This is a genomic window from Erythrobacter sp. LQ02-29 (assembly GCF_022576075.2).
Classification (GTDB): Bacteria; Pseudomonadota; Alphaproteobacteria; order Sphingomonadales; family Sphingomonadaceae; genus Alteriqipengyuania.
Genome location: NZ_JANCNT010000001.1, coordinates 963,761 through 1,021,431 on the forward strand (window position 1 = coordinate 963,761; position 57,671 = coordinate 1,021,431).

Annotated in this window: 49 protein-coding genes (1 of these 49 cut by a window edge); 12 read left to right on the top strand and 37 right to left on the bottom strand. The window is 63.8% G+C overall.

All coding sequences use genetic code 11. The features are described 5' to 3' along the window. The first annotated feature begins 118 nt into the window (after positions 1–118). Positions 119–2,149 carry a ribonucleoside-diphosphate reductase subunit alpha gene (locus MKP08_RS04740; protein WP_256969999.1) on the top strand — a complete coding sequence of 677 codons (2,031 nt, stop codon included), beginning with the start codon at positions 119–121 and terminating at the stop codon, positions 2,147–2,149. Positions 2,150–2,438: 289 nt separating this feature from the next. Further along, entirely contained in the window at positions 2,439–3,506 is a 1,068-nt protein-coding gene (locus tag MKP08_RS04745) for an acyltransferase (RefSeq protein ID WP_241555111.1), read from the top strand. Here the strand turns inward: MKP08_RS04745 and MKP08_RS04750 are convergent. After that, positions 3,477–6,071, bottom strand: coding sequence for an AMP-binding protein (locus MKP08_RS04750; RefSeq protein ID WP_241555112.1), 2,595 nt, complete (start codon positions 6,069–6,071; stop codon positions 3,477–3,479). The two genes, MKP08_RS04745 and MKP08_RS04750, sit on opposite strands and share 30 nt — an antisense overlap. Before the next feature lie 316 nt (positions 6,072–6,387). Here MKP08_RS04750 and MKP08_RS04755 point away from each other — a divergent pair, with 316 nt between their 5' ends. Next, entirely contained in the window at positions 6,388–7,071 is a 684-nt protein-coding gene (locus MKP08_RS04755; RefSeq protein WP_241555113.1) for a hypothetical protein, read from the top strand. Here the strand turns inward: MKP08_RS04755 and MKP08_RS04760 are convergent. Continuing rightward, positions 7,068–8,009, bottom strand: a complete 942-nt coding sequence (locus MKP08_RS04760; RefSeq protein ID WP_241555114.1) for a hypothetical protein — start codon at positions 8,007–8,009, stop codon at positions 7,068–7,070. The two genes, MKP08_RS04755 and MKP08_RS04760, sit on opposite strands and share 4 nt — an antisense overlap. Before the next feature lie 175 nt (positions 8,010–8,184). Here MKP08_RS04760 and MKP08_RS04765 point away from each other — a divergent pair, with 175 nt between their 5' ends. Then, the gene (locus MKP08_RS04765) at positions 8,185–9,432 is read left to right on the top strand and encodes a lipopolysaccharide biosynthesis protein (protein ID WP_241555115.1); all 1,248 of its coding nucleotides are present in this window, start codon (positions 8,185–8,187) and stop codon (positions 9,430–9,432) included. A gap of 9 nt (positions 9,433–9,441) precedes the next feature. Here the strand turns inward: MKP08_RS04765 and MKP08_RS04770 are convergent, their stop codons facing one another. The 8 genes from MKP08_RS04770 to MKP08_RS04805 all read right to left on the bottom strand — a co-directional run bounded on the left by MKP08_RS04770 (position 9,442) and on the right by MKP08_RS04805 (position 18,379). Beyond that, positions 9,442–10,701: a Wzz/FepE/Etk N-terminal domain-containing protein gene (locus MKP08_RS04770; protein ID WP_241555116.1), complete on the bottom strand. Its 1,260-nt coding sequence runs from the start codon at positions 10,699–10,701 to the stop codon at positions 9,442–9,444. Between the two features lies 1 nt (position 10,702). Further along, positions 10,703–12,295 carry an O-antigen ligase gene (locus tag MKP08_RS04775; RefSeq protein WP_241555117.1) on the bottom strand — a complete coding sequence of 531 codons (1,593 nt, stop codon included), beginning with the start codon at positions 12,293–12,295 and terminating at the stop codon, positions 10,703–10,705. A gap of 153 nt (positions 12,296–12,448) precedes the next feature. Then, positions 12,449–13,324, bottom strand: coding sequence for a glycosyltransferase family 2 protein (locus MKP08_RS04780; RefSeq protein ID WP_241555118.1), 876 nt, complete (start codon positions 13,322–13,324; stop codon positions 12,449–12,451). Next, entirely contained in the window at positions 13,321–13,983 is a 663-nt protein-coding gene (locus MKP08_RS04785; protein WP_306300121.1) for a CatB-related O-acetyltransferase, read from the bottom strand. Before MKP08_RS04785 ends, MKP08_RS04780 begins: the two co-directional genes overlap by 4 nt. A gap of 197 nt (positions 13,984–14,180) precedes the next feature. Continuing rightward, entirely contained in the window at positions 14,181–14,708 is a 528-nt protein-coding gene (locus MKP08_RS04790; RefSeq protein ID WP_241555119.1) for an FxDxF family PEP-CTERM protein, read from the bottom strand. Positions 14,709–14,877: 169 nt separating this feature from the next. Next, positions 14,878–17,385, bottom strand: a complete 2,508-nt coding sequence (locus MKP08_RS04795) for an acyltransferase family protein (protein ID WP_241555120.1) — start codon at positions 17,383–17,385, stop codon at positions 14,878–14,880. Between the two features lie 70 nt (positions 17,386–17,455). Next, positions 17,456–17,695 carry an XrtV sorting system accessory protein gene (locus MKP08_RS04800; protein WP_241555121.1) on the bottom strand — a complete coding sequence of 80 codons (240 nt, stop codon included), beginning with the start codon at positions 17,693–17,695 and terminating at the stop codon, positions 17,456–17,458. A gap of 207 nt (positions 17,696–17,902) precedes the next feature. Next, complete coding sequence (locus MKP08_RS04805; RefSeq protein WP_241555122.1) at positions 17,903–18,379, bottom strand: DapH/DapD/GlmU-related protein; 477 nt, start codon at positions 18,377–18,379, stop codon at positions 17,903–17,905. 145 nt (positions 18,380–18,524) lie between these two features. On the opposite strand from MKP08_RS04805, the gene MKP08_RS04810 reads away from it, so the two are divergent. Then, positions 18,525–20,165, top strand: a complete 1,641-nt coding sequence (locus MKP08_RS04810) for an alpha-D-glucose phosphate-specific phosphoglucomutase (protein WP_241555123.1) — start codon at positions 18,525–18,527, stop codon at positions 20,163–20,165. A gap of 24 nt (positions 20,166–20,189) precedes the next feature. On the opposite strand, the gene MKP08_RS04815 is transcribed toward MKP08_RS04810, so the two are convergent. The 10 genes from MKP08_RS04815 to MKP08_RS04860 all read right to left on the bottom strand — a co-directional run bounded on the left by MKP08_RS04815 (position 20,190) and on the right by MKP08_RS04860 (position 29,777). After that, a complete protein-coding gene (locus MKP08_RS04815; RefSeq protein ID WP_241555124.1) occupies positions 20,190–20,474 on the bottom strand; it encodes a hypothetical protein in 285 nt (94 codons plus the stop codon). Between the two features lie 84 nt (positions 20,475–20,558). Beyond that, positions 20,559–21,254 carry an exosortase-associated protein EpsI, V-type gene (gene epsI / locus MKP08_RS04820; protein ID WP_241555125.1) on the bottom strand — a complete coding sequence of 232 codons (696 nt, stop codon included), beginning with the start codon at positions 21,252–21,254 and terminating at the stop codon, positions 20,559–20,561. Next, positions 21,251–22,156: an exosortase V gene (gene xrtV / locus MKP08_RS04825; RefSeq protein WP_241555126.1), complete on the bottom strand. Its 906-nt coding sequence runs from the start codon at positions 22,154–22,156 to the stop codon at positions 21,251–21,253. Before xrtV ends, epsI begins: the two co-directional genes overlap by 4 nt. After that, positions 22,146–22,862: a CpsD/CapB family tyrosine-protein kinase gene (locus MKP08_RS04830; protein WP_241555127.1), complete on the bottom strand. Its 717-nt coding sequence runs from the start codon at positions 22,860–22,862 to the stop codon at positions 22,146–22,148. Before MKP08_RS04830 ends, xrtV begins: the two co-directional genes overlap by 11 nt. 19 nt (positions 22,863–22,881) lie before the next feature. Continuing rightward, on the bottom strand, positions 22,882–24,204 hold the full coding sequence (locus tag MKP08_RS04835; protein WP_241555128.1) for a chain length determinant protein: 1,323 nt from the start codon (positions 24,202–24,204) through the stop codon (positions 22,882–22,884). Positions 24,205–24,231: 27 nt separating this feature from the next. Then, positions 24,232–25,074 (bottom strand): SLBB domain-containing protein, encoded by an 843-nt coding sequence (locus MKP08_RS04840; protein ID WP_241555129.1) that lies wholly within the window; start codon positions 25,072–25,074, stop codon positions 24,232–24,234. A gap of 15 nt (positions 25,075–25,089) precedes the next feature. Further along, positions 25,090–26,313: an outer membrane beta-barrel protein gene (locus MKP08_RS04845; protein ID WP_241555130.1), complete on the bottom strand. Its 1,224-nt coding sequence runs from the start codon at positions 26,311–26,313 to the stop codon at positions 25,090–25,092. A 105-nt stretch (positions 26,314–26,418) separates the two neighbouring features. Then, a complete protein-coding gene (locus MKP08_RS04850) occupies positions 26,419–27,552 on the bottom strand; it encodes a Coenzyme F420 hydrogenase/dehydrogenase, beta subunit C-terminal domain (RefSeq protein WP_241555131.1) in 1,134 nt (377 codons plus the stop codon). Positions 27,553–27,641: 89 nt separating this feature from the next. Further along, entirely contained in the window at positions 27,642–28,829 is a 1,188-nt protein-coding gene (locus tag MKP08_RS04855; protein WP_241555132.1) for a polysaccharide pyruvyl transferase family protein, read from the bottom strand. 42 nt (positions 28,830–28,871) lie between these two features. Beyond that, positions 28,872–29,777, bottom strand: coding sequence for a hypothetical protein (locus tag MKP08_RS04860; protein WP_241555133.1), 906 nt, complete (start codon positions 29,775–29,777; stop codon positions 28,872–28,874). Between the two features lie 148 nt (positions 29,778–29,925). On the opposite strand from MKP08_RS04860, the gene welK reads away from it, so the two are divergent. Beyond that, the gene (gene welK / locus MKP08_RS04865; protein ID WP_241555134.1) at positions 29,926–30,972 is read left to right on the top strand and encodes a beta-1,4-glucuronosyltransferase WelK; all 1,047 of its coding nucleotides are present in this window, start codon (positions 29,926–29,928) and stop codon (positions 30,970–30,972) included. Positions 30,973–30,978: 6 nt separating this feature from the next. On the opposite strand, the gene MKP08_RS04870 is transcribed toward welK, so the two are convergent. Both MKP08_RS04870 and MKP08_RS04875 read right to left on the bottom strand, forming a co-directional pair. Next, on the bottom strand, positions 30,979–31,392 hold the full coding sequence (locus MKP08_RS04870) for a hypothetical protein (protein ID WP_241555135.1): 414 nt from the start codon (positions 31,390–31,392) through the stop codon (positions 30,979–30,981). Positions 31,393–32,436: 1,044 nt separating this feature from the next. Next, entirely contained in the window at positions 32,437–32,700 is a 264-nt protein-coding gene (locus tag MKP08_RS04875; protein WP_241555137.1) for a hypothetical protein, read from the bottom strand. Between the two features lie 85 nt (positions 32,701–32,785). Between MKP08_RS04875 and MKP08_RS04880 the strand changes: the two genes are divergently transcribed. Then, positions 32,786–33,826 (top strand): glycosyltransferase family 2 protein, encoded by a 1,041-nt coding sequence (locus tag MKP08_RS04880; protein ID WP_241555138.1) that lies wholly within the window; start codon positions 32,786–32,788, stop codon positions 33,824–33,826. Positions 33,827–33,981: 155 nt separating this feature from the next. Next, entirely contained in the window at positions 33,982–35,151 is a 1,170-nt protein-coding gene (locus MKP08_RS04885) for a right-handed parallel beta-helix repeat-containing protein (protein ID WP_241555139.1), read from the top strand. 61 nt (positions 35,152–35,212) lie between these two features. Here the strand turns inward: MKP08_RS04885 and MKP08_RS14325 are convergent, their stop codons facing one another. The 3 genes from MKP08_RS14325 to MKP08_RS04905 form a co-directional block, all read right to left on the bottom strand. Further along, the gene (locus tag MKP08_RS14325) at positions 35,213–36,910 is read right to left on the bottom strand and encodes a right-handed parallel beta-helix repeat-containing protein (protein WP_306300122.1); all 1,698 of its coding nucleotides are present in this window, start codon (positions 36,908–36,910) and stop codon (positions 35,213–35,215) included. Between the two features lie 239 nt (positions 36,911–37,149). Continuing rightward, complete coding sequence (locus MKP08_RS04900; RefSeq protein WP_241555140.1) at positions 37,150–38,502, bottom strand: HlyD family type I secretion periplasmic adaptor subunit; 1,353 nt, start codon at positions 38,500–38,502, stop codon at positions 37,150–37,152. Further along, positions 38,499–40,208 carry a type I secretion system permease/ATPase gene (locus MKP08_RS04905; RefSeq protein ID WP_241555141.1) on the bottom strand — a complete coding sequence of 570 codons (1,710 nt, stop codon included), beginning with the start codon at positions 40,206–40,208 and terminating at the stop codon, positions 38,499–38,501. Before MKP08_RS04905 ends, MKP08_RS04900 begins: the two co-directional genes overlap by 4 nt. Before the next feature lie 160 nt (positions 40,209–40,368). On the opposite strand from MKP08_RS04905, the gene MKP08_RS04910 reads away from it, so the two are divergent. Then, positions 40,369–41,931, top strand: coding sequence for a TolC family outer membrane protein (locus tag MKP08_RS04910; protein ID WP_241555142.1), 1,563 nt, complete (start codon positions 40,369–40,371; stop codon positions 41,929–41,931). A gap of 76 nt (positions 41,932–42,007) precedes the next feature. Here MKP08_RS04910 and MKP08_RS04915 read toward each other — a convergent pair whose 3' ends face one another. The 5 genes from MKP08_RS04915 to MKP08_RS04935 all read right to left on the bottom strand — a co-directional run bounded on the left by MKP08_RS04915 (position 42,008) and on the right by MKP08_RS04935 (position 46,344). Then, entirely contained in the window at positions 42,008–42,556 is a 549-nt protein-coding gene (locus tag MKP08_RS04915; protein ID WP_241555143.1) for a hypothetical protein, read from the bottom strand. Positions 42,557–42,836: 280 nt separating this feature from the next. Then, entirely contained in the window at positions 42,837–43,745 is a 909-nt protein-coding gene (gene rfbD / locus MKP08_RS04920) for a dTDP-4-dehydrorhamnose reductase (RefSeq protein WP_241555144.1), read from the bottom strand. Further along, entirely contained in the window at positions 43,735–44,817 is a 1,083-nt protein-coding gene (rfbB, locus tag MKP08_RS04925) for a dTDP-glucose 4,6-dehydratase (RefSeq protein ID WP_241555145.1), read from the bottom strand. The genes rfbD and rfbB overlap by 11 nt, the downstream gene beginning before the upstream one ends. Next, positions 44,814–45,395: a dTDP-4-dehydrorhamnose 3,5-epimerase gene (gene rfbC / locus MKP08_RS04930; protein ID WP_373418067.1), complete on the bottom strand. Its 582-nt coding sequence runs from the start codon at positions 45,393–45,395 to the stop codon at positions 44,814–44,816. The genes rfbB and rfbC overlap by 4 nt, the downstream gene beginning before the upstream one ends. A 109-nt stretch (positions 45,396–45,504) precedes the next feature. Further along, on the bottom strand, positions 45,505–46,344 hold the full coding sequence (locus tag MKP08_RS04935; RefSeq protein ID WP_241555146.1) for a 2OG-Fe(II) oxygenase: 840 nt from the start codon (positions 46,342–46,344) through the stop codon (positions 45,505–45,507). Positions 46,345–46,796: 452 nt separating this feature from the next. On the opposite strand from MKP08_RS04935, the gene MKP08_RS04940 reads away from it, so the two are divergent. Continuing rightward, entirely contained in the window at positions 46,797–48,197 is a 1,401-nt protein-coding gene (locus MKP08_RS04940) for an exopolysaccharide biosynthesis polyprenyl glycosylphosphotransferase (protein ID WP_241555147.1), read from the top strand. Here MKP08_RS04940 and MKP08_RS04945 read toward each other — a convergent pair. After that, entirely contained in the window at positions 48,191–48,796 is a 606-nt protein-coding gene (locus MKP08_RS04945; protein WP_241555148.1) for an NTP transferase domain-containing protein, read from the bottom strand. The genes MKP08_RS04940 and MKP08_RS04945 overlap by 7 nt on opposite strands. Then, a complete protein-coding gene (locus tag MKP08_RS04950; protein ID WP_241555149.1) occupies positions 48,789–49,619 on the bottom strand; it encodes an XdhC family protein in 831 nt (276 codons plus the stop codon). Before MKP08_RS04950 ends, MKP08_RS04945 begins: the two co-directional genes overlap by 8 nt. 103 nt (positions 49,620–49,722) lie before the next feature. Here MKP08_RS04950 and MKP08_RS04955 point away from each other — a divergent pair, with 103 nt between their 5' ends. After that, positions 49,723–50,574, top strand: coding sequence for a MaoC family dehydratase N-terminal domain-containing protein (locus MKP08_RS04955; protein WP_241555150.1), 852 nt, complete (start codon positions 49,723–49,725; stop codon positions 50,572–50,574). Positions 50,575–50,576: 2 nt separating this feature from the next. Here the strand turns inward: MKP08_RS04955 and MKP08_RS04960 are convergent, their stop codons facing one another. The 4 genes from MKP08_RS04960 to MKP08_RS04975 all read right to left on the bottom strand — a co-directional run bounded on the left by MKP08_RS04960 (position 50,577) and on the right by MKP08_RS04975 (position 54,887). After that, a complete protein-coding gene (locus tag MKP08_RS04960) occupies positions 50,577–51,098 on the bottom strand; it encodes a molybdenum cofactor guanylyltransferase (protein ID WP_241555151.1) in 522 nt (173 codons plus the stop codon). Continuing rightward, a complete protein-coding gene (gene fdhD, locus MKP08_RS04965) occupies positions 51,095–51,895 on the bottom strand; it encodes a formate dehydrogenase accessory sulfurtransferase FdhD (protein WP_241555152.1) in 801 nt (266 codons plus the stop codon). Before fdhD ends, MKP08_RS04960 begins: the two co-directional genes overlap by 4 nt. 16 nt (positions 51,896–51,911) lie before the next feature. Continuing rightward, positions 51,912–54,275 carry a DNA translocase FtsK 4TM domain-containing protein gene (locus tag MKP08_RS04970; RefSeq protein WP_241555153.1) on the bottom strand — a complete coding sequence of 788 codons (2,364 nt, stop codon included), beginning with the start codon at positions 54,273–54,275 and terminating at the stop codon, positions 51,912–51,914. A 78-nt stretch (positions 54,276–54,353) separates the two neighbouring features. Next, entirely contained in the window at positions 54,354–54,887 is a 534-nt protein-coding gene (locus MKP08_RS04975; protein WP_241555154.1) for a thiamine phosphate synthase, read from the bottom strand. A gap of 22 nt (positions 54,888–54,909) precedes the next feature. Here MKP08_RS04975 and MKP08_RS04980 point away from each other — a divergent pair, with 22 nt between their 5' ends. After that, positions 54,910–55,572, top strand: a complete 663-nt coding sequence (locus tag MKP08_RS04980) for a YggS family pyridoxal phosphate-dependent enzyme (RefSeq protein WP_241555155.1) — start codon at positions 54,910–54,912, stop codon at positions 55,570–55,572. A gap of 40 nt (positions 55,573–55,612) precedes the next feature. On the opposite strand, the gene MKP08_RS04985 is transcribed toward MKP08_RS04980, so the two are convergent. Further along, positions 55,613–57,671, bottom strand: the 3' portion of a protein-coding gene (locus MKP08_RS04985) for a [protein-PII] uridylyltransferase (protein WP_241555156.1). Its footprint extends 701 nt past the window's final position; the window shows 2,059 of its 2,760 coding nt (coding positions 702–2,760); its start codon lies off the right edge, out of view — the gene reads right to left on this strand; the stop codon is at positions 55,613–55,615.

Here is a 57,671-nt window from a genome sequence, read left to right on the forward strand (position 1 = left end):
AATCCTGCGAACCCTACCTATATGCAAGACGGACGCACGGCGCTCGACTTGCACGAACATATGTGGAACATTCGGCGATATCACGAATCGTCGGGAAGCCAGCGATTGGGGCGACGAGATGGATTTCAGCAAGGATACCGGGATGACGATGGATAGCGCGGATGCGGCCGTCGACACGATCGACACGGATACCTCGTCGCAGGTCGCGAAGAGCGACAAGGCGGTGCGCATGGACAAGGGGGACGCGGGCTCAGGTACGCTGGTCGACGCTGCGGCATCCGCCATGGCCGAAGCGATGAAGACCGCGACCTCTCCGCAAAACGACAGCAAGCGGGTCAATGCGCGCCGCTTCGATATCGCGACCGACCCCGCGCGCGACGCGAACCTGACCGAATTCGGCAAGGAGACGTTGATCGACCGTTACCTGCTGCCCGACGAGACTTTCCAGGACCTGTTCGCCCGCGTCGCCGATGCCTATGCCGACGATCAGGATCACGCGCAGCGGCTCTACGACTACATCTCGAACCTGTGGTTCATGCCCGCGACGCCGGTGCTGTCGAACGGCGGCACGGGCCGGGGCCTGCCGATCTCGTGCTATCTCAACAGCGTCGAGGACAGCCTGGAAGGCATCGTCGGCACCTGGAACGAGAATGTCTGGCTGGCCAGCCGCGGCGGCGGCATCGGCACCTATTGGGGCCAGGTACGCGGCATCGGCGAGCCGGTCGGCCTCAACGGCAAGACCAGCGGCATCATCCCCTTCGTGCGGGTGATGGATTCGCTGACGCTGGCGATCAGCCAGGGCTCGCTGCGGCGCGGCTCGGCGGCGTGCTATATCGATGTCAGTCACCCCGAGATCGAGGAATTCCTCGAGATCCGCAAACCCAGCGGCGACTTCAATCGCAAGGCATTGAACCTGCACCACGGCGTGCTGCTGTCCGACGCCTTCATGGAAGCGGTCCGCGATGGCGCGGAATTCGACCTCGTTTCCCCGCGCGACGGATCGGTCCGCAAGACCGTCGACGCGCGCAGCCTGTTCCAGAAGCTGGTCGAAACGCGGCTGGCGACGGGTGAGCCCTACATCGTGTTCAACGACACGGTAAACCGCATGATGCCCAAGCATCACCGGGAGCTGGGTCTGAAGGTATCGACCTCGAACCTGTGCAGCGAAATCACTCTGCCGACGGGCCGCGACCATCTCGGCAACGATCGCACCGCGGTGTGCTGCCTCTCTTCGCTCAACCTCGAAAAGTGGGACGAGTGGAACGGGGACAAGCGGTTCGTGGAAGACGTCATGCGCTTCCTCGACAACGTGCTGCAGGACTATATCGACCGCGCGCCGGACGAGATGGCGCGGGCGAAATACTCCGCCGCGCGCGAACGCAGCGTCGGCATGGGCGTGATGGGCTTTCACTCCTTCCTCCAGATGAAAGGGCTGCCGCTCGAAGGGCCGATGGCGAAGGCTTGGAACCTGAAGATGTTCCAGCACATCAGCGCCAAGGCGGACGAGGCATCGATGGTGCTGGCGAAGGAGCGCGGACCGTGCCCTGACGCCGAGGAAATGGGCGCGATGGAGCGCTTCAGCTGCAAGATGGCGATCGCGCCAACCGCGTCGATCAGCATCATCTGCGGCGGCACCAGCGCCTGCATCGAACCGATCCCGGCGAATATCTACACCCACAAGACGCTGTCGGGCAGCTTCATCGTGAAGAACCCGTATCTCGAAAAACTGCTGCGCAAGAAGAGCAAGGATTCGACCGCGGTGTGGAACTCGATCCTCGAGCGGGGCGGATCGGTGCAGCATCTCGATTTCCTCACGGCCGAGGAAAAGGCGGTCTACAAGACCAGCTTCGAGATCGATCAGCGCTATCTGCTGGAATTCGCGGCCGACCGGTCGCCCTATATCGACCAAGCGCAGTCGTTGAACCTGTTCATCCCCGCCGATGTCGATAAATGGGACCTGATGATGCTGCACTTCCGCGCGTGGGAGAAGGGCATCAAGTCGCTTTACTACCTGCGCTCGAAGAGCGTGCAGCGCGCCGGCTTCGCTGGCGGGGTGGAAACCGACAACACCCCCGACGCGGCGAAATACGAACTCGCCGCGGGCGACGGCGCGGAAACCGATTACGAGGAATGCCTCAGCTGCCAGTGAGATTTCGGTAGTCCCCAAGCGGGTTCGAATTAAAGACCCCCCCACTCCGGACAGGATGCGGGGGGGGGCGTTTGGGTGCACGACTTTCAGTCGGAGCCGGCGCGGATACCGGACACGACCACCGCGCCAACCTGTCTCGAATTCGTGCGGCCGTCTGATCTTTCGTTGCATGCTCGCCCTCGACAGGACAGGAAGAGCGTCGATGCGGGCGACCCCAGCATAGGGCGCGAGTCAGTCTGGGGATTTGCATGAACGACGTCGGTTGCCGTTCGACGGGATGCGTCACGTTGTGACAGGCCCGCTGTCCCTCCCACACGGCCTCGCCATCGGTCCCGGCACCTTCCGGGTGATCCTCGCCGCATTCGTGGTGGCGAGCCATCTTTCGAACTTCGAGATCGGGCGTCCGGCGGTGTTCGTGTTCTTCTCGCTGTCCGGATACTGGATCAGCGCCATCTACGACCGGCGCTACAGCAAATATCCGACGCTGTGGATATTCTACCTCTCGCGCTTCCTGCGCATCTGGCTGAGTTTCGCCGCCGCTTTCGTGTTGGCGCTGGGCGTATTCGCGCTGGTCGGAGAGCCCCGTCCGCCCATCACCCTGGCGGGGCTGGCGCTGTTCGGCATCGCGTCCAACCGGCTCGACGTATTGGGAACCGCGTGGTCGCTCGACCTAGAAATGCAGTTCTACCTCCTATTCCCTCTGCTGTGGCTCCTCGGGGCGCGCATCCGCAGCCGGGCGGTCATCGCCGCGGGCGTGATCGCCGTCACCGCCTTCGGCTGGTTTTTGCGCGAAGGGCCCGGCCTGTGGACGGCCCTCGCCTATGCCCCGTCGTTCGTACTCGGCATGGCGATCTACGCCACGCGCTGGGCACCTTCGCGGGGCCTCGTGCTCGCGGGCTTGCTGGCCTTTGGCGCGGTGGGTGTGCTGGTATTCCTTTCGCCCGTGCTATCGGCCCTGTTGATCAAGAGTGATCCGGGCCCGATCGACGAAGATATCTTCGGGCAGCTGTGGGTCGTGTTCCTGTTGCCCTTCGTCGCCTGGAACGTGCGACAGCAGAGCGGGCCCATCGATCGGACGCTCGGCAACTTCTCCTACCCGCTCTACATCATCCATTGGCCGGTTGTCGCCTTGCTGCTGCCATCGCTCGCCGCCTATGGACTGGCTGGAAAGGTGGTGGTGCTGGGCGCGATCCTGATGGTCGCGATCGCCTTCTACGTCCTGGTGGACAGGCCCGCCGAAAGCCTCCGGACCCGCCTGTTGGGCGCTGCGCTGGAGAAAGTGGGATGGCAACCGGAGCATGCTTCACGCGCCGTCCGCGGCCCCCCGCTAGGTATCGATCGCGACGGCGCTCCGTGACGGCAGCACCAGCGGGACGTAGCGGGAATAGAGCGACGCGGTGAACGCCTGCGCGTACCGCAAGGCGACGCCCGCCAGTACCGACAGGAGCAGGATCACCGCCAGATTGTCGTAGTGCCAGACGAACAGGAACATGTGCACGACGATGTTGTGCGCCAGGTAAATCTGGAAGACGGCTCCGGCGATTTCGGTCACGACTCGGCGTGCGATGCCCGGCAGCGCGAGGCGGGGCAGCCATAGCAGGATCAGGGCCGATCCGACGAACCAGACGATCTGTTGTGGCATCTTGAGATAGGCACCGGATTGCCCCTGGGAAATCGTGGCGATCGCGATGGCCATCGCAATGGCGAGGACGCTGAGTATCGTCTTTTGCGTGCGATCTTTCGCCAGGCCCACGCACCACCCGAAGGCGATGAACCAGAACAGGAATTCGGGCAGGCGGAAGGCGAGATCCGGTCGCGGAAAGGCGATTTGCGAGACGAGGCCGACGGCGCTTGCCACAACGAAGAAGCCCAGCCCGAATGTCCATGGCGATCGCGCGGCGAGGGTGCGAACCGGCCTAAGGCAAAACAGCACCGTCAGGATCAGCAGACATTGTGCGACCAGCTCCAGAAACCAGTACGGTTCCATCAGATTGCCGAACCGGCCGGTGAAATTGCTTACGAGGAAAAAAGCGGGCCAGTCGTACTGACCGGTGCCGACACTGTAAGCGATCAGCAGAGCGTAATAGGGCAGGATGATCCGCAACAGGTAGTTGCGCAGCGGCACCAGCCGATCGAGGCCGGTCAGATGGGCACCTTGATACCGCAGGAAGTTTAGCCCGAACAGGACGAGCAGGACATTCGCACCCCCGCCGACCAGCCAGGTATCGGAAGCGTGGTTGATTACCACCGCGAGGATCGCAGCGGCGCGCACCAGGATATCCGATCCGAAGGTTCGCGGCGTCCACCAAGAGCGGGTGCCCTGCCCTGCCCGCGGGAGCGCCGAAAGCTCGTCGATCGTCTTGTCCTGCCACTCCAGCGGAAGCTGGCGGAGGATTTCCTCCAGTCCGATCGACGCCTGGACGTAAGTCAGCGAATCGCCACCCAAACTGACGAAGGTGTCATCGCCTGACAGCGATCTGCCGGGGAAGATGTCGGCGAACAGCTCGCGAACGGTCCGGTTGTCTTGCGGCTCCGATTGATCCGCTCGTTCGCTCGCCGCGGCGATGATGGTTCCGTAATTCGGTTTCCCGGTGGGCAGGCGCGGTATCTCGCCGGTTGCGACGTGGATCGCGGTTTCCGGCAGCTTGAGCCGACTGGCGAGCCACGCCCGCTCTGCGTCGGCGTCGTGGCCGGCGGGCAATACCATCGCCAGCATGCGATCGTCGCCCGCCGCGACAGCTTCGATCCCGCGATCGCGGTAGAGTGCTTCCACGTCGTCGAGCCCGATCCGCAGGCCGAACAGCTTCACGAAGCGGCTCATCCGCCCGACGATGCGATAAAGCCCGGCCTCGTCTCGCATGGCGATGTCGCCGGTATGCAGTTCCTCGATCTCGCGACCCCGCGCCAGATCCTGGGGGCCTTGCGCATATCCCAGCATGACGTTCGGGCCGCTATATACCAGTTCCCCGGCTTCGCCTGCCCGCTCGATCGTTCCGCCACTGCCGTCGGCGAGGCGAAATTCCCCGCCGGGGATCGCGCGACCGATGGCGTCCGGATTTTGCAAAGCGAGCTCGGGCGGCAGATAGGCCATGCGCGCGGTGGCTTCGGTCTGCCCGTACATCACGAACAGCTTTGCCCCCTGGTCACGCGCGCGCGCCGCCACGCTCTGGACTTTCTCGGGCCCGAGACGTCCCCCGGCCTGGGTCAGGGTATCGATGGATGGCGGCAGCCGGTCGAGGAAGCCGCTCTGCTCCATCAACTCGTAGCTGTAGGGCACACCCGCGACGCCGGTCACTTCGTAGCGCTCGCAGAGAGAACGAAACGCGGCGTCGGCCACGGATGCGTCGGTCAGGACGATCGAGCCACCGGCCACCAAGTGCGAGGTTATGACAGACAGCCCATAGCTGTAATGCAGTGGCAGCGACGTGATCGCGCGCGATCCTGCGCCCAATTCCAGATAGGTCGCGATAGAAACCGCGTTCGCTTGAAGCGAGGATAGCGACAGGCGGACCAGCTTGGGCGATCCGGTGGAACCGGAGGTGGACAGCATCAGCGCCAAGTCGTCGTGCAGCGCGACCGGCGCGGCTTGGGTGTGCTCGACCGAGGGCGGCAGCACGTCGTCGGTCCCGGCACGGATCGCGAGACCGGGGGGATAAGTGGATGCGATCGAGGCACCGGCTGCACCGCCACCGGTCAGCATGACGGGGTAACCGGCCTTCAGCGCGGTGAGGAGCGAGATCACGGTGCGAACGTCGTTCTTCGCTTCGAGCATCATCAGCATGCGGTCGGGGCCGAGCGCCCGTGCGGTATTCTCCACCGCTTGCGCCAGTTCGGCATAGGACCATTCGCGCCCGTCTGCACCGATCAGCGCGATCCTGCTGCCGAACCGGGAAAGGTCGCGAAGATCGGCGTAGTCCGTCATGCTCGTACCGGGTGCCCCCATTCGTCGTTCGACGTAGCGCCCGGTCGCCCGTTACCGAGCTTCGGCGCCGATCGCCATAGAGCGGGCACCGTATCCCGACTCCGGCCCGATATGCCCGTCGGGAAATTCGCCCATAGCGATGCTCCCGCCAAGTATCGCCTTATTTCGTTCAGCGCGGCGCTGTCGACAAATTAGTGTCCCTCAGTCCCGATCGCGAACACTTGCCCGCCCACTCTTGTCGGATGAACGACCCCGTGCAATGGCGACAGCCAAAGGCCGAAGGGGCACCGTCGAAGTGCGAACTGCAATAAGACAAGTGCGATCCAAGTATCGCGAACTCAACGAGCGTTTTCGTTACGGGCTGACCAGCCGCGACGCCTACGATGCGATCATGGTATCTTATGGCGGGAGCGGGACGACCTTCATCCTGCAATATCTCTCGCAATACCTCGCGGTGAACAGCTGGGACAGCCACAACGATGGCATCAAGCACGCGAACCGCCCCGATCACCCGATTTTCGAACCGCTGCAGATCGGCAAATGCGTCTATGTCTATAGCGATCCCATCCAGGCCGTGCTCTCGCTGTTTCGCCGCGACTTCCAGTCGCACATGTCGCTCAAGCTGACGGACGAGGACTATTCCTCGGTCCGCGAATACAATCGCCGGACGAAGGGGCAGGGCGAGAGCTTCACGCTGGAGGACATGCTGGATGCAGGCGAGGACCGGTTCGGCATCATCAGCCACTGGCGCAACTGGAACGACATTCCGGTTCGCTTCCCCACGCTGTTCGTGCGGTTCGAGCACCTTTACGACAATCTTCCGGCGTTCTTCGATTTCCTCGAGCTGACGGAAGAGCAGCGCCAGGCATTCCCGCCGCAGCGCAAGCGCCTGTCTTCGGTCTCGCAGGTCGACGACGCGGCGCGCAATGCCCTGCGCGCGATCTACGGCGAGGTGCATGACGAGATGGAGCAGCTGCCGCCGGTCTATCGGCGCGGTTAACCCGCTGCGGTTACTTGCCGCGGCGATACCTCTCCCTCGACCTCGTAGCCGAGTTCCGCCAGCGTGAAGGGGCAGAACCGCTGCATACGCGCGTTCGACGTTCCGAAGCGACCGCCGACCTGGTCCTGCACCTGGCTTCGCAAGGTGCGCGTCGCGCGCCCGTTGCCGAGTTTCCAGCGATAGCCCAGGCTCATCAGCGCCGCGCCCAGGGGCTCGATCGGCAATACGGGATCGTTGTCCATCGGACTGCGGCGGAAGTGCGAGGCGAAGCGCAGGATGGGCAGGCCGCTCGCCGGGGGGCTGCCGCCGGCGCGTTCGGCGCGCGATATCGATACGCCTTCGGGTGGTGCCTGACCCGTGGCGAAGCGCAGCAGCGCATCGAAAAACCCGTCGGGATCGCGGGCGAGCACTTCCTGCGGCAGGACGAGCACGTTCTCCTCTCCGTACAGCATGCCGTAGTGTTCGATCAGGTGGTGATAGGCGAGCTGCCGGATGTCGAAGAAGGTGTAGCCCGGTTCCGGCTCGAACGTCAGGAATTCGGCGAACGACTTCCTCCCGCCGCGTTTCACGAACTGCATGTAGGAGGCGCGCAGGGTGGCGGGTTGCGAGCGGACAGTGAAGAGAATCTTCGCTGGGCCTGTTATCGCTCCCAGCCGATCGGCTATCGTGCGGCTCTCGCGCTGGCCGGTGGTGCGTGTTCCGCACAGGACCTCGGACGAGAGGACATCGACCAGGCCATCGCGCCCATCGCTGCGACTGCGATCGAGCACCGCGCGGGCCGCCTTCGGGTCGAAGTCGAAATCGTGCGGCTTCACGATGGCGCGGAAAGCCTCTTCGTGAGACAGCGTCATGTGGAACAGGCGGCGGTCGGTGAAGACTTCCTCCTGCAGCCAGCTGGTTCCGGTCTTGTGAAATCCGGGATGTATCAGAAGCGTCATTTACAATCCTAACTGGATTTCAGGCGCGAGCCCTGTATCGGCTCGCATACGGTTATATCGAGCCGTGGCCCTGGTGAAGCGTCGTCGAACGCGAATCGAGACCGAGTCGGACCAACGAGCTGAAGTGACGATGAAGAAATCGCCGATAGCCTATGTCAGGAATCATTTAGATTCCTTGATCTCGATCGCAATTCGCGTGGCGGGGGTCGGGCTCGGCTTCGTCGTCACGTTCTTCATCGGCCGGACCATGGGTCCGGAGGCGAACGGGCAGTACGGCATAATCACGCAGACCGGCATGTTCCTCTCGATCGTGTGCGTCGGGGGCATCGACCTGTCGGTGGTGCGCAGCTTCTCCGCCGCCACTGCCCACGGCGTGCTGCCGTCGCGGCACTCCCTCACGCGGCTGTTTGGTTATGGCTTGGCGCTGATCGTCGTCCTGTGCATCGCGATCCTGATCCTGCACGATGTCGTCACCGAGCAGCTGCTCGACAACTCGGCGGTGCCCGGCGCCCTGCTGTTCCTGTGCGCGATCCTGTTCTCCCGCGCGGCGACCAGGCTGACCAGCAGTATCCTGCGTTCGCAGAAGGTCTACATCTTTGGCCAGGTCGTGGAGGTCCTGATCATTCCCGGTATCGTCATCGCGGGGATGATCCTGGGCGTCACACGAACGCTGTACGAGATCCTGGCGTTCACTGCCGTAGCGGGCCTCATCGCGGCGGCGATCGGGGTGGCGGCGTCCTATCGCAAGACGAGCGCGGCACCCGGCGCACTGGATATTCCGATGCGCCCCCTGCTGAAGCGTGCAGGGCCGCTATGGGGCGTGGCGGTGTCCAAGAACCTGAGCGACTGGTACAGCCTGGCAGTGGTGGCCGCGAGCCTCTCGCTCTACGATGCGGGGGTGTTCCGCGTGGCGATGCAGGTGGCCACCGCGCTGCCGATCATCACCATCGGCATCTTCAGCGTTTTTTCGCCCCAGATCGGCGCCGCTCATGCGCGCGAGGATTACGCGGCGATCGCCAGGCTGGCGCGGTCCGCCACGCTGCTTTCCACTGTCCTGGTCATTCCCTGCGGGGTATTGGTGCTGCTGCTGGCACCCCAAGCGTTGGCGTTCATTGGCCCCGAATTCCGTGAGGGCTCTACCGTGCTGCAAGTCCTCATCATTGGCCAGATCTGCTATGTCTGCACCGGACCATCCGGTCTCGTTCTGGCCATGACGGGGAATGAACGGATCAATCTGATGCTCACCACCGTCAGCCTGGTCGCCCTGCTGGTGGGGCTGCCGTTGGCAGCGCAATATTCGGGCCTGCTGGCGATGGTGATCGCGATGTCGGTGATCCTCGTCCTGCGCAATATCGCCAGCCTCGTCGCCGTGCGACGGCTTACGGGTGTTTCCATCCTGGCGGGGCGATATCACCCCGCCTGAAGCCGTGGCTCACTCTGCGGGCTGGCGCTTGAAGGTGGGAATATCCAGCATCTCGAGATCCTTCACGCTGCGCACCTGCAGGTTCAGCAGCGAGTAGAACAGGCCGACCAGGATCGCCAGCAGAGCCCCCATTCCGAAGGCAGCCGGGATCGCGAAGCTCGTGTTGGGATAATAGACATTGCCGGTGGCGGTGGGTTCGTTGTCCGCCTGCGCCCCGGACTGGATGGTGCCGGTGTCGAACTGCGCGTTCGAGGCCGATTGCTGGAGGCCGCGATATTCCTCCTGCAGGGCGCGCAGCTGGGTGTAATACCGCTTCGCCGTCGCGATATCGTCCGTCTTGGCGAGATATTCCGCCCGGATTTTGTCCAGCGAGGGTTCGCCGGCCGCGGGGTTGGCGGCCGGTTTGGGTTGCGTGCTCTCGAATGTCGCGATCGATTGGCGCAGTGCGTCGCGTTCCTTGATCAGACTCTGCAATTGCGGATGGTTGGGGCCCAGCGTTTTCGACAGCGCGGCGATCTGACCTTCGATACTCGCCAGGTTCTTCCGCTCCGGCGACAGGACGGGAGCGACCAGGTTTTTCGTCTGCGCGGGCACGAACGCGGATGTCGCGTTGCGCAGGCGGATTTCCGCCAGGGCGACGCCATCCTGATTGAGCATGACCCCGGTTCGCTTGCTGAAATCCGCCGATTCCTTTTCGAGCGCGCGGATCTGCGATTCCAGGGCTGTCTTCCGCTGGTCGACGAAGCCGACCTGGTCGCGCGCGTCGTCGCGACGCCGATCGAGGAGATACTGGATGAAAGCGTCACGCACCATTCCCGCCATCATCTTGGAATCCTGCGGATCGAAACCTGCATAGACGATAACGAAGCCCGCACTGCCTTCCTGGAACTGGAGCGAGATATTGCCGCTGATCCGCGACGCCAGCCATGACCGGAAATCCAGCCCCGTATTCTTCCCGGAGGCATTGTATTGCTGAGCGAGTTCGTTGGATGACGTCCAGTTGAGGGCATCCACGACCCGCCCGGTCACCCGATAGTCCTTCACCAGTTCCGCCTGCGACCGGACGTAGGTGTCGATCTGCTTGTTGGATACGCTGTAGCTGCGCTCCTCGGAATTCAGGCGCGAATCCATCGAAACCTCGGCCGTTCCCGCATATCGCTTGGGCAGGAAACGCGAGGTGCCGAGCGCGGTGAGGCCGCAGATCAGGCTGGACGCAAGGATGAACCAGCGCAGCTTCCAAATCTGGCTGAAAATCTGGGTAATGCCCATGTCAGTCTGCCACCTGTGGGGCCTTGATCGGCTGGTTCGCCCGCTGGATCTGCCAGCAGAGCGCGGTAATCGCGCCGAGGAACATGAACATCAGGGGATGGTTTTCCTGCTGGGCGAAGACCGACTTCACGATCACAAAATTCAGGACCGAGATGATCAGCGGTATCAGCAACAGATGCTCGCGGGTGCGATAGGCGAAAAGATTCTTCGCACCATAGCCGGCCGAACTCAGGAACATGCCGAAATAGACGAGGAAGCCCAACACCCCGAATTCGAGGCCGATTAGCAGGTAGTAGGTGTCGATGGTGAGGCCGCCGCCCAGGTTACGGTAATTGAGCTCGCGCGCGCCGCGACCGATCCCCCGGCCCCACGGCTCGGCCCAGATCAGCGGCATGCCCCGCTGCACCTGCGCCTCGCGCGCCTGGCTGCTGAACGATTGCGCCTTGGTACCCCAGACCATTGCCTGGATCCGCCCGACGAAGAACGTCGAGGCGATGAAGGCCGCGAACACGGCCGGGTAGGCGAGAGTCAGCGCGGGGCCGATGATGCTCTCTTTCACGCGCGACCAGCGAAGCACGGACCATGCGGCAAGGAAGAGCAGGAACGACATGAAGAACCCGACCGCGCCCAGGCGCGAATCGGTGCGTTGAATGGACAGGAAGATGAGCGCTAGGGTGGCCGCCGCTGCGAGGCGCACGAACCATCGCCTGCCGAAGATCAGGAAGAACAGGATGAACGGAGTCGACAGGGCGAGATACTCGGCAAAGCCAAGCGGGGTCGTGAACTTGCTTTGCACCCGGTAGATGCCTGTGGTGGAGCGCGACTTCGCGGACAGGATGTTCTGCACCGCGGGATCCTCGATCCGCAGGAAGTCGGGAATATGGCCCGCCCATACAACAGATTGCAGGCGCCATTCCTGTAAGCCGATGACCGTCGTCACCATCACGAATATCCAGATGATGCAGGCCAGCTTGTAGACGTTGCCCTCCTTCGAAAACAGCCAGGCAGAGGCGAAGAAGATGAGGAACCAGTAGAGATAGGCGACCACGAGCTTGTTCAACGAGGTCGTGGGATCGGCGGAAAAGGCCAGGCTTACGGTTGCGATCAGCGCAAACGTTAGCACGAGCACGGTGGTGATGGGCGTAGCCCTCAAGGTCTCGGACATATGGGCGCGAAACGCCTTCGACACCGACAGGCTGATGAGGAACACCACGGCCAGGGGGACGCCTGTCAGGCGGATCGCGGTGATCCACGGCAGGCCGGGGAGGGCAAGCGCGAGGTAGTCCGGCCAAGCGAGGAGCGCGATCACGAAGCCGAAGGTGAGGAAACTCACCCAGCGTGTGGGCGGCCGTTCGCTGTCGGGCATCGCCCAGATGATCAGCAGGACGAGGATCGAAAGTGGAGCCATCAGCGGCAGCAGCGCCGACGGGCCGAAATATGTGAGGGCCCCGCCGAAAAAGATCAGCACCCCGGCATAGAGCGCCATCGCGAACAGCGTTCGCGGCCGCAGTCGTTGCGGCTGCCGGTAGCCCGCCAGGACGGGTGCGCGAGGTTCGGAAGAACGCCGGCCGAAGGGAAGAGAGGGGAGTTTCATGCTAGGTCTCGCTCTTCCCTATGTCCCTGATAAACCGTCGCATGCAAGCGGGTAAGCGCGTAGTGGAGCTGAAGGCGATGGTGCGTCTGCACGGAAAACGGGCCGCGGCCGGGCGGAAGCGGTGCAGGGATGCCACGGGCTCTGGCTTTCCGGCTAGCCCAGGAGAAGGCGCTGCTGGTCCCAGAAGCGCCACATGCGGTGCGCGACGAGGGTGGAAAGCGCCTTGATTCGGTCGCGCGGGCCGGCGACGCGGTCGGATCGCATAACCTTCACCGCGTGCGGGACGATCGACGCGGGCAGCAGCCAAGAGCGCCCGAGCCAGCCGACGACGGACTTCCCCTCGGATCGCCAGAGCGCGTAACTTTCCCGGTCGATCCTGCGCCATTTGCCGAGCAGGTCGCGCCAGGTCGCGCGCGCGGGGTGTCCCACCACCGCATTGGGCGCGTATCCGATGGTCATGCCGTTGCGCACCGCGCGCAGGCACCATTCCCGGTCTTCCGAGACGCCGGTCCCGAACGGACCGATTGCCGCCGCGGTCTCGGCGCGGCAAAACAGGTTGGCAGTGACGGTGAAGCCCTTCCGCTCGACATAGTCCCGGTTGTCGAAGGCGAAGACCCTCTCGAACGCTTCGGGGCCGGTCATCGCATCCTCCGCGCCGACCAGCACTTCCATTCGGCCACCGACGAGATCGAATCGCTCCAACATCGCAAGTCCTGCGGACAACCAGCCCGGCTCCGGTATGCAGTCGCTATCGGTGAAAGCGAGCAGGCTGCCGCGCGCGGCCACGATACCGGCATTGCGCGCAGGCCCGGCCCCTTTCTCCAGCGCGACCACCACCCGCGCCCGCCCGCGCACCAGCTCTTCGACTGCATCGCGACCGCATGGCGAATTGTTGTCGGCGACCACGATCTCCACCGCATCCTCGATCGACGCGGACTGGTTGCACACCGCATCGAGGCAGCGGCCCAGCCCCGGCAGATCGTCGTAATGGGGGATGACGACGCTTACTTGGGGGCGTCGCATGGTCATGCGCGAGCCCGCACCGGCTCGGCGCCGTCGTAATCGCTCGGCGTCCGACCCTCTTTCGCGTTCCATTCCGCGAGTCGGTCGACGCTGGGCTTGAATACGAGGTCGGGATTTTCCGCCACCAGCGCCCGCAGCTCAGGGATCGACATGGTCCACCATTGCGATGCTTCGAGCTGCGCGACCATGTCCGGAGTGAACCGGTCCTTGAGCTTGCGAGCCGGGTTGCCGACCATGATCGAGTACGGCGCGACATCCTTGGTGACGATCGCGCCGGCCCCGATAATCGCTCCGCGCCCGATGAATTTGCACGACGGCAAAATTACGGCGTAATGGCCGATCCAGATATCGTCTTCGATGACCAGGCAATCGTCCCAGTGGATGTCAGTGTCGACGACGCCGAAGCGGCGCTCGTAAAGGGCAGGGTGAGTCGTCAGCGCATCGTAGGGATGGTTGATCGGGACGTATCGGACGGTCCGCGCGATCGAGCAGTAACGCCCGATCTTCATTGGCCCGGGCATCCGCCACTGATCGAAGCAACCGTAGCTGTGGAGGCCTACGTCGATACGGAAGTGCTCGCGGAAATAGTCGCGCAGCTCGGTGCTGGTCGATTGCTTGCGGGACCACAGCTTGATCTTCAGCTTCTCGATCAATGTTCCGAACATCTGGCGCCCATTTCTCGGATTCCGGCTCCCCGGTGCGAGCTTGCCGCACGCAAGCCGCATGATTTCGATAAGCGAAGGACCCTTAGCCTCGCACCCATTGCGATTCGATGAAGAAGCCAGATGTGAAAAGGGGCCCCGAACGAATTCGGAGCCCCTTAGAGGTCTGACAATCCCGGCCCTGTTGGACCGAAAGTCTATCAGGCGTAGGTCAGGCGGGTCGAAACCTTGGCGGCCTTGCGACGCATGCCGAAGCCGATCGCGCCGAAGCCGAGGATCAGCATCATCCACGTAGCCGGTTCGGGAACGCCGCCGGCAGCAAAGATGATCGCGCCGTTATACGCACCGTCCGGGGCGGATGTGCCGGCAACCTGAATGGTTTGCTTGCCCGGCCCGACCTTCTGGGTAATCGTCTGTACTTCGGGATTACCCGAGTTGATCACGCCGAAGTTCTCGTTGTTCAGCTTTACGCCGTTCACCATGAAGTCGACGTTCTGACCGATCGTCTGGTAAACCGACTGAAGCGTCACGGTCAGCACGCCATAGCTCGGCAGATTGAACGTGAACACATCGGCGAAATTCGCTGCCGGATCGTTATTCCCGTATTCGCCCGTCGGGTCAGTCGACGTCGGCGGATCGATGTAAGGTGCCGCCATCGCCGTACCACTCAGGCCGAGGCCCAAAGCTACGGTCGAGGCTGCAAGCGCGCATTTCTTCATAAGTTTCATGGCGGAAGCTCCTGTTGAGGCCCCAATTCCGACTGACGCGATCCACCAACGCAGCAGTCTTCCCCAAGGCGATTTATTAACACCGCAGCAACCTTAATACCATTTTAAGGCTACAGTGCAAGGTGCCAATACGTTAGGAAGCACTCCGTTCCGAAGATTTGTTGCGCGATTACCAGCTCGAACGCAGCTGCCCGGAAGCCACGCGAGCACCCGGGAGCTGGCTAGATCGATCGCCATCCAAGCTTTCAAGCCAAATATAGGGTGCCAGAGCCTCTTCCACGAACTGCCATTCAGGCGCGTTCCCGGTTTTGAGCTCTTCCGGCGCTGTCTCGAAAAGGGACGATTTCGTCGCTTCATCGACCTCGGAGAGAGCGGGTTCGTCGAGCATTCCGAGCGATTGCATCGCCTTCCCGGCGACCTCGCCGAGCGTAGTCCAACCGATTCGGTCGGCAGCGGCTTGCACCGCCCGCACCCCTTTCGCGGACACCCTCAGGCGTAGCTCGCCGGCCGCCAGCTTTCCTGCCTCAACGATGTCGGGCTCGGTGACGATATCCCGTCCGTCCTGGCGTGCTGCCACGCTGGCATGAAGGCCTAGGAGCTGCGCTAGATAGGGAAGTCCCTGCGAATAGCCGATCAAGCGTTCGCGCGCCTTGTCGTCGAATCCCACGCCGGACTTTGCAGCCCCGTTCTGCAGCAGTTCCTCGACCTCCTTGGCACCCAGCGGATCAACTTGCAGACCGGTTAGATTGCGGCGAATCGAGGGAATGTGGGAAATCAGGCTGTTCAGGTTCGAGGCGACGCCCGCGATCAGGAACTGGATCGTCACGTTGCGATCCGACAGGTTCTTGATCAACTCGGCCAGCTGCTCGCGCATCCTCTCCGATTCGACGCGATCGAATTCGTCGATGACGATCAGCAGCTGCGTCCCGTCGAGTTTTTCTAGCAGACTGGTCATATCGGCTACCGTCACCGGACCTTCGCCCAGTTCGTCTGCGAAGGTCTGCCCCTCTTCGACGCGTGTACTGGTCGGCCCGTAATCGCGGTGGAACAGCAGCGGCACCTTGCGCGCCTGGCTGCGCATCAGGCTGTCGAACGTGGTGTCGGACCCGCACGATGCATAGACGACGCGATAATTAGCGTTCTCGGCGAGATCGGACACCATCCGCAGGATCGACGTCTTGCCGATGCCGCGGTCGCCATAGAGCACGACGTGGAGCCCCTGCAGCTCGATCAGGTCGATGAGCCGGGCGAGGATGTCGTGACGCCCGGCGAAGAGGTCGGGATCGGAGATCGGGTGCGAAGGGGTGAACGCCCGTCCCAGCCGGGCGATCGCCGCATGGCCGGAGGCGCTGCCAGCCGCCACCGCGGCGAATTGCGGAAACCGCGCACGGCGATCGCGATTCCGCGCCTGCTGCGACGGCACGCCGGCGAGGCGCCAGTGAACCCGGCTCTCGGCACCTTCCTCGTCGAAGGGTTCGCTCGTGTCCCCACCCGCGCTGTCGTTGGATGCGTCGTTTCGGAATATGCGTGAAAACCAGCCCACTGTCTTTTCATCCGGATTAAGGGTTGTCGTCGTGCGGTAACGATCCTGGGGAGTGCCCGTTTCCTCCCCGTCGGTGCGCATAGGGCTTTTTATCGGTTCGCGCGCTTCGTTTCCGCCATCCATCCATTTACGCGATCGAACGAGTAGCGGTTTTTCCACGAAATAGTGAATGGGCAATGAAATGGCGATGGCAGCCGCGATCAGGCCGACCTGGACCAGCCCCCGGCTCAGGCCGTTCGGGGGAATGCCCCGGATGCCCGACAGTAGGATCGTATCGAGCGGACCGTGTATGAGGTAGAGCAGGTATGACGCGCCGCCCAGCGCAATGAAGGCGCGGGGGAGGCGTACGCCCTCCATGCGGAGCAGTCCGTGCAAAATCAGGCCGAAGATCGCTCCCATTATCGCGACGCCCAGGGTCGCGCCGGGAGAAGTGTAGTCTTGCAACCCAAGCCTGCCGAGGCCCAGATTCTCCCGAAAGGCAAGATACACAACCATCGCCGCCAATCCCGCCAGCAGGGGAACCGGCGAGCGGCGGAACACTCGCTCGCGATGGATCAGCGACAGCGCGATCCCGAAGACGAAATCGAGCTGATAGGCCGAGAGGAAGAAGGCGGTCAGCCCGCCGACCTGGGAGCCTTCCACGGCCGCGAGCAGTTGGGCGAGGACCAGCATCAGGCACACCGCGCCGATCGCGGCGCCCATCCTGCGCGACAGGATCAGCAGGGCGAAGCCGCAATAGAACAGCAGGCCGTGCCGCAATGCCCAGACCACGTCCGGTATGCTCGGTTCGAGCGACGGGTAGGGAACGAGCGATCGTGCGATGGTCGAACCCTCGACCAAGGAGCCGATCGCCGTTTGCGCCGCCACCGCTGCCAAAACGGCCAGCCAGAGCATCGGGAACGCCCGGATCGTCCGCTTGGCCAGATACGGACCGATCGCCCGCGGCACCCCGATGTCGCGGCGATACGCTCGCATGACGAGGAAGCCGGAAAGGACGAAGAAGAAATCGACCGCGTAGGCGAGGCCGTCCATCCACCGGAAGGTCGCTGCCCCTGCGATTCCCGCGGAAACATTAGCGTTGAACGCTACCACGCACAGCGCGGCGATCCCGCGCGCCATCTCCAATGTGGTCAACCTCGGCCGCGACCGATCTGCCTGCGGCGCCCCGGCTAAAATGGCGTCTGGGGCATTCGCCATGGCCCGGCTAGCGTGATCGGAAAGGTTTCAGAACGATGTGCGTGTAAGCCAGGACACCGACGAGCAGTGCGACGGCGGGAATCATGTAGCCTTCGTTGCCGACATAATTCGCCAGTGCGCATCCCACCGCGGGCGGGAGATAGTGCCAGATCGTATCCGGCGGATTCTCCATCGAGGAGCGCTGCAGGAACAGCGTGATCAGGCCTGCGAACACCAGGACGGAGACCCAGTCGTAAACAGTTTCCAAGGGTCGGCGCTCCAAAAAAAGGCTCATCTACGGGTCGCTATCGCGACAGCGGGTTAATTAGAGACACCCGGCGGGCAGCGATAGTCGAATGCTCGCCGCGTACCGGGATATGACACGGTATGAAAAACGTCGGCGGGATCAGTTAGCAGCGTGGGGTGCTGTCTGGAAGGGTGGGCGTCGGATGCCCGCGCCGGGGAGAGGTGCCGACTAGGCGACGGTGCGGCCGACCATCATGCCGTACTGGCCGACGCGGATGTCGGACCGGATGATGCGGGCCGGATTGCCCGCCACTAGGGACCGGTCCGGCACGTCGCGAGAGACGACGGAGCCCGCCGCGACGATGCAGCGGTCGCCGATCCGCACGCCGGGAAGGATGATTGCGCCCGCTCCGATGAAGCAATTGTCGCCGATGAAGGTATCGACATGATGGGCGCGCACGAAATCGTGGGTGAAGATCTGCACCCGGGGCGTCACCATGGTGTAGGCGCCGATATGGATGCCCGAAGGATTGGTGAAATCGAGATCGGCCTTCAGCGAGATTCGCGAACCTTCGCCCAGCGTCATGCCCCAGACCTTCGTCAGGTACAGCCGCCGTGTTCCGCTCATCCTGCGATGAAGGAAAGTTCGTATTTTCTTCAGCACCATATCGATCCCGACCGCCCCTGCGCGACTGGCCTTCGCCAACCTTTCGCCACCGCGATATATCCATGTCGACGACTGAGCAAAAGCGGTGTCGGGCGCTGCCCCAAAGCGAACCGGTTGCGCCATTCCCCGAGGGCTGTCACCGCAGGCGCAATGGCGCTCCGCTTGTATCGAGGAAGACCGATCGATGACGCATTTCCAGCCGATAACAGTTTCGACCACCCCGTTCGAAGGGCAGAAGCCGGGAACCTCCGGCCTGCGCAAGCAGACCGAGGTGTTCCGGCAAGAGCACTACGCGGAGAACTTCATCCAGTCGGTCTTCGACACGATCAAGGATCGTAAGGGAGCCACGCTGGTCATCGGCGGCGATGGCCGCTTCCATAACCAGACGGTGGCGCAGACCGCGATTCGCATGGCGGTCGCCAATGGATTCGGACGCGTCGTGGTGGGGCGCAATGCCTGGCTTTCCACTCCGGCCGCCTCGCATCTCATTCGTAAACACGATGCGATCGGGGGCCTGATCCTGTCGGCAAGCCACAACCCCGGCGGTCCCGATGGGGATTTCGGCATAAAGTTCAATATCGCGAATGGCGGCCCGGCACCCGAGGCGGTGACGCAGGCCATCCACGCGCGCAGCGAAACCATCGCGCAATATCGCCTGATCGATTCGCCCGAGCTGGATCTGACGCAGCTGGGATCGCACGACCTTAACGAGACCATGATCGACGTGGTCGATCCGGTCGCGGACTATGCGGATCTGATGGAAAGCCTGTTCGACTTTCCCGCGATCGCCGCGTTGCTGGCGGATGGTTTCACTATCCGCATGGACGCGATGCATGCGATCACCGGGCCATACGCAATGGAAATACTGGAAAGGCGCCTGGGAGCGCCTGCGGGCAGCGTTATCAATGCGGAGCCGCTACCCGATTTCGGGGGCGGGCATCCCGACCCCAATCTGGTCCACGCCGAGCAACTGCACGACACCATGATGTCCGCCGACGGACCGGATTTCGGCGCGGCTTCCGACGGGGACGGAGACCGCAATCTGATCCTGGGCAAGGGCATCTATGTCAGCCCGTCCGATTCGCTGGCGGTTCTGGCGGCCAACGCGCATCTGGTCCCGGCCTTTTTACGAGGCATCGCGGGTGTCGCCCGGTCGATGCCGACGAGCCGGGCGGCAGATCGCGTGGCCGAGCGGCTGGGCGTAGAGGCCTACGAAACGCCGACGGGATGGAAGTTTTTCGGAACCCTGCTCGATGCGGGGAAGGTGTCGATCTGTGGCGAGGAAAGTGCCGGCACGGGCGCCGATCACGTGCGCGAGAAGGACGGCCTGTGGGCGATTCTGTTCTGGCTCAACGTCATCGCAGCGCGCCGCGAGCCGGTGGCGCAGATCATGGCCGACCATTGGCAGCGCTATGGACGCGATTATTACGCGCGCCACGATTACGAGGCGCTGGACACCAAGACGGCGCAGGCCCTGATGGGCGATCTGAAGGAGGGACTGGCTGATCTGGCGGGGACGCGCGCGGGCGAGCTGACCGTCGAGCGTGCCGACAGTTTCAGCTACAACGACCCGGTCGACGGCTCGGTGTCGGAAAACCAGGGTTTGCGCCTGTTCTTCACCGATGGCTCGCGTGCCGTCTTGCGGCTTTCGGGGACCGGTACGCAAGGTGCGACGCTGCGCGTCTATCTAGAGCGGTACGAGCCCCCGAGCGGACAGCTCGACCGGGATGTCGGGGAGGTGCTTGTCCCGCTGGCTGATGCGGTGGACGAACTGGCGGGTATCAAGTCGCGAACGGGGCGCGATGCGCCCGACGTGGTGACCTGAAGCGGTTCGGAGCCGCTTCGATACCTAAAAAATGAGAGCGGCGACACCCACGACGCCGCCGATGAGCGCGGCGATACCGACTGCGGCGGAGATCGCCCGCTCGATCGCGTAGGGGGAAGTGGCTCCCTGCTGCTCGAAGATGAAGGCCGCGTTCGCTTGATCGACGCGCAGACGCGATTCGATCAGCGCATGCATGTCGCCGACCGGGCCGCCGCTTGCAGAGAAATTGCCTGCGGGCCTTGCCGGGGCGGTACGTGGCGCGTGATCGACCGCGTCGTCGATATCGTATCGTGGTTGGGGAAGCGCCATCGCCGTAACTCCTTTTCAATCGGAGCTTGCGGCAAAGGCGTTTAGAACCGGTTAAGGGAACAGCGGATGGCTGGCCGGAGCGCCTCAGCCTGCCGAAGGCTCCAGAGCGCGAGGCCCGATCAGGACTGCGCGCTTGGAGGGGGGCACGGCCGACACCAGCCCGCTCAGGAAAGCGCCGAGCTCCTCGAAATGCGTCTCGCCGTCGTCGCGGATGAGCGACGCGCGGATCAGGACACCGTCGGGGATGATCCCCTTCATCGCCAGTTGCAGCTTGTCCGACCGTTGCGCCCCCGCGGTCTGCGGGAAGCGGGGCCCCATTCGCGTCCAATAGACGATGTCTTCCGTCCGCCCGGGGGCCTGCGCCACCAGGGCGACGGACGGTATCTCGCGTCCGGCGACAGGCAGGGTGAAGCGTTCGCGCTCCACGATGCGCATGCCCACGGCGGGGTAGCAGGTTTCCGGCCGGTGGAGCTGCAACGCGTCGGTCTGCGTCCCCCCATAGGCGATCATAAGGTAGATCTGCGCGCCGGTGGCCGCATTGACGTAACGCCGGGTCAACAGCTCGTCGTACAGCGTGTCGGTCAGGCTTCCCTCCTTGATCGGAACGACAAGGCTGGGGTCGTAGCTCGATTTCCACGCACCGAAGTTCTCCGGCACGAGAGCTTCCAGGTCCTGCCGACCGAGCAGGTTCATGCGGGTGCGCGGGGTCAGCCAGGTCGCCATGCCCAGCGCCCCGAACAGCAGCCCGCCGGCCAGCATCTCTCTGCGCGCCATGCTCATGCCGGGGACCCTTTGCGGAACAGCGTGCGCTGTAACAGCGCGTCGATCGCAATCATCATGAACAGCGCCATGGCGAACAGCGCGATGCCGGCGGTATTGTGGAGGAAGCCCTGCGCGACCGCGTCGCCGTAATGATAGGTGAGAAGGATCAGCACCACCACGCGGATGAAGTTCGCGAAGATCGCGATCGGCAGGATCAGGAGCACGAGCAGCGCGGCGTAGCGCCAGCTCGACCGGTGGAGTATGTAGATATAGAACAGCGTTACCGAGATCAGGCCGATGATCGAGTTCATTCCCGAACACGCCTGCTCAACCAGCAGCTGATATTGCGCGATGTAGATCGTGACCCCGCTGCGCATGACGGGATAGTCGAACATCTGCAGCAGGCTGGTGGCCGAGTACGAGATGAATTGCTGCAGGGGCGCGGTCGTTCTGTCGATGACCCATCCCGGCAGGGGAATGAGAAAGCACAGGTAGAACAGGGGAAAGGCGTTTCGCCGCAACGGCGCGAGGCCGATGAAAGCCGCCGCGATCGCCAGCACCGCACCATAGGCCGCCGCCGCCTCGACGCTCAGGAAATCATAGGCGCGCGAGAAGGTGTAGGCGGCCAGCGCAATCACTTCCAGCGCGATGAAGAACCAGAACCCGGCCGTGGTGCGGCGATCCTTTCCTAAAGAGGAAGCGGTGCTGAAATCGCCCTGGCTCAAGAGCCACACGCCCGTGGCGAGAACGATGGGGGCATGGGCCCCGGCTTCAGTCGACCACGCCTGCGTCGCCATGCGATAGAAGGTCGGGATCAGGAACAGCAGCACCGCGACGATGATGATCGCGTGCTGGCGGACAAACAGAGCCGCCCTGCCGACACCCCCCCGTGCCGGCCGGTCGATCGTGTCAGAAATCATTGAGATAGGTACCGAGCACTTCCGCGCGATTGACCCTGAGATCGTCCACCAGCTTGCGAATATCCTTCACATAGCTGCGGTCCTTGCGCGCCACGATCAGCGCATAGCGCAGGACATTGGCGATACGCAGCGCGTCGGAGCTCTTGTTGGCGGGCGGCGTGTCGATGATCGTGAGTTCGTAATCGCGCATGCACGCGCCCACGATATCCGCGAATCGAGTGGAGGAAAGCAGGCCCGATTCGCGCGAGGTGCCGCCGCTGTAGATGATCGACAGGTTGGGGACCACCTCGCGATGGACCACGGAACCCGGGCCGCGCTGATCAGTCCCCAGGCAGTCTAGCAGGCCGCCGCGGTCCTCGCGGGGGGTGAAATACCCGTCGATCTCCGGATCGCGCAAATTGGCGTCGAGCAGCAGGGTGCGGATTCCGGACATCGCCATGGCGCATGCGATGTTCGCCGCCATGTACGAACAGCCCGTGCCGTCGCTCGCCGAACAAAAGGCGATGCCGCGCCGATAGTCGTGCACATGGCGCGACAGGAGCTGCGAATGCAGCATCGAGATCGATTCGGCCTGTGTCGAGCCGGTGCGCGACAGCATGACGAGCCGATCGGACAGCTCGTGCCCCGGCGCTACGTCCTGATCGACAGGTATCGCGGCCGCGCCGGAACGCTCGTCCACCAGCTCACCCATGTTGGTATTTTCCATGTTCATGCTCGTATGTAACCTAGGGTGCGGCGAGGCGGGGCTGGAAGGTCAACAGGCGCGGACCGCGTCGCTCGTCTTCTTCCGGTTCCCGGCCCATTGCGCCCAGAATGGGGGCGTCGATCAGTTGCAGTTCTTCAACCCCGCGCACCTTGCGGCGCAGCAGTTCGATCAGCAGCGACAGCAGGACGCCGAATGCGAAGCCGGCTGCGAGCGCACCCACGACGATGAGAGGATATTTCGGAAATTCGCGCGACTGGGGCACCACCGCATCGCCGAGCAGGGTCAGCCCGGATTCGGTCGACTGCGCTTCCTGCTCGAGCTCGGCCGCCCGGGCCGCCGTTTTCTGATACTGGTCACGCAGCACTGCGACGTTCGTCGCCAGGCGACGGGCCTGATCGGCGGCGCCCGCCTTGCGCAGCACCTTCGCCTGTTGCTCGTTGTAAAGCGAATCGAGCGAGCGACCGCTGGTGACGACCTTGGGCGCGGCCTGCGTTTCGCGGGCCACCGCGGCGGCCAGCGCGGTGCGCTGCTGCCGCAATTGCTGCAGGTCGGGGTGGTTGGGGCCGAGCGTCTGCGAGGCGGCGGCGATCGCCGCGTCGATCTGCGATAGCTGCGCCGATGAGGGCGCGACGGTTCCGCCGGTCATCATCTGCGTCTCGCCGGCAGGGGCCGAGCCCGCTAGCGCGGCAAGGCGGGCAATGTCGGTATCGACGAGATCGTCGGTCAGGATGACGCCATTGGCCTTCTCGAAATTGTTCTTCGCCGCCTGGGCCGCCGCTAGCTCTTCGCCCACCTTCTGCGTCTGTTGCTCGAACCACGCAGCATTGCGGCGCGCGGCCTCGCGCCGGAACGCCAGCGTCTGTTCGACATAGGCGTCGCGCACGAGATCGGCCATTCGCGCCGCCGGTTCGGGCGACGTGCTGGAATTCTGGATCTCCAGGATGTTGCTGCCCTCGACCAGCCGCGCCGAAGTCCGATTGATGACGCGCTGGGCGAGCCACCGGCGGAAGTCCATATCCTCGCTCGCGCCGCTTTCCTTGTACTCGGCCGCGAGGATGGGCGAATCGCTCCAGCCCAGCTTGTCGGCGACTATTCCGGCCACGCGGTAATCGCTGATCAGTTCGATCTGCGTCTTCACGAAGGCGCGCGCCCATTGCGAGGCGATCACTTCACCGGTGATGGGGTCGGGCTTCACGATGTCGAGCATGACGCGCGAGGTCGCGACGTAGCGCGGTGGCATCATCCACGCCACGAACAGCGCTGCGAACAGGGCCCCGAACGTCGTGAAGGCGATCAGAAGACGCTTCGACCAGAGGATGCGGAAGAATTGGACGACGCTCATGCGGGAAATCCGTTCAATTTGGAGCGGTCAGAAGAACCGCTCGCCTACTTTGACGACGTCGCCCGCCTGGACGATGTCGTCGAGCTTGGTGTCATCGAGTTCTACGCCGTTGCGATAGACATCGACCTTCTTCTCCGATCCGAGCGAGGTCAGACCGCCACCGCGTGCGAGTGCCATGCGCAGCGACATGCCTTCCACTACGGGGTAGCTGCCGGGGGCATTGACCTGACCGTAGATGTAGAAAACCGGACGCTCCCCCTCCTCAACGCGGGCGACGTAGATCTTGTCGCCGGACTCCACATAGGGGTCCATCGCCGCACCGCCGGTGGCCATCTGCTCGACCGTGAAGGAAAGCTGTTCCCCGTTCTGGCGGGTCAGCGATACCGTTTCCGAACCATTGGGTCCGATCCCGCCGGCGCGGGCGATAATTTCGGAGAGGCGAAAATTACGGTTGATCGGCAGCAGGCCGGGCTGGTTGACCTGGCCGAGCACCGTGACGTAGCTGCTGGAATATCCGGTCACCACGACGTTGACGATCGGATTGGTAAAGTACCCGCCAGCCATCAGCTTCGCCGCGATCGCATCCTGCAGGCCTTGGGGCGAGAGTCCGGTGGCGCGGATGCTGCGCACATAGGGCAGTTGCACCGTGCCGTCGGGCTGGATCTGGACCTGCGTGTTAAAATCGGCCCGCCCGGGAATCGAGACCTGGATCGCATCGCCTTCGCCAAGGACATAGCCGTCCGGCAGAGGCACCGCGCCGCTCGTGGCGGGGGCAGGCTGTTCCTGCGCGGCGAGCGGCGAAATCGCCCCACCGACAGCCGTCAGCAGCAGCGCACACAACGCAAAGGCGCGAAAGATGCTAGCAATCACGTAAATGCTCCTTGCTCAGCGGACCAGCGCGATGCGACCGGTCAAACCGACGAAATATCCGTCGTAATCGAAAAAGGTGCCATTCGCGTTACGATTTTCGTATCCTCCGAACAGCGTGAAACTCAACTTCTGACTTGGCCGATAGGTCGCATTGGCCGTGACCGTCTGGAACTTGTCGTTCAGCAGCGCCCGGTCGGCGACCGGGGCCAGGAAACCGCTGTAGACATAGCGCCGATTTTCGAACCGGTAGCCCGCATCGATCGTCAGCCTTTCGTTGACGGCGTAATCGGCGGCCACGCCATACGACCCGGTGCGCGTATAAAGCGCATCGTTGTTTAGCGCAGTCTGAACGTCCTTGTTGATGTTGAATCGCAGCCGGGTGCGGGGCGTCGCGACAAGGCTCAGATCGAGATTGTAACCCGAACCCTGAAAGTCGCGGCTGACCGGAGCCCGCGAATCCACGTCGATGTAATAGTATCCGAACGAACCCGACAGGCGTGCCCCGATGTCGCGCGCGAACGAAGCGCCGTAGCGACGGACCGTATATCCATCCCGCTCGCCACCACTGAACACGCGATTGGGGAACGTCGTATCCTGCTTCGAGACATAGAGCGATATCTCGCCGATGGAGGGCTGGGTGTAGCCTACCCCGGTGCGATAGTTGTAGGTCTCGTAATCGGATGTCTGGCGCCGCAGATTGCTGTTGTCGCCGCGGCTGTAGCCGAATCCCCCTTGCGCCCGCAGGCCGATCGGCGGGCCGCAGGACAGGTCGGCGGAATAGGTCTGTTCGGATTGCGTGTTGTCCACCACCAGCGTGGGATCGGTGTCGAGTAACTGGTAACCCAGCTCGCTCTGTGCGCGCGAATAGGAAATCGTCGGGCTGACCCGGCACAGGCTGGCCTTGATATCGCCGGTCGCGTCCAGCGAAATCCGCTCGCTGTCGAGCCGCGTGTTACGGGTATGAAAATCGTAGCCGACATATCCGCTCAGCTGTACCGAATGCGGGCCGAAAGCGCGACGAAGCGCGATCGTTGCCGCCGGACTGATGATCTGTTCGGCCTTCACCAGGCCACGCTGGGCTGTCCGTTCGTCGCTCGAATTGGCGACATTGCTGTCATGCCGAAGCTGGAGCTCGAAGCCGAGCGACAGCATGTCGTCCTTCACGCTCTGGGCATGCGCGGCGGACGCCATGCATAGCGCAAGGGTTGCCACCGTCGCTCTCAGGATCGGTCTGTTCACTCGCACGTCCCCCGCGTTAATCCTGATTTCCGAACGGCGCCGCTCTTATAGGAACCATTTCGCCTTGGGAAGAACTCCGCGCAGCCTGTTCTATTTAGGTGCGTTTTACGCGCGCTTCATTACGATGCGACGCGCAGTGCCGATTGCTTCCTTCAGCTGGGCGGCGATCTTCTCTCTGGCCGCGGCCTTGCCCACCTGCAACCCATCCATGACCGGTACAGGTCGCCCCAGGGCCCGGGCCGCGAAGACTCGCGCCGCCACGCGCCGCTTGCGCCGCGCTTGCGCGGGCTGCATCAGATCGATCTCTCGGGCAGGAAGCGGGGAAACGTCCATCTCGTCGGCTGCGACGACCGCGTCGAGCAAGGCATCACCGGCAGCCGTCCGGCTCATGATCAGGCTACGCCCGTCCGCTTCGTCGAACTGCGGATAGCCGCTCTCGCCACCATACCATGCGTCCGCGCAAGCGATATCGGCGGTGCCGCCCACCGCATCGGGACAGATCTTGCAGCGGAACTGGACTTCCTTGGAAAGATGCGCGCCCCAACTGTCCTCGTACCGCATCTCGCCGCTCTTGCCCTGCTCGTCGCGCGCGACCGTCAGACCGGGCCAGCCTTCGCCGCGATAGCGGAAATGCACCAGCCGTTCGGGATCGAGGCCCATGGCGCGGGTGATGCGGTCGGCACCTGCGTGGCTGGGCAGACCGCCACAAAAGAAGGAGAGCTTTATCGGGAAGACCCGATCGACGCGTTCGTCCATCCTGACGAGTTGCCGCAGGGCCGAGACATCGCACGGCTTGCCGATGAAGACGGTCGGCCGTCCATCCGCCAGGTGATCATCGATCCGTTCCAGCGGCGACGAGGCGGCGTAGCGCGATCCCGACCCCGCCAGCACGTCCTCTGGCGTATCCGAAACGGTGATGACGTTGCGCGTGGGTCGCTCGGCATCGGGTGCGACGTGAAGCACGCGCTCCACCAGTCCGCTCTTCAAAGCATGAATGGCGAGCGCCGATATCGCACCGCCGGACGAGCCGCGGTGGCGAACCTCGGGGTCGGTCGCGAAGCCGGTCAGGCATCGGCGATAGGGCCCCCAGGACGGTTCCGTCGATCCGTCGGCGAAAATCGGTTCGTCCCAGCCGGCGACCTTCAGGCCTGGACAGCATTCACGAACAATCTTCTCCGCTTGTTCATCGAGTGGAGCGGTCTGCTGCGGGCGGCTGTATCCCGGTGCGCGGGTGGTCATGGAGACAGCTCCATCGCTCACCCCCGCGCACAAGCCGCACCCGGAACAGAGCGAGCCCTTCTCCACTCGCTGAAGGGCAGGAGAAGTCGTCATCGCGTGGAGGGCATCAAGGCGCCGAACTCGCGGCGGACGACGTCCCGGTAGCCGTCCATCAGCGCGTCGACCTTCGCCAGGCCGGCCTGCTCATCCGTGCGCAGCGTGTCGCGACGCGCGAAGGCGTCGAGCACGAAAGCGAACGCGGCATCTTCGTCCAGCCCGGTGACCGGCGTATACCACGAATAGCCCAGCAGATCGAACAACCCGGCGAACTTGCGACTATAGGCGATGGGCACGACCGGCGTCAGCGAAGAGAACGCGCCGATGCAGGCGTGCATGCGCCCCGCCACCAGGAAATCGAGACCGGAAATATAGCTCTTCGCTTCGCTCGGTCCGGCGAAATTGGGCACGCGGACGGTCCCCGGGAATTCCTTCGCCAACAGATCGGCGCGGTGGCCGTCGTCGTCCCGCTTGTCCCCTGCGCTGTTGGCATGGGTTATCAGGTGGACTTCGACTCCCTCCTCGCCCTGCCAATGTTCGATCAGCCGACGTTGAAGTGCCAAGTAATCATAGGAAAGGCCGAACCGGTTCTGACCGCTTTCGGCCTGATCGCACAGCAGGCCCGACGCATTGATGCCGACGCGGGTCTTGCCAGCCCTACGCTGGTGCGAGCGATCCTCGAACGGGAGCATGAAGGCGACGTCGACAGCCAGATGCGCGTCCGCCCCCGGCGCGATGTCGTTGACCGCCTGCAGGGAGGTGCGATCTCTCGCCACCACCGCCGCGGAATTGCGCATCACCTTGCGCGCGAAGGGTTTGTAGGCAGGTTTGGTGAAGGGGCCGATCGTCTGCGGGGCGAAGATGAGCGGCTTGCCCTTCGCCTGGGCGATGAACTTCGACAGCCACAGGAAAGCGAACCGCTTCGCGCCATATATGTCGGCGAAGCTGTCCCCGGCACCGATGTCGATCACGCAGTCGAGCCGGTCGAGCAGGCGCGCATACCCACCCGGCTTCAGCAGGCTGCGGGTATCGATCTCAAACTGCTCGACGTCGGGAGCGATAGATTCGGTAAACCCTTCGCGCATCGAAATGACGACGAAGCGGACATTCACGCCCAACTCATTCGCCACATCCCGGACGATCGCCATATTGGCGAGCGTCAGCGCTCCGACACCGAGATTCCCGGCTCTGAGCGAATGCCATAGCAGTCCGACCCGGAGGGTCACGTTATCCTGGCCCATCGGATCCTCCGACTGGTTTGCAGACTGGACGATGTCCGGCGATCAGGGAGTGGTAGAACCGCCAGCACCCGGCGTGGATGCAGTCGAGGGTGCGGGCGTCGCTCCGGGAGCCGCGCCTTGCTTGGTCTTGGGAGGCTGGAATTCCTTTGCGTACTTCACGTTGCCCTTGCGGCCTTCGACGATCTTCCCGAACGCGTTCATCGTCTGCCCGTTGACGCGCTGTTCGAACACCATTTCGCTGGCGAGCTTGGTCGCATCCGCGCCGGTGATCGGAATGGTCTGGCGCGAGCGAATGGCGTTGATGCGCACGCCGTTACCCTGCGGCATGATATAGACCGCGCCGACGCCCATGCCGGAGATCGCCTTGACCACCTCGGGTGCCAGCGTGATCGAATCCACCGCGCCCATCGTCGTGCGGTAGGTGACGCCGTTCGCGTTCAGCAACGCCTCGATGCCGGGCAGGTCGTCGATCGGCTCCATCTTCTTCACGAGATCGGGTGAAATCTGCGGAACGACCAGCTGCTCCACGATCGTCACGAAGCGGTTCTGGAACATTCCCGGATTGTCGGCGACAAACTGCTGCGCCTCCTCGGCGGAGGGCTTGGGAACCTTGCTCCGGATATCCTGCCGCAGCATGTTGATGAGCGCGATGTCCTGCGCCTTTTGCAACTCGATCGCACCGGCGGGCGTCTTGTCGAGGCCACGCTCGCGCGCCTCGTCAGCCAGCGCAACGCGACCGAGGATTTGGTCGAGCGCCTGGTTCGCCGCCGCCTGACGCTGGCTGGGGTCGATGTCGCCGAAGCCCGACATCTCCGCATTGACCTGCGTCTGGGTAATTTCCTGGCCGTCCATCGTGGCCGCGACCTGACCCTCCGGTTCGGCGTCGGAGCCACAGCCGCTCAGCACGCCGAGCATCACGATTGCAGGGATCAGTCGGACGAAACGCATGTAATTCTCCAACAGCCTGTATTGCGCCGCATTGCGAACGTTGCGATGGAAGCTGGGCCGTACAAGTAAAGAGCCGCTTCCCTAGCAAGGTTGGCCGGAGAATGAACAGCTTTTTGCCCAAACGGTTCGCAGCGGGACAGGGGTCAAGATGCAATCGCGGATTTCGGATGTACCGGGCGCTGGGCCCGTCGCCAGCGGTCTGAGGCTGTGCCTGGCCGCTTCGGGCGGCGGGCATGTGCGCCAATTGCTGGATCTAGAGCCGTTATCGTGCGACTACCGCAGCTTTTTCGTGACCGAGGATACGGCGCTGGGGGAATCGATCGCGGCTGATCGCGAATGCTATTTCGTGCCACACGTCGCGCTCGGCCAGGCGAAGCTGGGCAATCCGCTGGCGATGGTGATGGGTGCGCTGCGGAGCATCGGGACTTCGTTTTCCATCGTCCGGCGCACGCGGCCCGATGTCGTGATTACCACCGGGGCGGGATCGATGATCTTCATCATGCTCTGGGCGAAGCTGTTCGGTGCCCGCACCATCCTGGTCGATTCCTTCGCGCGGTTCGAGGAGCCTTCGGCCTTCGCGCGGATTGCCGCGCCGCTGGCCGATCTGCGCATCGCCCAGTCGAAGCGATCTGCCGAGAAATGGAAAGGCGCGCTCGCCTTCGATCCGTTCAAGATGATTGATACCCCGCGCCCGGCCAAGGAACCGCTGATGTTCGCGACGGTGGGCGCGACCCTCCCCTTTCCCCGCCTGGTCGATCTCGTCCGCGGCGCGCGGGCCAAGGGACAGATACCTGAGCGGATCGTGCTGCAGGTGGGAAGGGGCGGGGACTGCGAGACCGACGATGCCGATCTACGCTGTGTCGAAACGCTGCCGTTCGACGAGGTCCGGAGCCTGCTGGACAAGGCCGACCTGGTGGTTTGCCACGGCGGTACGGGGTCTCTCATCACCGCTTTGAGAGCAGGGTGCCGCGTGATCGCGGTCCCGCGCCGGTTCGAGCGGGGCGAGCATTACGACAACCATCAGGCGGAAATCACCGAGACCTTCCGCCAGCGCGGGCTGTTGGAAACCGCCGACACTCCGGAGGAGTTCGCGCAGGCGCTGGAGCGGGTCCGCAGCCGCGAGCCCTTGCGCGCGACCACGGACCCGAGCGAGCTGATCGCTTATCTGCGGAAATGGATCGAAGAGAAGGCGTGAACGCGCTCAGGCGAGCGCAGCGTAGCCGTATTGGGGCGTGTCGCCTCCGCTCGCCATGATCTTCGTGCCGTAGATGCTCGGATGGGTGGTATCGAGCACCCCGCCGACGGTCTGGAAGTAGGTCGCGTTCTGCGCGCCCAAGGCGAACGGCGCGAAACCTTCGCCGTAACCCCCGCCGCTGTCGCGGATACGTTGCAGGTCGATCACGGATCCACCGGCGACGTCGGCGGAGAAGCTGCCGATGATGCGGTCGTGCAGGTCGATCGTCGTCTCCCCGGCGTCGCAGGCGATATTGGCCATCTGGTAGGGACGCCAGCCACGCGCGAGCACACCCACGGCGTTCGCGTTCCAATAGGAGAGGATGGCTTGATACGTCTGCTCCGGGGATAGTCCGCCCGAGGACGTGTCGTTGCGCCCCACCTGGAACGCCAGGATATTTTCTTCTGCCGATCGCCAAGCTTGATGGAAGGCCACCCATTGGCGGTGTCGCGGCGGTTCACCGCATCGCTCGTCATGGCACCGGCGATTGCCATGTTGATGACCCGCATGTCGCCGGCAACCAGTTCCAACCCGGGTTCCGTCAACGCCATGGCGGTGTTGGCGCCGGTCGGTATTTCCGAACTCCCCGCCGTGATGCTGTCGCCCTCGCGTACGAGATTCCTGGCGAGAGGCGACAGGGAATAGAAATCCGTCAGCACCTGCGAAACGCTGTCCGCCTGTGCGGTACTCAGGTATCCAGAGAAAAGGACGGCACAATAGAGGTCGAAGCCCGACAGGTTGGTTTCGTTGTAGGCATACCCGCCGAACCGGCCGCCTTTACAATCGATGTGAGTGGAGCCTGCCGCGGCTTCCGCGCCGCGAATCCCGTTCATGTAGTAGAGCAGGCCACCGTTCCCGCCGCTGCGCGAGGCTACGCCGAAGCATGCGAGCTGCGATCCCACGGCCATATGGGCGGGGTTGCCGATCGCATTGTATCCGGCCCTGTTCGAGCAGCGCAGCCACGGTGCCGCGCCACCTGATCCAGAGGTCGCGAACAGCGCACCCAGTGTGTTTGCGCGCGTAACGCCGTCGCTCTGATACTTCGTGGAGAAGAAGTTGCAGCTGTTCGTGTGTTCGTGGTGCCGCCCACGATGAACAAGGTGAAGGCTCTGGGCGTCACGGTGAAGGTGTCGGGCAGATCGAGCGTCGCCCCGTCCTCGAACCGCCAGCATCTGGTGCCCGCGGAGTCAATCCGCTCGACCGGCTCGGTTCCCATGGTGAAAAGATCGGGCGAACGCCGCGCAGCGATAACCTGCGTTACGCGAACACTCGACTTTACGACCGTCTCGCTATCAGGGTGGTAAAGGAAAGACGGGGTCAGCCCCGTACTCGCGAAATCGGGTCGATCACGTGTGAAAACCGGCGACAGCCCACCGTCCGGTCGATGAAGGGCCGCCGTATTCAGGCCACAGTCCAGCATCATGCTCATGCGAGCCCCACGATCTTCCCGGCAGTCGTGCTGGAGGCGCGGACATGGGTGGCCCTGATCGGTAACAGCTGCCCGGCCAGCGCAGCGATGGCGACGTCTCCATCGCTTTCCAATGCACGCAGGATCATCACGCCCGCTTCGCCGATCAGCAAGGCCTTGGGAAGTACGGCAAGCGCGGTGTCGTCGTTCGGAACGATCGCGAATGCCTCGCGCGCCGGCGCGATCACCGAATCGCCATAATTTCCAAAACGGTCTGTCATCCAAAACCTCCTGCGGTTAATGCATATGAGCAACGGCGCGATGACGTAACCTATATGGCTATGTGTAGGAAAGGCGTTTGCGAAAATGGTGAATTCTTCGATCGTTGGTGATCGCGGCATTGCGGTAATTCTGGTGAATTATCGGGGGGCGGACGACACCATCGAATGTCTGGCCTCGCTGTTCTCCGGTGACACGATCCCTTACGTGATCGTCGCCGACAACGCCTCCGGCGACGGGTCGGTCGCCAGGATAGCGGCATGGGCAGATGGAAAGGGAAGCGTCCCGGTCGCCAATCCCGCCCACGCGAACGAGGCCTACGAACGGATCGAGCGCCCTATCGAATATGAAGTGCTGGGTCCCGGCGATCTGGCGCACGGCCTTCGCAAACCCCTCACCCTGATCGAAACGGGCGGCAATCTCGGCTTCGCAGGGGGGAACAACCGGGGCCTCGAACTGGCGTTGAACAACCCGGAGATCGACCTTTTCTGGCTGTTGAACAACGACACTATCGTAGAGCCCGACACCGTACGCAAACTGCGCCAGGCATTCGCCGACGCTCCCGACCATGCGATGCTGGGCACGCCGCTCCGGCTGTATCACGACCGCGACCGACATCAGTTGCTGAACGGCATGCGCTTCAACAAATGGACCGGTGCGGCGGCGGGCATCGCGGGGGGATCGGCGATCGACAGCCCGTTCGACCGGCAGGACGTCATTGCGAAGAGCGACTTCGTGTGCGGTGCCTCGCTCGCCGTGACCCGCCCGTTCTTGGAGGACGTGGGGCTACTGGAAGAGCGCTTCTTCCTTTATTACGAGGAAATCGACTGGGCGATGCGGGCCAAAAAAGGCCGTCACCGCACGGGCTTCGCCGATCAGGCCATCGTCTATCACAAGGAAGGCGCGTCGGCAGGCTCTGCCAGTCGATTGTCCCGCCGTGCACGGTCCCCGCTATCGGAATACCATCACATCCGCAGCAAGATGATCTTCTGCCGAAAGCATTTTCCGGCACTGCTGCCGCTCTATTTTGCGCAGAATCTGGTCATTTTCGCCCGGCGGGTGGCTCGGCGGCAGCCGCAGCAGGCGCGGGCGATTCTGCGCGCTACTTTCGGTCGCCCGCTCGGCTGATCATCGGCGGCAATCCCGATCGTCCCGGAACAGGCACGATCCAAGAAGTGCCTTGCCCGACCGGGGCGCCATGCCCACACTTGGTAAACGAAGCGCTCGCGCCAGCTCAGGTTCAGACCCGTGCGAGCACCGCGTCGCGAGTAAGGAATGCAACCATGCCGACTTTCGCCATCACCAGCCTGCGGCGCACATCGCTCGCAATCGGTCTCATTCTCGCGAGCGCGGCGTGCGGCCAGCCGCCAGCTCAGGCCAACGATCAGTCGAGCGAGAGAGCGGGCGACACGGTCGTGTCCTCGGTCGCGCAACTGGAACGGGCCGTATCGAGCGCGACTCAGGGAAGCGTGATCCGCATCTCCGCCGGTCGCTACCCGGCCCTCACCCTGAAAGACATCCGCAAGACCGGGAACGTCACCATAACGTCCGCCGATCCTGCGAACCCTGCCATATTCGGGCGTATATCCTTGCGCGACGTTTCCGGCCTGACGCTTTCCCACCTGTCGATCGTTCCGGAGCAGGCTGCGTCAGAGCGGTACGCCCTGCTGGCGCTCAATTGTCACGATATCGAATTCAGCAATCTCACTTTCCGGGGAGCGGGGAACCAGATCGCCCGGCGCATCGGCCCGGCAGTCATGCTCCGCAGTTCCAGCGATATCCGATTCCTGCGCAGCGATTTCGCCTTTTTCCGCCATGGGCTGGCGATGCTCGATTTGAAGAACGTGGTGATCGCGCACAACGAATTCGAAAATCTCCAGACCGATGCGATTCGCGGCGGCGGCGTGAGCGACGCGATCATCGAGAACAACGTAATGACGGGCTATCGCCCCGCCCCGAAGGACCATCCCGACGGGATACAGCTGTGGTCGACGCATCAAGACGAACCCGGTCGCAACATCGTCATACGCGACAATCTGGTGGTGCGGGGCGAGGGCGGGCCGACGCAAGGGGTCTTCATCCGCGACACCAAGAAACAAATGCCGTTCGAGAATGTCGAGGTTTCCGGCAACCTTGTGATCGGCAGCCTTTACAACGGGATCGCCATGGGCGGTGTTCGCGGTGGCGTGCTGAAAGACAACGAGGTAATCGCCTACCCCGACCGCAAAAGCTGGATTCGGATAGGCAATTCGGGCGATGTGCAGATGACCGGAAATCGCGCGTCGAAATATGTTCTTCGCGGAAACGTCGGCCAGATCGACCAGAGCGACAATCGCGAGACCGATCCGACCTCGCGCGATATCGGCAAGCGGATCGCGCAATGGGTCGCGACGAAGCCCGGCTTCGCCGAATATCGCGGCCCCGTGCTGAAGAAGCTGCTGCAGTCCCGATAAAATGATTGCGCCGGGCATCATGCCCGGCGCATCTGCATCCTTCGATCCCGCGCTCAGACCATCACAGCCACATGTCGGCCTTGCTCAGCGTGTGGACGCCTTCGAGCTTCAGGAAGAAATCGGCGACACCGTCCCCGTCGATGTCTCCTCCCACCAGCAGTCCATCGGGCTGATCGGTGTAGTTCAGCTCGCCGGCACGCCCGGTAAAGGCCGCCGCACCGATGAAGGTGAAGTTCTGGTTGCCCGACATCAGGGCATTGGCATCCATCGCCCGGAAATTGAGCAGATCTTCTCCAGCGGTGAAATCCGTGATCGTATCGTAGGCATCGCGGGTCAGGTCGCCGTCGAGGAACGCGAACTTGTCGTTTCCAGCGCCACCCGTCAGCGTGTCGGCACCATGCCCCCCGCGCAAGAGATCGGAGCCGTTGCCACCGATGAGGACGTCGTCGCCGGCGCGTCCGAACAGCGAATCGTCGCCATCACCGCCCATGATCCGATCGGCTGTTGCCTTGGCATACGAACCCATCAGCCGTTCCGCGCCGTCCGTGCCATGGATATCCACGAACGACGAACCACCTTCTACCGGAACATCTTCTACGCTGTCCCCGGCGGGACCCTTTCCGTCCGATTCGAGCGGCACGTCGGTATCGGGTTGCGGCGTGGGAATATGAATCGCACCCGGATCGGGCGTATGATCCGGCTCTGGTGCAGGCGCCGGCTCAGGTGCGGGCGCGGATACATCCCCGCTCTCGACTGCTGAGAAATACGCCGCCGCGCCGGAACCCGGTTTTACCGTGTCCACCATCGAGGCGTAGTCGGCCCCTTCGGGCAACAAGGTATTGTTGGCGAGGTGTGGGCTGTCCCGATCGTCGAAGTTATACTTGGTCGCCAGGTTATCGACGATAGCGAAGTCCTTCTCCCGGCTCACGCGAATCCAGGAACGCTGATCCGGATATCCCGCGACGATATTGCCCGACAGCGTGCCACCTTCGACGCCGCCGATGGTGATTCCATTGTAGAGCCCGCCCAGCACGATATTGCCCGTGATCGTGACATTCTCGAACGGCAGGTCCTTATTGGTGTCGCGGATGAAGATACCTTGGATCGGGTCGCCGTCGCCGCGCACCACCACATTGCCGGTGATGGTGATATCATGCGCCGCGGTTTCCTGATTGGTAGACCAGAGCTGGATCCCGTCGGGATGGTCGTTTTCCGCAGGATGGAAATCGGTGAAGTAATTGTTCGAGATGACGGCTTCCGAGACACCGCCCCCGCGGATACCGTCGGTGCGGATGTCGTGGAAGCTGTTCCCGTCGATCGCCACGCCTGTCACGTCCAGCAATTTTAGTGCGTGCTCCAAGTCGTAGAATTCGGAATTGGTGACGCTGACATTCGTGCTTTCGCGAATCATAAAGGCGGAGGATTCCTGCGCCGAGCCAAGGCCAGCGGGGCCGTGCACGGTGATATGATCGAAGCTGATGTCGTCGGTCGCGTAGAGCAGGAAGACATTGTTCCCCCCTTCCACTGCATGAAAGTCGATGTTCGAGAAGTCGATGCCCGACGCGCTCTTGACCGACATGCTGGTGATCGTCGCAGGATCGTGCGGATCGAGCGAAGTGATACGGATACCGGCCTGCTGGATGTCCTTGATGGACACGTTATCGTATCTGCCGGCAGCGAGATATATCGTGTCGCCCGGCGAAGAATTCGCAATCGCCTGTTCCAGCTGTTTCGTATCGCCCACGTAAAAGTCGGTCATTTCAAGCTCCTGGTGTCGACCGGACCGGTCCGTTTGAGGACGGTCGCCCTGTTTCCATTCAGGTTCTTTAGTATCGTGCGATTTGTAACGCCGGCCCAAAGGCTAGGGTTAACGCGCCGGGCCATACTGGGCGGACTCCAGGGCATGGGGGATCGCGGGAATCGCTGCAAATCCGTTGATTGGGGATATCGAGGGCCGGGTTACGCGGCTTAACATTTACCCGCGCGCAACCATGTTCTTCAATTGGAGCGGAAAGAGCGGCGCAACTGATCCGTCAAGGGGCGCAGGAAGAAGCTCAGCATCGTGCGCTCGTTGGTCTGGATGAACGCCTCCACCGGCATACCGACACGCAGCTTTACATTGCCCAGCCTGCGCAGCTGGTCTTCGGGGATCTCGATCGTCACGCGATAGAAGGTATGGCCTGCATCGTCAGTGGCGCTGTCTGGAGAGACGAAGGATACCACGCCCTCGATCTCAGGGGTTGTCTGCCGGTTCAGTCCGCTGAACAGCAGTACGGCCTTCTGCCCCTCATCGATCTGGTCGATATCGTTTGGCAGGATGCGGGCCTGGACGGTCAGATCATCGGCATCGGGCACGATTTCCAGCAGGGTTTCGCCTGCCGGGATGACCGCGCCAATGGTCTTCACCGACATCTTGTCGACGATGCCCGCTTCCGGCGCGCGGATGACCGTCCGGTCTAGCGTGTCGTCGGCGGCCACCTTCTGCTTCTTCAGATCGGCGAGAGCCGACTGGACACGCACGAGTTCTTCGGCCGCCGCGCTTTTATCTGTGGCGCCGACCGTCCCGGCCTGCGCCCGGAATTCGCTAATTCGGGCCTGCGCCTGCTGAATGTTGGCCGAGGCAGTCTGCCGATTCGCATCGAGGCTGGCGGCCGAGCGTTCGAGCGCGTTGAGCCGGTCCAGCGTCGTCAGCTTGTCGCGATAGAGCTCGCGCGTCTGGGCAAGTTCTTCGTCGATCAAGGCGGACTGGCGGGCATAGGAATTGAGCTGGCTGCGATAGGCCTGGATATCGGCGGCGGCTTGTCGGCTGCGCTGGCTCAGCTGCGCGACCTGCGCCCCGCGCGACTCGCGACCGACCTGGAAATTGCGCTGCTCGTTGCGCATGATGGCGGCGACTTCGGGGTCGTCCGCCCGCTCGGTAAGCGCGGCGGGGAAGGCAAGGCCCGTGCCGTCCCGCTCCGCTTTCAGCCGCGCTTCGAGGGCAAGCAGCTGGTCGACACTCTGTCCCGCAAGGTCGGACGTTGCGCCGCTGACGGTGGTATCGAGCCGCAGCAGCGGCTGGTTCTTCTCGACCCTGTCGCCATCGGCGACAAGGATATCGGACACCACTCCGCCGAAGGGATGGCCGATATGTTTCACCGATCCTTCTACCGCGACCGCGCCGCTGGCGATCACCGCGCCGGTCATCGGAATGAAGGCGGCCATGCCGCCCAGCCCGAATACCAGCACCGCGATCGCGATCATGCCGATGCGAATGGTGCGGCGTAATTGCGGCTGCGTCGTCTCCTCGACGAACTGCGAATAGGTCGACAGCGCCGTGCCCTGCGCGGGGCGGGTCACCAGCTCGTTCATGCTTGGCCTCTCAGCTGCTTGGCGTTGGCCGAAATCTTGCGGACGTTGAACTGCGATTCCTCGGTCGTGCTAAACCGCTCGACCCGTCCGGCATTCATCACCAGAACGTGGCTCATGTAAGCTAGGATACTCGGCCGGTGGGCCACGACGATTACGATCGCGCCGCGCGCCCGGGCACCCTCTATCGCTGCGACCAGAGCGCGTTCTCCATCTGCATCGAGATTGCTGTTGGGTTCGTCCAGAACCAGCAGGAAAGGGTTCTTGTAGAGTGCGCGTGCGAGCGCGAGCCTTTGCATCTGCCCTGCCGAAAGCGTGCCGCCCTGGGGACCGAGCAGATGGTCGTAGCCTCCATCAAGCCGAACGATGAAATCGTGCAGGCCGGCCTCCCGCGCTGCAGCGAGGATATCCTCCATCTCCGCTTCCGGATCGAATCGGGCGATGTTCTGCGCCACCGTTCCCGGGAACATGTCGATCGATTGCGGGACATAGCCGATCGTGCTGCCCAGGACTTCCGGTGCCCACTGGTCGAGTGTCGCCCCGTCCAGGCGGATATGGCCCTGAAGAGCCGGCCAGATCCCGCAAATGGCCCTGACCAGCGAGGATTTGCCGGAACCGCTGCGCCCGACGATCGCCAGTGCATCCCCCTTATCCAGCGAGAAGGTAATATTGCCGATCGTCACCTTCTTCATTCCCGGGGGTCCGGAAACCAGCGAGCTCACTTCCAGCTTCTCGGTCGGCAAGGGCAGGGGGGTGGGGTCTGCTCGCTCTGGGACCTGGTCGAACATTCCGCCCAGACGCCGCAGGGCCTGCATGGTGCTTACCGCGCTTTTCCACTGGGCGATGGTCTGTTCGATCGGCGCGAGGGCACGCGCCGACAGGATCGATCCGGCGATGATGATGCCGCCGGTCGCCTCTCCTTGGATCACCAGATAGGCACCGAGCGCCAGGACGAGGGACTGCAGGAACATCCGCAGTCCCTTCGTCAGGCTGGTCATCCCGCCGGAGGTGCGAGCGAGCTTGTCGCTGAGCAAGGTGTTGTCGCGCTCCAGCTCCAGCCAGCCGCGCTCCTGATTGCGCATCATGCCCATGGCCTGCAGCGTTTCCGAACCGCGCCGGATATTTTCCGCCGCGGTGTACCTGCTGGCGGAAAGTTCGGACACCTCCCGCACTCTGCGCGAGGTCATCCGGTCGGTCGCGATCATCAGAATGACGAGGGTTATAACGCCGAACAAGGCCAGCAGCCCCAGGCTCCAGTGGAACAGGAACAGGACCCCAAGGAAGAGGAATACCCAAGGCAGGTCGAGAAAGGCGAGTGGGCCGGCACCCGACAGAAAACTGCGGACCTGGTCGAGATCGCGGATCGGCTGGCTGCCATTGCGCATCGGGCCGACCGACAGCTCGTATCGCGATACCAGGTCGAGTACGCGCTTGCTCAGACGGCTGGATGCCAGCGTGCCCAACTGCACCATGATTCGCGAGCGGATGTAGTCGAGCCCGCCCAGGAACAGATAGACCACGATGATAATGCCCAGCAGACCGATCAGCGTCGGCACGCTGCGGCTCGGCAGAACCTCGTCATAGACCAGCAGCATGAAGAAGGAGCCGCCCAGCATCAGAACGTTGAGAACCGCGCTGATGAGGACGATCGGCACCAACGCGGGCCGCAACGGCCGCAAAGCCTGTTTCAATTCCCTGCCGAGTGTCATCCTGAAATAATCCGCACTTTCGGTCCCTACCGGGTTCTTTTCGAGGCGACTGCGTCTAGGCCGTGCATAAGATCGAATCACCCGCGTTGAAGAACTTTCGAGCACCGGGTTAGGTGATATATACTTAAAGAGAGTTAACCATGCAGGCGGCGGGGGGACCATGCCCAGTATTACCAGGCGAGCTATCCGGCCGGCCTTGTGGCTGACGGCCTCCTTTCTCGCAGCGCCGCTTCATGCCGAAACGCTGGCCGATGCGCTGGCGAAGGCGTATCAAAGCAATCCCGAGCTGGAGGCCCAACGGGCGCGCACCCGTGCTTCTGACGAGGTGGTGACGCAGGCGAAAGCGCAATTCGGGCCGCAGATCACTGCCAGCGGCAGTTACGTCTATGCATCGGAGCGAACGAATGGCCCGTTCGGCGGGGAACGCGACGGTGCGACCCACACATATGATGTGACGCTCGACCAGCCCCTTTTCGCATCGGGCCAGCTCGCCGCCAATCTCAATTCTGCCGAAGCGGGTCGGCTCGCGTCGCTCGAACAGTTGCGTTTCACCGAACAGAATATGATCGCCGATGTGGTGATCGCCTATGTCGCGGTGCAGCGCGATCTCGCGATCTATCGCGTCCGGACACAAATCTCGCAGTTGCTGGACGAACAGTTTCAAACCACTTCGGAGCGCCTCCGGTTGCGCGATGTGACCATCAGCGATCTTGAGCAGACCGACAATCGCCGGCAGGTTGCGCTGGCGCAGGCGCGTGAGGCGCTTGCTGCGCTGCAAGGAAGCGCGGCGAATTACCGGCGGCTGGTCGGCAATTATCCGACCGACCTCGCACCCCTGCCCATGCCGCCGGAACTGCCGGGGCTGCAGCCGCTCTACGCGCTGGCCGAAGAGCACAGCCCGCAGATCCTTGCCTCGCGATATAACGAGCTTGCCTCGCGCGAGACGCTGGCCCTGCGGCGGGCGGAAAGAGGGCCGGTGATCTCCGGCACGGCTTCGGCGCAGCGTTCGCCCCTGTCGCAATTCAGCGACCTGTCACGTTCGCAGGCCTTCTTCGTGGGCGTGTCCGTCCGGATGCCGCTTTATACCGGCGGAGCGCTGACGTCGCGCGTGCGCGAAGCGCGCGAGCTGAACGAGGCCGATATTTTCGATGTCGAGCAAGCCCGGCGATTGGTGCGCAGCACTATCGGGGCGCGCTGGGCGCAGGCAGAGGCTGCCACTTCGGCCACCCCGATCTACGAGAACTCCATCCTCGCGGCACAACGGGCGCTGGAGGGTGTGCGCCGGCAGGAGCAGGCGGGCACGCGCACCTCGCGGGACGTTCTGATCGCGACCAACGACCTGCTGGAATCGCGCGTGGCCGCGATCGGTTCGGCGGCGAACGGCTATGCGGCGACGGTACTCGCGCTCGCCGAGGCGGGTCTGCTCGATGTCGCGCAGTTCGGCGCGGACGTCGCACCCTACGATCCGCTAGCCTACGATCCGGCCCTGTCGGACCTGGCGGGACTGCCGCTGCGTCCCCTGGTCGATCCCCTCGACAGCCTGGTGCTCGACGATGGCCGCGATATGCCCGGCGTGGTCGAGGAGAACGACGGAACCTACGCATCGCCTGCGGCCGAAGCGGGCGGTGCGACCATGCCGTCCGCCGTCATTCCGACCCCGCGCATTTCGGGGGAGCCGAGCGTGGCGCCAGCGGCGCCGCCAGACACATCCGATCGGCCCTAACTTCCCAATCACGCCGGAATGAAAAGAGCCCGCCCGATCGCTCGGGCGGGCTCGCGATTGCCGGTTGGCCCGCTCGTTATACGAGAACGACTTCCGTCGGTGTGGTAGCCGCAAGGTAATCGGACCATGCGTGGCTGAATTCGATCACCTCGGTCTGGCCGTTGCCATTGTCGATGGTGATCAGCAGGCCATCGTCGCGAACCTTTTCCGCGGTTATCTGCGAATAGGTTTCGACGAGATTGGCCAAACCTCCCATGCTGGAAATGGAGACGCCACGCCCGCCCATCAGGGCGTTCGCCCCCTCCATGTCGGAGAAGGAAATGCCGAAATCGGCGAAGAAGACATGATCGCCTTCGCTGAAGTCGAGATCGTAGACCCGATCGTAATCCGAGCTGCCTTCGATCTGATCGCCATAAAAGCGGAACGTATCCGCTCCATCGCCGCCATATGCGGTGTCGTCGCCCGACCCGCCGATGATGTCGTCGTCGTAGCGTCCGCCCTGCATGTTGTCGTCGCCGCCGCGGCCGTACATCTTGCTCCCATCGGGGTCATAAGCCGGTCGAACGACGTTATCGTCGTCATTTCCGCGCACCACGGATTTTTCGCCATCCGGTGTCTGGGGCATAATTACATCCTTCCGTCCCTATAGATGCGCGCGTTCCAAGTCCCTTCGCGGACCGTCTGACGCCCATCCTCTTTCGCGAACCCGTTATGAGAATCCGGATTGCCCGGACGGCGCGAGAATAAGTGATCGTTAAAGATTCGTAAACTACGAAGTTCTTTATGTCGCGGCGATACTGTCTGGAAATGAGACGGGGGACCCCTTCGGGTGCGGGAATTGTGTTGGAGGACTCAATTTGGCGACTTCGATTTGCGGATTGACCCTTAGCAAGGCGCTCCTGCCGTCAATCTGCTGTCAGGCGGTCCACGATAACGTCCACCGCGTCTTCCCAGGGTGCGGGAGCAAATCCGAATTCCCGTACGAATTTTCCCGTATCCAGGCGGGAATTGGCCGGTCGCTTCGCAGGCGTGGGGTATTGGGAGGTGGCGATCGGCTCGACCGCCACCGTCCTGCCGGTGTCGCGGGTCGCTCGGGCCACGATATGGCGGGCCAACCCATGCCAGCTCGTCGAACCGGCATTGGTGAAGTGATAGATCCCCGTCGGTGAATCCGGTTCGCCGACCAGCCGCCGGCCAACCGTCAGAATGGCGCGGGCGATATCATGCGCGGATGTCGGATTGCCGAACTGGTCAGCGACCACCCGTAATTCATTCCGCTCTTCCGCGAGGCGCAGCATGGTCTTCACGAAGTTCTTTCCGAACGGGCTCACCACCCAGGCGGTACGCAAGATCACGCTGCGACAGGCGCTGGCCAGAACGGCTTGTTCCCCCGCCAGCTTGGTGCGGCCATATGCGCCGATCGGACCGACATCGTCCTCCTCACGATAGGCGCGCCCGGTCAATTCGCCGTCGAAGACATAGTCGGTCGAGATGTGGACCATACGGATTCCCGCGCTCGCCGCCGCCTGCGCGAGTACGCCCGGGGCATCCGCGTTGATGCGCCGGGCGAGGTCCTCCTCGCCCTCTGCCGTATCGACGGCAGTGTAGGCCCCGCAATTGACGATCAGTTCGGCATTGGTCCGGCGAAGGAGTTCGTCGACATCGCCCGGCTGCGCAAGGTCCAGTTCGGAACGGTCCGGCGCGTAAATTTGGACCGAAGCAGCCGGGGCGAGTTCGCGCAGGGCGGAGCCGACCTGCCCGCTCCCCCCGGTTACGAGCCAGGTTCGCCCCACAGCTTGCGGATCAGCCGCCAATGCCCACCCTTTCCGCACGATATCCGCCCGACAGGATGTCTTCCCACCAATCGCGGTTATCGAGATACCACTGGACCGTGCGACGCAGCCCGCTCTCGAAGTTCTCGGCAGGCTTCCAACCCAGATCGCGCTCGATCTTCGACGGATCGATGGCGTAGCGGAAATCGTGGCCTGGGCGATCGGACACGAACGTGATCTGCTCGCGATAGCTGGCCCCGTCGGCGGGGGGGGAAAGATCGTCCAGCACATCGCAGATGCCATGCACCACCTGCAGATTGGTCCGCTCCGAATGACCGCCGATCATGTATGTTTCGCCCGGCGTGCCGCGATCCATGGCCAGCGTCAGCGCGCGGGCGTGGTCATCCACGAACAGCCAGTCGCGCACATTGCTGCCATCGCCATAGACCGGCAGTTCCTCGCCCCCGACCGCGCGAATGATGACAAGCGGGATCAGCTTTTCCGGGAAGTGGTAGGGCCCGTAATTGTTCGAGCAATTGGTGATGATCGTCGGCAGGCCATGGGTGTGGTGCCACGCGCTGACCAGATGATCGGACCCCGCCTTTGATGCCGAATAGGGCGAGCGGGGATCGTAGGCCGTGCTTTCGGTGAAGTATCCCTCGTCACCCAGCGCGCCATATACCTCATCGGTGGAGATATGATGGAACCGGAAGCTTTCCTTCTCCGCCCCTTCCAGCCCCTTCCAGTACCCCGTCGCCGCCTGCAGCATCTCGAACGTGCCGACGATGTTGGTCTGGATGAACTGCGCCGGGCCGTCGATCGAGCGATCGACATGGCTTTCCGCCGCCAGATGCATGATGGCATCGGGCCGGAAATCCTCGATAGCCGCGGCAACCGCTTCGCCGTTGCAGATATCGGCCTGAACGAAGCGATAGCGCGGATCGTCGGCCACGTCCTTCAGCGATGCGAGGTTGCCGGCATAGGTCAGCTTGTCGAGGTTCAGCACCTCCGCCTGCGTTTCGCCGATCAGGTGGCGCACCAGAGCGGAGCCGATAAAACCCGCGCCGCCGGTAACGAGGATACGTCGATGGTCGATAAGTGTCGCCTCCGTCATTGGGAATCGGGCCCGGTGCCCAGGATTTTCTCGAATGGCTGCCCGTCATAGCTGAAAGGGCTGTCGAATGCGGCCAGCGTCGACAGCTCGCGATCCTTTGCCGATAGTTCGGGCTCGCCGTCGAGCGGCCAGTCGATGGCCAGCTCGCGATCGTTCCAGATCACGCCGATTTCGCAGTCCGGGGCGTAGTAATCGCTGACCTTGTAGATCACCTCGCAATCGGGTGTCAGCGTGACGAAGGCATGCCCGAAACCCACGGGAACGTAGAGCTGGCGACCTTCGTCGCTGTCGAGGTTGGTACCCTCCCAGCGCCCGTATGTCGGGGACTCGGCGCGCAGATCGACGACCACGTCCCAGATCGCGCCGCGCACGCACCGGACGAGCTTTGCCTGCGCGGAGGGCGGCGCCTGGAGATGGATTCCACGAAGCGTACCGCGCGCCGCCGAGTAGGAATGGTTATCCTGGACGAACCGGTCTTCGATCCCCTGTTCGGCCAGGGCCTTCGCATTGTAGCTCTCGGTGAACCACCCACGGGAATCGCCGAAACGGCGGTGGGCAAGGCAGACGGGCAATTGCACGATGGGAAACCTCTTTCCTGTGCGGCGGGGAGTGGGCCTTCGCCCGCTATGGCAGAATGGCCCCCGACCACATGGGTTGTCGCCGCGCGCCGCAAAGCGCGCTGCGAAATTACCAGGCGGAGAAATTGTCGGTGGAGATATTGATGTAGAGAAAGTCCCTCTCGACATCCTGACTCTGCAACGCATTCACGCCGTGATAGCTGTTGTTGGAGCAGGGGAAGAACACGCCGAGGTTTTCCTTCGGCACGATCGTCGCGACCGCGTCGACTTCGTCCAGATGAGGGTGGCGCGCGTGGTCCTGAGGCGGTTTTTCATCCTTCAGCGCGTAGATGTTGAGTTCGCCCCCCTTCGTGCCTGCCGCTTCTAGGTCCGTGAAGTAGATGATCAGGGAGCACAGCCGATTGCGGCGATCGCAATGCGGCGGCTTTGCATACCCACCGATGCTTTTCTCGACATCGAGGCGGGAGAAGAGCCGAACCGCCTCCTTGCGCCCGCCGTCGCTGTGCTTGAAGAGCTTGCGGCCGAGGGATTTGGCGCGATCGGCGAGGGTCTGCGAATCCGTTAGCACCTCGCGCCCTTCCACGCGCTCCCTGTCGTAAGCTTCGGGATCGACGATAACCTTGCATCCGAGCGCATCGAGACGATCGCCGAAAAGCTCGTTGAACTTGCGGACGAATTCCGGCGAGTTGATCCAGGCGTCGAAGCGCTTCCAGGCTGGCGAGCTTTGGATCAGCGCATCGTATGCCGCGTCTCCGCGATAGATGTCGAAGCCGGTGCCTTTGCCGACCCGGCTACCCGCGCTCCCGCTCGTCTCACTCTGCTGCGCGAATGCCCGTGTCTGAGGGAAATCCCGGCGCAATTCGTTGTAGAGATCTTCGGGAAGTATCCCCTGTTTGACCGCATGGGGGAAGGGCGACGCTGCTACGTCGGACGGAGAGAGATTCAACATGGTCTCATTTCCTCTGGCCGGCGCGGGCCGCCGGTTTACCTTATGTCCCGAATCGGGCGTCCTGTGGCATTGTTTGCGCCGAAGAGCGAGTCAACGTCGTCACAAACAGCTGTGCCTTTTCCGGATTTGCCGCGTGCCGAACGTTAACACGGTGGCTACGTCGCCAAGGCGACTTTCCGGAAGGCCCGCGTGCCGCGCATGTAGGGTTAATAGTCGGCCCGGCAAAAGCAAAATCGAATCGCGGACGTGGAATTGCTGCACTGCAATATAGAGCCTATGAAAAAGCTTAAGGGACGTTAAGATCGGGCCGCAGGCTGTTCCGCTATGAGACCGGGGCGATGCGGCGTTAGCCAATACCGACAACCGGGGATAGGACGAAAACTGCTCGGTTTGGAGCAGAAATCACCCGTTGCCACGCAGCGCAAAATCGACGGAGGTGGAAAAGCTCCATCATGTATCTGAGCGTCGACAAGGCCGATTCCCCCGGTGAAGTGGTCACGGGCTATCGCCCGTCGAACCTACGCAGTTCGGCGAAATTGCGCTTCGTCTTGTATGGCATCACGGCCATCACCGACCTGTGCGCGCTAGCCTCAGGCATGTTCTTCGTTGCCGGGTTGTCGCAGGGTCTGCACGCGGCAGACCTGTGGTTGCCGCTCGCCTTCACGGTGCCGATCTACGTCATCTGTGGGCTGTTCGCCGGGGCCTATTCGCACGAAGCGCTGGTCGCGCTGCATGTCAGCTGGTCGCGTGCGTTCAAGGGCTTCGCCCTGACTCTGCTGCTTGGCATGCTGGTGGTCGGCGCGATCCAGCAAAGCGTGCCCATGCCGCCGAGAGCTGCCTGGGGTGGTATGGCGCTGGCTCTTTTTCTCGTGCTGGCAGGGCGCGCGGCTATCAATGTGGTCGTGCATCGCGTTCTCGCCCGTCCGATCATCTCCCGCGTCTATGTCGTTGACGGTACGGACCTGCGCGATGCCCCGCCGGGCTATACGCTGCTGGACTGCGGTTCAACGGACCTAGCTCCATCCTGCAGCGATCCGGTGATGCTCGCGCGAATCGCCGCCATACTCTCCCATACCGACCAGATCGTGGTGTCGTGCCCGCCGGAGCGGCGGGAGCGGTGGTCGGTGGTGTTGAAGGGGCTGGGTCGCGACGGCGGCATACTCGTGCCTGAATTCGGCAATCTCGGCATGCAATATTCCTCGCTGGCACCCGGCTATCCCGTCGTGCTGGTCAGCAAGGGGCCGCTGAGCCTGCGCAACCGCGTGATAAAGCGCGCGCTCGATCTCGCCATCACCGTGCCGATCCTGATAGCACTGGCCATTCCGATGGCGATAGTCGCGCTGTTGATCCGGCTGGACAGTCCCGGCCCCGTAATCTTCCGCCAGAAGCGGATCGGCCAGCACAACCACATGTTCGAAATCTTCAAGTTTCGCAGCATGCGGGTGGAAAGCTGCGACGGCGATGGCGCCCGGTCCACGGGGCGCGACGACGACCGGATCACCACCATCGGTCGCTTCATTCGCAAGACAAGCATCGACGAAATTCCCCAGCTCATCAACGTGCTGCTGGGCGACATGAGCCTGGTTGGGCCTCGCCCCCACGCGGTGCAGAGCCGTGCGCAGGAACTGTTGTTCTGGGAGATCGACAACCGGTATTTCCTGCGCCACGCGATCAAGCCAGGCATTACCGGCCTCGCCCAAGTGCAGGGTTATCGCGGCGCAACGGAGCGCAAGGAGGACCTGACGCACCGTTTGCGGGCCGACCTCGCCTATTCCACGCAATGGTCGATCTGGCTCGACCTGGCGATTTTGCTGCGAACCCTGCGCGTGCTCGTGCACCAGAACGCCTATTGAGGCGGTTTTCGGTCCGCTCTTTCGAGGAACAGGCGCTCCACAGCCGGTAGATCGCCCTGCTCGTCCACATCGCTCAGCGCTTGCCCATCGCGAGGTGCAATCAGCGCGATCTCTTCCCCCCAGTCTTGTTCAGCCGCACCGCCTGACGTCAGTTCGGCAAGTGCCGCAAAGCGCCGCTGCGGAAATGCAGCGGGAACGCCGGGACTGCCATCGGGGTAGCGCGTGAAGGCGATGGCGTCGCCGTCCGCAAGTGCGGCAAAATGGTCCGACGGCACGAGTGGCATATCCGCCAAAGCGACGACCATGCGCTCGAACCCATACGCGGCGGCATGGCGTGCCGCGATGGCGATCGACCCGCCGATACCCCTCTCCGGCATCGGATTGGTGGCGATATCCCAACCCTCAAGGGCATCTACGAAGGCTGGCGGGGTCGGAGGAACGACGATCAGCCGCCCACTCGCCGGCAAGCGCTGCAGGGCGATCGCGGACCATGTACCCAGCGGTCTGCCCGCGACGGGCGCATCCAGCTTGCCGCCTCCGAAGCGCCGTGCGGCACCCGCGGCCAGCAGCACTGTTAGGAGATCGGCGCGCTCAGCCATGAGGGTGCAGCGCTTCGTATTTCCCCACGATCTCTCCCAGGATCGAGAGCGCGAGCGTGCGCGGCGTGCGCGATCCCGGGATGATGCCCACGGGTCCGCGAATGCGCCCGACTGCGTCCTCGGACACTCCTTCCTGCTTCAGCCTCGCATTACGGGCCTCTCGCGCGGTCGCGCCGCCTTGTGCCCCGATATAGAACCCCGGACCGTTCACAGCGTGCTGTAGCAGAGGTATCTCCCACTCGTGATCGTGGAAGAGCAGCACCGTCGCGGTCCAGCGGTCGGGCGGCGGCAGGGCCGGCGTCTGGCCGAGCGACAGCGAACCGGTCTCGACCCGCTCGAAGCCGATGCCGCACGCAGCCGACAGTGTTTCGAGCGCGCCAAGCTCAGGGTCCTCGCCATAGCCGCGCACGCGCAGGGCGGGCTGATATGCGCGCTGCGACAAAAGATCGTTCGCGGGCAGGGTCAGGTTCGCCGGCTCGCGTTGCTCGAGCTTGGCCAGCGCCGCCCGACAGGCGTCGCGATCGGGCGCCGGATCGAGCAGGATATCGAGCCCGCCCCCGCATGGCAGGCGAAAGTCGATCTGCGGCGAGCCATGGCCGTAGCGGCGCACATCGGGCCGGGGCATAGCGGCGATATCGCTGGCCAGCTGACGCTCCAGGCATCCATCGGCGAGGCTGCCGGTGACGCTCCCGTCCGGCCGGATGGCGAGCTGCGCACCGATGCGGCGCGAGAAGCTGCCCTCGATCCCGACGATGGTACACAGCACGACGCCCGGCTCGCAAGCGGAGGCCAGCGCGGCATGGTCGTCTTCGATCGGTGTCATGGGTAGGGAAGCCTCGGCGGTTGGAGCACCCGATGTAGGCCTTGCGCGGCCTGCGCCAAGCCCGTGCTGGTCTTCACCCATCGTGGCGGCTATTTCCGGAAGTATGACCGACGAGGAAATCCTAGAGCGCCACATCGGCCGCGAAGAAACCACCCGGGACCAGGTCGACCCCGAGCGCATGCGGCGGCTCGCCGCGTTGCTCGATCGCGACTGGGAGGAGAGCGATACACCCCCGCCGCTGGGGCATTTCGTCCTGTTCCGCCCCGATGCGCGCGAGTCGCGGCTGGGGGTAGACGGACATCCGATGCGCGAAGCGGAGGGCATGCTGCCCGCGATTTCGCTCCCGCGTCGCATGTGGGCGGGCAGCCGTATCCGGTTCGAAGCGCCGCTGACCACCGGCATGGCGCTGGTGCGGACGTCCCGGTTGACGAAGGCTGTGGCGAAGCGTGGTCGCTCGGGCGACATGGCCTTCTGCACCGTCGAACATTCGATCCGGGCGGAGGGCCAGGACGCCCCCCTGATCGTGGAGGAACAGGATCTCGTCTATCGCGAGGCGCATCGTAGCCCGGACCTCGCCGTGCGCCGCGCGCCGGAACCCGAATTCGCAGCCAGGCACACCGCAGGGTTCGCTCCCGGACCGGTCGAGCTGTTCCGCTACAGCGCGCTGACCTTCAACTCGCACCGAATCCATTACGATGCGGATTATGCGCGGTCGGTCGAGGGCTATCGCGACTGTGTGGTCCATGGTCCGTTGCTGGCGACGAAATTGTTCGAGCATCTCGAGACGATCGCCCACGGGCGCCGGATCGCCGAATTCGCCTTCCGCGCCGTCTCGCCCAGCTTCGTGGGGGAGGATCTGACGTTGGGCGCGGCGATCGACGGGGATGCGGCACGGTTGATCGTCACCCACGGCGATGGCGTCGCGGTGACGGGCGAAGCAACGCTCGGCAGTTGAGGTCAATCGCCCTGCAGCGCCACGAGATCGGCGCGGGTGTTGATATTGGCGGGTATCTCGCCCACCACAGCACGCGCCCCGCACGCCTGTGCCAGCGCCCGCATCGAGTGCTTCCCGTCGCCTGCGAGGATCGCCTCGACCGCTTCGAGCGCCTCGACCGGCCAGCATCCGATCACCGGCTGGCTGGCGAGGTAGGCGGGAGCTGGGGCGAGCATGTCGCGTAGGTTTTCGGGCAGGCCCGGCGCGTCGAGGCCACAGGTCAGCACGCAGGCGAAGCCATGCTCGCGCGCGTATCGCAGCGATCCGGCGATGCCGCCCAGTGGCCCCATTCCGGGACCCGGATAGTCGGGCGTGGACGCCATGTCGGCCATCTCTCGCCCGACGACCACCACGCGCTCACACTGTATCGCGAGCGCAGTGACGGCATGACCGAGCAGCGTCTGTCCGTTCAGCCGGGCGAGTGCCTTGTCGCTGCCGAAGCGGCTCGCCCGGCCACCCGCAAGCACCGCGCCGAGCATATTCATGCGAACAGGCCGTGCGGATCGTGCGCCACCAGCGCGGTGTCGTCGCGGGCGAGCGCAACCAGGGTCAGTCCGGCGCTGCGAGCGCGGTCCACCGCGAGGCTGGTCGGGGCGGAGATGGTCACCAGCAAAGGGCACCCGGCGCGCACCGTCTTCTCGACCAGTTCGTAGGAGCAGCGCGCGCTCAGCACCACGAAACCATCCTCCATGTCGAGCCCAACCTGCGCGCAATGGCCCACCAGCTTGTCGAGCGCGTTGTGCCGCCCGACATCCTCGCGCGCGGCGAGGATCGTCCCTTCGGCATCGGCGAAGGCAGCGGCATGCACCGCCCCCGTTTCGCGCGATAGGGGCTGATGTTTGCGCAACGCACCCAGGGCGGCGATTAGTGCCTCTCGGTTGGCAAGTGGTCTGGCGGTGAGGGGAGGGAGAGGTCGCAGCACGTCCTCGATGCTTTGCAAGCCGCATAGTCCGCAACTGCCCTCGGTCACGCGCAACCGGACCCGGTCTCGCAGCGGCTCGGCACGGGTCGGCGGCAAGTCGGCCCGCACGATCACACCGCCATCGATTTGCGCGACCGTAACCTCTCCCAGCTCATCCGGCGTACCGATCAACCCCTCTGACAGCGCGAAGCCCAGCGCGAAATCCTCCAGCTCGGTCGGTGTCGCCATCATCACCGCGTAGGCGAGACCGGCGAATTCGAACGCCACCGGCACCTCCAGCGGCACCGCGCGCGTAATGTCGCCCGCGCCGGCGCCCGCCATGCCGATCTCTTGAAAGGTGAAGTCGCGGCTGCCGCTCATGCTGGCAGGTGCACCGTCAGAGCGGACTGCCGTCCCGGTCGCGGAAAATCTCGCGGCGGCCGACGTGATCGGCCGCACCGACCAGCCCTTCGCCCTCCATCCGCTCGATCCACTTGGCGGCGGTGTTGTAGCCCACGCCCATCTGCCGCTGGAGCCACGATCCGCTCGCCTTCTGGTTCTCGAACACGATCTGGCATGCCTGGCGGTACTTGCGCTCTTCCGGATCGTCGCTCGCGGTCAGCTCGTCGTCGAAGCCGAAACCGCCGTCCTCAGGTTCTTCGGTGACGGCATCGACATATTCGGGCTTGCCCTGGCCGCGCCAGTGATCGGCAACCCGCTCGACCTCTTCGTCGGAAACGAACGGGCCGTGGACGCGGATCATCGCGCCGGTATTGGGCTTGTACAGCATATCGCCCTTGCCCAGCAGCTGCTCGGCACCCTGTTCGCCCAGGATGGTGCGCGCGTCGATCCGGCTCGTCACCTTGAAGCTGATGCGGGTCGGCAGGTTCGCCTTGATCACGCCGGTGATGACGTCGACCGAGGGGCGCTGGGTCGCCATGATCAGGTGGATGCCCGCCGCGCGGCTTTTCTGCGAGAGGCGCTGGATCAGCACCTCGATCTCCTTGCCGACGGTCACCATGAGGTCGGCCAGTTCGTCCACGATCAGCACGATGAGGGGCAGCGGCTGGTAATCGAGCTGCTCCTCCTCGTACAATTCCTCGCCGGTGTCGGGATCGAAGCCGGTGGAGACGCGGCGGCCCAGCGGCTTGCCCTTGGCCGCCGCCGCGCGGACCTTCTCGTTGAAGCTGGAAAGGTTGCGCGAATTGATGCTGCTCATCATGCGATAGCGCCGCTCCATCTCCTCCACCGCCCATTTGAGCGCGCGCACCGATTTGTGCGGCTCTGTCACCACGGGGCTGAGAAGGTGGGGAATATCGTCGTAGGTCTTGAGCTCCAGCACCTTGGGATCGATCAGGATCAGGCGGCATTCGTCGGGCGTGAAGCGATAGAGGAACGACAGCAGGATCGCGTTGAGCCCAACCGACTTGCCCGAACCGGTTGTACCCGCGACCAGCAAATGCGGCATCGCTGCCAGGTCGGTGACGATCGGCTCGCCCGAAATATCCTTGCCCAGGATCATCGGCAGGCCACCCTTCGCATCGGCGAAGGCGGCGCAGCTCGCCAGTTCCTTGAAATTGACCATCTGGCGGTGGGCGTTGGGCAGTTCGATACCCATCACGGTCTTGCCCGGGATGGGCGAGACGCGGGCACTGATCGCGCTCATATTGCGGGCGATGTCTTCAGCCAGGCCGATGACGCGGCTGGCCTTGATGCCCGGCGCGGGTTCCAGCTCGTACATGGTGACGACGGGGCCGGTGCGGACCGCGGTGATCTCGCCCTTGACGTTGAAGTCGTCGAGCACGGTTTCCAGCAGACGGGCGTTTCTTTCCAGCGCCATCTTGTCGAGCTTGGGCGCCGCGCTTCCATCGCCTTCTTCCAGTAGGTCGAGGCTGGGGAGGTCGAAGCTGGCGAACATGTCCCGTTGCTTCGCCGCCTTTGCGGGATCGGCCTTGCGCGGCGCGGCGCTGGGGGCGGCGATCTCGGGCGCGCGGCGCGCGGGGGCGGGGGAGGGCGCGTCTTCCCGCTCTCCTTCGCTATCCGTTGTCGGCGTGACCCGCTTCGCGCGGCGCGGCATGCGGGGCTTGCTCTCGCCCGGATCGCTCGCGGCCCGGTCGAGCGCGCGGCGATGGAGGAACAGCGGCAGGGTCAGCAACCCGCGCCAGTCGATCGCGAAGACGCGCGTCACCAGCGCCAGCCCGCCGCCCAACGCCAGCAGCGCCACGGCCAGGATCACCCAGCCGGCCGCACCGCCCGCCAGTCGCGTGGCGATCGCCGCGGTGGCCTTTGCCCCCAGCAGTCCGGTGATGCCGCCGAGCCCGGCGGGGAGCGAACCGCCCGGCCCATCGAAGGCGAGCGACAGCACGATCGACAGCAGCGCCATGCCCGCGACCAGTGTGAGCACCGGGCGCCACCAGCGCGTTTCGGTGTCGCGGTCTTCTTCCTCGACATCGCGCCACAGCTTGCGCGCGCCGACATAGAGCAGCGGCAGCAGCAGCGCACCGGTGATGCCGAACAGGAACAGGACACGTTCGGACGCCCATGCCCCGGCACCGCCCATCCAGTTGGCAACGGTGCCCGTGGCGGCCGCGGTGGAGGGGCTGGGATCGGTCTGGGTATAGCTGAGCATTGCGAGGCCGAGGAACAGCATCGCGCAGAACAATACCCCCGCGCCCGTCATCTGCGCCGCGCGGCGCAGGCTGCGACGGAAGGCCGCGCGAACGTCGGCGGCGGATTGGGGCGAAAGTGCACGCGTAGCCATGGGGATCCTTGCAGGTCTCGGCGCTCATCATGAGTCCTGCCGGACTCCGGGTCAAGCTGGCTGCGGCGGAGCGAGGGCTCAGGACAGCCCGTCGATCGCCGCCCAGAGAGCCCAGTCGAGCTGTCGCGCGCGCTCCGCCGTCATGCCGCCGAGTGCGATGACGGGGAGGCGGGTGGTCTTGGCGAGGGCGTGGAATCCGGCGACGCCCAACGTTTTGGCGTCCGCATGCGATCGCGTCGGGAAGACCGGCGAAAGAATGATGGCATCGGCTTTGGCCGCTTCGGCCTGCGCTATCTCGTCCGCATCGTGCGCAGTGGCGATCCGCAGCAGTTCGGACGGTGGGCCGAGACGGTCGGGGGGAGCGTAAGCGCCGTCGGCTCCCCATGCGGCGGCGGTTTCCGCGCCGCCCGAGAGGACGATCGCGTGCCCATTCTTCCGTGCGAGTGCCGCCAGCGCATCGAACCGCTGCCGCCGCGCCGCGGCATCGAGATGGTAGTGCCGGAACACCACCGCGGACCGGGTCGGCAAGCGCATGATCGCCTGTTCCAGCCGCGCATCGTTGCGCACATCGGTCAGCAGCCACAGCATCGGCAGGGGGTGGATCGCGGGCATCGCGCGGCTATAGGCTCGTGCGATGGAAAGCGCAGCCTCCCGCCTCGAAGATGTCGAGTCCCGCATCGCGAAAGCGTCCAAGATCGCCCGACGCGCGCGCGACGAAGTGACGCTGATAGCGGTCAGCAAGACCCACGACGCGCAGGCGATTCAGCCGCTGATCGACGCAGGCCAGCGGGTTTTCGGCGAGAATCGCGTGCAGGAAACGGAGGCGAAGTGGCCCGCCCTGCGCGAGCGGCATCCCGATATCGAACTCCACATGATCGGCTCCCTCCAATCGAACAAGGCCGAAGATGCGGCGCGGAAGTTCGACTTTATACACTCGCTGGACCGGCCAAGTCTGCTGAAGGCGCTCGCCAAGGCATACGACAAGACCGGACGCCGCGTTCCGTGCTTCGTGCAGGTCGATGTGGGGGAGGAGGAGCAGAAGGGCGGCTGCCCGATTGCGGATCTGCCCGTGCTGCTGGCGCAGGCACGCGAGCTCGATGTGCCGGTAGTCGGGCTGATGTGCATTCCGCCGCTGGAAATCGAACCCGCGCCGTTCTTCGCCCTGCTCGACAAGCTGGCGCGCGACTACGGGCTGGAGGGGCGCAGCATGGGCATGAGCGGCGACTACGAAACTGCAGTGCAACTGGGCGCAACGCATGTGCGGGTTGGCACCGCGCTGTTCGGATCGCGGGATTAGGGCCTGAGCTCCAACGCGGTCGGACGCAGCACGGTACGGCTCAGGCCGTCTCCAGCTCCGCCTGCCGTTCGTCGCTGGCGGCTTCGGCCAGCGCGGTCTTCATCGCCTCCAGTCGCGCCTTGGCGGTGATCTTGTCGCCGGTCAGGTCGGTCACGTAGAACGTGTCCGCGGCGCGCTCGCCATAGGCGGTGATATGCGCCGAGTGGAGGATCGTGCGCTGCTCGAACAGCGCGCGGCCGAGGCGGTTGAGCAGGGCGGAGCGGTCGCGCGCGTTGACCTCGACCACGGTGAAGCGGTTGGAGGCTTCGTTGTCGACCGTCACCAGCGGTGCCACGTCGAAGGCACCGGCGCGTTTTCTCGGCAGCGGGCGCTGCGCCAGCCGGGGCACCAGCTCGCCGCGATTGGCCAGCGCCTCGTCGATCGATTTCTTCAACCGGGCGAGCTGCTCGTCCTCGCCGAAGGGGCGACCGACCGGGTCCTGCACCAGGAAATTGTCGACTGCCCAGCCGCTGCGCGTCGTGTGGATGCGCGCGTCGATGATGTTCGCGCCGGCGAGGTGGATGCCGCCCGCTATGCGGGTGAACAGGCCCGGATGGTCGGCGGCGATCACGGTGACCAGCGTCGCGCCCCGCTCCTCGTCGAACTCGGTGTGGATCGACAGCTCGTGGCTGGCATCGCGCGCCGCGTCGTATTGCACCAGATTGCGCGCGATGACGTCGGTCGGCTCGGCGATCCAGTAGGCGTCGGGCAGCAGCCCTTCATATTGTTCGAGCAGGTCCGCACGCTCGCCCAGCAGCTCGCGCACGTCGCGCATGCGCTGATCCACCCGCGCCTGCCGGTGGTTGACGGTGTGGCCCAGCCGCATCCGCTCGACCGAGGCATCGTAGAGCTGGCCGAGCAATTGCCCCTTCCAGCTGTTCCAGGTGCCCGGCCCGACCGCGCGAATATCGACCGAGGTCAGGATGGCGAGATGGCGCAGCCGCTCCACCCGCTGCACCTCGGCGACGAAATCCTCCACCGTCTTGGGGTCGGACAGGTCGCGCTTGAACGCGGTTTCGCTCATCAGCAGGTGATAGCGCACCAGCCAGGCGACGAGGTCGGTCTCCGCGTCGGTCAGGCCGAAGCGGGGGCACAGCGCCTCGGCGACTTCCGCGCCCAGAATCGAATGGTCGCCGCCACGACCCTTGGCGATGTCGTGCAGCAGGGTGGCGACATAGGCGACGCGCCGGTTCTCCACCTTCTTTATCAGACGGGTGGCGCGCGGATGGTCCTTCTCCAGCTCGCCCTTCTCGATCTGGCTGAGGAAGCCGATCGCGCGGATGGTGTGCTCGTCCACCGTGTAGTGGTGGTACATGTTGAACTGCATCTGCGCGTTGACGCGGCCGAAATCGGGCACGAAGCGGCCAAAGACGCCCGCCTCGTTCATCCAGCGCAGGACCTTTTCCGGGTCGTTCCTGCCCGCGAGCAGATCGAGAAACAGCGCGTTGGCGCGCGGGTCGTTTCGCGTCTCTTCCCGGATGAAGCCGCTGTCGCGATCGGCCTGGCGCATAGTGCGCGGGTCGACCTCCAGCTCGTGCTCCTCGGCCAGCTGGAAGATTTCGATCAAGCGTACCGGATCCTTCTCGAACCACTCGTCGGACGGGGCGGCGATGCGCCCGCCCTCGACGCGATAGCCCTTCACCTGGCGCGGACGGGCGCGGAATCCGGCGAAGAAGCCGCTACGCGCGGTCTTTTTGGCGAAGCCGTCCTCGATCTGCGCCAGGAATACTCCGGTCAGCGAGCCCACCCGCTTCGCCTGCAGGAAGTAATATTGCATGAAGCGTTCGACCGAGCTCTTGCCGCGCCGGTCGGCGAACTGCATCCGCCCCGCCACCTGTTTCTGCAGATCGAAGGTCAGCCGGTCTTCCGCGCGTCCGGTGATGTCATGCAAATGGCACCGCACCGCCAGCATGAACCCCTCCGCCCGGCGGAAGGAGCGGTATTCGGCATCGGTGAACAGGCCGGCATCGACCAGTTCCGCCGCGCTGCGCACGCCGTGCACATACTTGCCGATCCAGTAGAGCGTCTGCAGGTCGCGCAGGCCGCCCTTGCCTTCCTTC

What these genes read in the sequence shown, in the direction of transcription:
- MKP08_RS04915 (WP_241555143.1), bottom strand. Translation starts at nt 42,556, where the DNA reads ATGCCCCAGACACCGGATGGCGAAAAATCCGTGGTGCGCGGAAATGAC.
- MKP08_RS04785 (WP_306300121.1), bottom strand. Translation starts at nt 13,983, where the DNA reads ATGTTCGGAACATTGATCGAGAAGCTGAAGATCAAGCTGTGGTCCCGC.
- MKP08_RS04960 (WP_241555151.1), bottom strand. Translation starts at nt 51,098, where the DNA reads ATGAATATGCTCGGCGCGGTGCTTGCGGGTGGCCGGGCGAGCCGCTTC.
- MKP08_RS04770 (WP_241555116.1), bottom strand. Translation starts at nt 10,701, where the DNA reads ATGGGCATTACCCAGATTTTCAGCCAGATTTGGAAGCTGCGCTGGTTC.
- MKP08_RS04780 (WP_241555118.1), bottom strand. Translation starts at nt 13,324, where the DNA reads ATGACCATGCGACGCCCCCAAGTAAGCGTCGTCATCCCCCATTACGAC.
- MKP08_RS04860 (WP_241555133.1), bottom strand. Translation starts at nt 29,777, where the DNA reads ATGCGTTTCGTCCGACTGATCCCTGCAATCGTGATGCTCGGCGTGCTG.
- MKP08_RS04740 (WP_256969999.1), top strand. Translation starts at nt 119, where the DNA reads ATGGATTTCAGCAAGGATACCGGGATGACGATGGATAGCGCGGATGCG.
- MKP08_RS04955 (WP_241555150.1), top strand. Translation starts at nt 49,723, where the DNA reads ATGACCGACGAGGAAATCCTAGAGCGCCACATCGGCCGCGAAGAAACC.
- MKP08_RS04775 (WP_241555117.1), bottom strand. Translation starts at nt 12,295, where the DNA reads ATGAAACTCCCCTCTCTTCCCTTCGGCCGGCGTTCTTCCGAACCTCGC.
- MKP08_RS04950 (WP_241555149.1), bottom strand. Translation starts at nt 49,619, where the DNA reads ATGACACCGATCGAAGACGACCATGCCGCGCTGGCCTCCGCTTGCGAG.
- MKP08_RS04810 (WP_241555123.1), top strand. Translation starts at nt 18,525, where the DNA reads ATGACGCATTTCCAGCCGATAACAGTTTCGACCACCCCGTTCGAAGGG.
- MKP08_RS04875 (WP_241555137.1), bottom strand. Translation starts at nt 32,700, where the DNA reads ATGACAGACCGTTTTGGAAATTATGGCGATTCGGTGATCGCGCCGGCG.
- MKP08_RS04975 (WP_241555154.1), bottom strand. Translation starts at nt 54,887, where the DNA reads ATGCCCGCGATCCACCCCCTGCCGATGCTGTGGCTGCTGACCGATGTG.
- MKP08_RS04880 (WP_241555138.1), top strand. Translation starts at nt 32,786, where the DNA reads ATGGTGAATTCTTCGATCGTTGGTGATCGCGGCATTGCGGTAATTCTG.
- MKP08_RS04790 (WP_241555119.1), bottom strand. Translation starts at nt 14,708, where the DNA reads ATGAAACTTATGAAGAAATGCGCGCTTGCAGCCTCGACCGTAGCTTTG.
- MKP08_RS04750 (WP_241555112.1), bottom strand. Translation starts at nt 6,071, where the DNA reads ATGACGGACTACGCCGATCTTCGCGACCTTTCCCGGTTCGGCAGCAGG.
- MKP08_RS04760 (WP_241555114.1), bottom strand. Translation starts at nt 8,009, where the DNA reads ATGACGCTTCTGATACATCCCGGATTTCACAAGACCGGAACCAGCTGG.
- MKP08_RS04980 (WP_241555155.1), top strand. Translation starts at nt 54,910, where the DNA reads ATGGAAAGCGCAGCCTCCCGCCTCGAAGATGTCGAGTCCCGCATCGCG.
- MKP08_RS04850 (WP_241555131.1), bottom strand. Translation starts at nt 27,552, where the DNA reads ATGACCACCCGCGCACCGGGATACAGCCGCCCGCAGCAGACCGCTCCA.
- welK (WP_241555134.1), top strand. Translation starts at nt 29,926, where the DNA reads ATGCAATCGCGGATTTCGGATGTACCGGGCGCTGGGCCCGTCGCCAGC.
- MKP08_RS14325 (WP_306300122.1), bottom strand. Translation starts at nt 36,910, where the DNA reads ATGACCGACTTTTACGTGGGCGATACGAAACAGCTGGAACAGGCGATT.
- MKP08_RS04945 (WP_241555148.1), bottom strand. Translation starts at nt 48,796, where the DNA reads ATGGCTGAGCGCGCCGATCTCCTAACAGTGCTGCTGGCCGCGGGTGCC.
- epsI (WP_241555125.1), bottom strand. Translation starts at nt 21,254, where the DNA reads ATGAGCATGGCGCGCAGAGAGATGCTGGCCGGCGGGCTGCTGTTCGGG.
- MKP08_RS04885 (WP_241555139.1), top strand. Translation starts at nt 33,982, where the DNA reads ATGCCGACTTTCGCCATCACCAGCCTGCGGCGCACATCGCTCGCAATC.
- MKP08_RS04815 (WP_241555124.1), bottom strand. Translation starts at nt 20,474, where the DNA reads ATGGCGCTTCCCCAACCACGATACGATATCGACGACGCGGTCGATCAC.
- MKP08_RS04900 (WP_241555140.1), bottom strand. Translation starts at nt 38,502, where the DNA reads ATGAACGAGCTGGTGACCCGCCCCGCGCAGGGCACGGCGCTGTCGACC.
- MKP08_RS04970 (WP_241555153.1), bottom strand. Translation starts at nt 54,275, where the DNA reads ATGGCTACGCGTGCACTTTCGCCCCAATCCGCCGCCGACGTTCGCGCG.
- MKP08_RS04905 (WP_241555141.1), bottom strand. Translation starts at nt 40,208, where the DNA reads ATGACACTCGGCAGGGAATTGAAACAGGCTTTGCGGCCGTTGCGGCCC.
- MKP08_RS04935 (WP_241555146.1), bottom strand. Translation starts at nt 46,344, where the DNA reads ATGTTGAATCTCTCTCCGTCCGACGTAGCAGCGTCGCCCTTCCCCCAT.
- rfbB (WP_241555145.1), bottom strand. Translation starts at nt 44,817, where the DNA reads ATGACGGAGGCGACACTTATCGACCATCGACGTATCCTCGTTACCGGC.
- MKP08_RS04855 (WP_241555132.1), bottom strand. Translation starts at nt 28,829, where the DNA reads ATGGGCCAGGATAACGTGACCCTCCGGGTCGGACTGCTATGGCATTCG.
- MKP08_RS04910 (WP_241555142.1), top strand. Translation starts at nt 40,369, where the DNA reads ATGCCCAGTATTACCAGGCGAGCTATCCGGCCGGCCTTGTGGCTGACG.
- MKP08_RS04830 (WP_241555127.1), bottom strand. Translation starts at nt 22,862, where the DNA reads ATGGAAAATACCAACATGGGTGAGCTGGTGGACGAGCGTTCCGGCGCG.
- MKP08_RS04940 (WP_241555147.1), top strand. Translation starts at nt 46,797, where the DNA reads ATGTATCTGAGCGTCGACAAGGCCGATTCCCCCGGTGAAGTGGTCACG.
- MKP08_RS04835 (WP_241555128.1), bottom strand. Translation starts at nt 24,204, where the DNA reads ATGAGCGTCGTCCAATTCTTCCGCATCCTCTGGTCGAAGCGTCTTCTG.
- xrtV (WP_241555126.1), bottom strand. Translation starts at nt 22,156, where the DNA reads ATGATTTCTGACACGATCGACCGGCCGGCACGGGGGGGTGTCGGCAGG.
- fdhD (WP_241555152.1), bottom strand. Translation starts at nt 51,895, where the DNA reads ATGAGCGGCAGCCGCGACTTCACCTTTCAAGAGATCGGCATGGCGGGC.